52 protein-coding genes and 1 tRNA gene (2 of these 53 running past the window's edge) are annotated in these 56372 nt (G+C 74.8%); 26 read left to right on the top strand and 27 right to left on the bottom strand.

Annotated elements, in window-relative coordinates; all coding sequences use genetic code 11:
• A protein-coding gene (locus EV189_RS01350; protein WP_130491894.1) for an LLM class flavin-dependent oxidoreductase crosses the window boundary here: on the bottom strand, positions 1-759 show its 5' portion. It extends 255 nt beyond the left edge of the window; 759 of the gene's 1014 nt are visible here — the first part of the coding sequence; its start codon is at positions 757-759; its stop codon lies off the left edge, out of view.
• A gap of 490 nt (positions 760-1249) precedes the next feature.
• Here EV189_RS01350 and EV189_RS01345 point away from each other — a divergent pair, with 490 nt between their 5' ends.
• Positions 1250-2527 (top strand): HNH endonuclease signature motif containing protein, encoded by a 1278-nt coding sequence (locus EV189_RS01345; protein WP_130491153.1) that lies wholly within the window; start codon positions 1250-1252, stop codon positions 2525-2527.
• 125 nt (positions 2528-2652) lie between these two features.
• Here EV189_RS01345 and EV189_RS01340 read toward each other — a convergent pair whose 3' ends face one another.
• The 8 genes from EV189_RS01340 to EV189_RS01305 form a co-directional block, all read right to left on the bottom strand.
• On the bottom strand, positions 2653-3432 hold the full coding sequence (locus EV189_RS01340; protein WP_130491152.1) for a type VI secretion system tube protein Hcp: 780 nt from the start codon (positions 3430-3432) through the stop codon (positions 2653-2655).
• 9 nt (positions 3433-3441) lie between these two features.
• The gene (locus EV189_RS01335) at positions 3442-3927 is read right to left on the bottom strand and encodes a DnaJ family domain-containing protein (protein WP_130491151.1); all 486 of its coding nucleotides are present in this window, start codon (positions 3925-3927) and stop codon (positions 3442-3444) included.
• Positions 3927-4769: an ABC transporter permease gene (locus tag EV189_RS01330; protein ID WP_231115959.1), complete on the bottom strand. Its 843-nt coding sequence runs from the start codon at positions 4767-4769 to the stop codon at positions 3927-3929. Before EV189_RS01330 ends, EV189_RS01335 begins: the two co-directional genes overlap by 1 nt.
• Entirely contained in the window at positions 4762-5553 is a 792-nt protein-coding gene (locus EV189_RS01325; protein ID WP_130491150.1) for an ABC transporter permease, read from the bottom strand. The genes EV189_RS01330 and EV189_RS01325 overlap by 8 nt, the downstream gene beginning before the upstream one ends.
• Positions 5550-6578 (bottom strand): ABC transporter ATP-binding protein, encoded by a 1029-nt coding sequence (locus EV189_RS01320; protein ID WP_130491149.1) that lies wholly within the window; start codon positions 6576-6578, stop codon positions 5550-5552. The genes EV189_RS01325 and EV189_RS01320 overlap by 4 nt, the downstream gene beginning before the upstream one ends.
• Positions 6579-6626: 48 nt before the next feature.
• The gene (locus EV189_RS01315; RefSeq protein ID WP_130491148.1) at positions 6627-7490 is read right to left on the bottom strand and encodes a PrsW family intramembrane metalloprotease; all 864 of its coding nucleotides are present in this window, start codon (positions 7488-7490) and stop codon (positions 6627-6629) included.
• Between the two features lie 70 nt (positions 7491-7560).
• Positions 7561-8190, bottom strand: a complete 630-nt coding sequence (locus tag EV189_RS01310) for an MSMEG_1061 family FMN-dependent PPOX-type flavoprotein (protein ID WP_130491147.1) — start codon at positions 8188-8190, stop codon at positions 7561-7563.
• 25 nt (positions 8191-8215) lie between these two features.
• Entirely contained in the window at positions 8216-8725 is a 510-nt protein-coding gene (locus tag EV189_RS01305; RefSeq protein WP_130491146.1) for a DUF3291 domain-containing protein, read from the bottom strand.
• A 65-nt stretch (positions 8726-8790) separates the two neighbouring features.
• Here EV189_RS01305 and EV189_RS01300 point away from each other — a divergent pair, with 65 nt between their 5' ends.
• The 4 genes from EV189_RS01300 (at position 8791) to EV189_RS01285 (ending at position 13019) form a co-directional block, all read left to right on the top strand.
• On the top strand, positions 8791-9222 hold the full coding sequence (locus EV189_RS01300) for a rhodanese-like domain-containing protein (protein WP_231115958.1): 432 nt from the start codon (positions 8791-8793) through the stop codon (positions 9220-9222).
• A 63-nt stretch (positions 9223-9285) separates the two neighbouring features.
• A complete protein-coding gene (locus EV189_RS01295; RefSeq protein ID WP_130491145.1) occupies positions 9286-12057 on the top strand; it encodes an alpha/beta fold hydrolase in 2772 nt (923 codons plus the stop codon).
• Positions 12054-12875, top strand: coding sequence for an ABC transporter permease (locus tag EV189_RS01290; protein WP_130491144.1), 822 nt, complete (start codon positions 12054-12056; stop codon positions 12873-12875). Before EV189_RS01295 ends, EV189_RS01290 begins: the two co-directional genes overlap by 4 nt.
• 73 nt (positions 12876-12948) lie before the next feature.
• Positions 12949-13019: transfer RNA gene (locus EV189_RS01285), tRNA-Gly, on the top strand.
• A gap of 32 nt (positions 13020-13051) precedes the next feature.
• Here the strand turns inward: EV189_RS01285 and EV189_RS01280 are convergent.
• Positions 13052-13687, bottom strand: coding sequence for a trimeric intracellular cation channel family protein (locus EV189_RS01280; protein WP_130491143.1), 636 nt, complete (start codon positions 13685-13687; stop codon positions 13052-13054).
• 23 nt (positions 13688-13710) lie between these two features.
• Entirely contained in the window at positions 13711-14013 is a 303-nt protein-coding gene (locus EV189_RS01275) for a hypothetical protein (protein ID WP_130491142.1), read from the bottom strand.
• Positions 14014-14179: 166 nt separating this feature from the next.
• Here EV189_RS01275 and EV189_RS01270 point away from each other — a divergent pair, with 166 nt between their 5' ends.
• From EV189_RS01270 to EV189_RS01250, 5 genes are all read left to right on the top strand, one after another.
• Positions 14180-14806 carry a TetR/AcrR family transcriptional regulator gene (locus EV189_RS01270; RefSeq protein WP_165400068.1) on the top strand — a complete coding sequence of 209 codons (627 nt, stop codon included), beginning with the start codon at positions 14180-14182 and terminating at the stop codon, positions 14804-14806.
• A 103-nt stretch (positions 14807-14909) separates the two neighbouring features.
• The gene (locus EV189_RS01265; protein WP_130491140.1) at positions 14910-17093 is read left to right on the top strand and encodes an MMPL family transporter; all 2184 of its coding nucleotides are present in this window, start codon (positions 14910-14912) and stop codon (positions 17091-17093) included.
• A gap of 68 nt (positions 17094-17161) precedes the next feature.
• A complete protein-coding gene (locus EV189_RS01260; protein WP_130491139.1) occupies positions 17162-17419 on the top strand; it encodes a hypothetical protein in 258 nt (85 codons plus the stop codon).
• 161 nt (positions 17420-17580) lie between these two features.
• Entirely contained in the window at positions 17581-19536 is a 1956-nt protein-coding gene (locus tag EV189_RS01255; protein WP_130491138.1) for an ATP-binding protein, read from the top strand.
• Positions 19533-20804 carry a sensor histidine kinase gene (locus EV189_RS01250; protein WP_130491137.1) on the top strand — a complete coding sequence of 424 codons (1272 nt, stop codon included), beginning with the start codon at positions 19533-19535 and terminating at the stop codon, positions 20802-20804. The genes EV189_RS01255 and EV189_RS01250 overlap by 4 nt, the downstream gene beginning before the upstream one ends.
• A gap of 130 nt (positions 20805-20934) precedes the next feature.
• Here the strand turns inward: EV189_RS01250 and EV189_RS01245 are convergent, their stop codons facing one another.
• Positions 20935-21312 (bottom strand): response regulator transcription factor, encoded by a 378-nt coding sequence (locus EV189_RS01245; protein WP_130491136.1) that lies wholly within the window; start codon positions 21310-21312, stop codon positions 20935-20937.
• Positions 21313-21459: 147 nt separating this feature from the next.
• On the opposite strand from EV189_RS01245, the gene EV189_RS01240 reads away from it, so the two are divergent.
• Genes EV189_RS01240 through EV189_RS19940 form a run of 3 tightly spaced genes read left to right on the top strand, consistent with a single transcriptional unit; the run spans position 21460 to position 26204 of the window.
• The gene (locus EV189_RS01240; protein WP_130491135.1) at positions 21460-22164 is read left to right on the top strand and encodes a response regulator transcription factor; all 705 of its coding nucleotides are present in this window, start codon (positions 21460-21462) and stop codon (positions 22162-22164) included.
• 23 nt (positions 22165-22187) lie between these two features.
• Positions 22188-22850 carry a glycerophosphodiester phosphodiesterase gene (locus tag EV189_RS01235; protein WP_130491134.1) on the top strand — a complete coding sequence of 221 codons (663 nt, stop codon included), beginning with the start codon at positions 22188-22190 and terminating at the stop codon, positions 22848-22850.
• A 12-nt stretch (positions 22851-22862) separates the two neighbouring features.
• Positions 22863-26204, top strand: coding sequence for a SpoIIE family protein phosphatase (locus tag EV189_RS19940; RefSeq protein WP_165400067.1), 3342 nt, complete (start codon positions 22863-22865; stop codon positions 26202-26204).
• Between the two features lie 168 nt (positions 26205-26372).
• Here EV189_RS19940 and EV189_RS01210 read toward each other — a convergent pair whose 3' ends face one another.
• The gene (locus EV189_RS01210; protein WP_130491133.1) at positions 26373-26846 is read right to left on the bottom strand and encodes a hypothetical protein; all 474 of its coding nucleotides are present in this window, start codon (positions 26844-26846) and stop codon (positions 26373-26375) included.
• Between the two features lie 223 nt (positions 26847-27069).
• Between EV189_RS01210 and EV189_RS01205 the strand changes: the two genes are divergently transcribed.
• Positions 27070-27345, top strand: a complete 276-nt coding sequence (locus tag EV189_RS01205; RefSeq protein WP_130491132.1) for a DUF6458 family protein — start codon at positions 27070-27072, stop codon at positions 27343-27345.
• Between the two features lie 88 nt (positions 27346-27433).
• Here the strand turns inward: EV189_RS01205 and EV189_RS01200 are convergent, their stop codons facing one another.
• A complete protein-coding gene (locus tag EV189_RS01200) occupies positions 27434-29230 on the bottom strand; it encodes an NHL domain-containing thioredoxin family protein (RefSeq protein WP_130491131.1) in 1797 nt (598 codons plus the stop codon).
• Positions 29231-29356: 126 nt separating this feature from the next.
• Between EV189_RS01200 and chvE the strand changes: the two genes are divergently transcribed.
• A complete protein-coding gene (gene chvE / locus EV189_RS01195) occupies positions 29357-30466 on the top strand; it encodes a multiple monosaccharide ABC transporter substrate-binding protein (protein WP_231115957.1) in 1110 nt (369 codons plus the stop codon).
• Positions 30467-30483: 17 nt separating this feature from the next.
• Here the strand turns inward: chvE and EV189_RS01190 are convergent, their stop codons facing one another.
• From EV189_RS01190 to EV189_RS01180, 3 genes are read right to left on the bottom strand one after another with little or no spacing between them, the layout of a single operon-like run.
• Positions 30484-31260: a carbon-nitrogen family hydrolase gene (locus EV189_RS01190; protein ID WP_130491129.1), complete on the bottom strand. Its 777-nt coding sequence runs from the start codon at positions 31258-31260 to the stop codon at positions 30484-30486.
• Positions 31260-32345 (bottom strand): histidinol-phosphate transaminase, encoded by a 1086-nt coding sequence (gene hisC, locus EV189_RS01185; RefSeq protein WP_130491128.1) that lies wholly within the window; start codon positions 32343-32345, stop codon positions 31260-31262. Before hisC ends, EV189_RS01190 begins: the two co-directional genes overlap by 1 nt.
• Before the next feature lie 52 nt (positions 32346-32397).
• The gene (locus EV189_RS01180; RefSeq protein ID WP_165400066.1) at positions 32398-34338 is read right to left on the bottom strand and encodes a glycoside hydrolase family 15 protein; all 1941 of its coding nucleotides are present in this window, start codon (positions 34336-34338) and stop codon (positions 32398-32400) included.
• A gap of 111 nt (positions 34339-34449) precedes the next feature.
• On the opposite strand from EV189_RS01180, the gene EV189_RS20890 reads away from it, so the two are divergent.
• Complete coding sequence (locus EV189_RS20890; protein ID WP_130491126.1) at positions 34450-35985, top strand: GAF domain-containing protein; 1536 nt, start codon at positions 34450-34452, stop codon at positions 35983-35985.
• 129 nt (positions 35986-36114) lie between these two features.
• On the opposite strand, the gene EV189_RS01170 is transcribed toward EV189_RS20890, so the two are convergent.
• From EV189_RS01170 to EV189_RS01160, 3 genes are all read right to left on the bottom strand, one after another.
• Positions 36115-36777, bottom strand: a complete 663-nt coding sequence (locus EV189_RS01170) for a DUF4232 domain-containing protein (RefSeq protein ID WP_231116083.1) — start codon at positions 36775-36777, stop codon at positions 36115-36117.
• A 5-nt stretch (positions 36778-36782) separates the two neighbouring features.
• Positions 36783-38177, bottom strand: a complete 1395-nt coding sequence (locus EV189_RS20500; protein WP_231115956.1) for a glycoside hydrolase family 25 protein — start codon at positions 38175-38177, stop codon at positions 36783-36785.
• A gap of 196 nt (positions 38178-38373) precedes the next feature.
• Positions 38374-39153: an exodeoxyribonuclease III gene (locus EV189_RS01160; RefSeq protein WP_130491124.1), complete on the bottom strand. Its 780-nt coding sequence runs from the start codon at positions 39151-39153 to the stop codon at positions 38374-38376.
• Positions 39154-39208: 55 nt separating this feature from the next.
• On the opposite strand from EV189_RS01160, the gene EV189_RS01155 reads away from it, so the two are divergent.
• Positions 39209-39904, top strand: coding sequence for a type 1 glutamine amidotransferase (locus EV189_RS01155; protein WP_130491123.1), 696 nt, complete (start codon positions 39209-39211; stop codon positions 39902-39904).
• Positions 39905-39911: 7 nt separating this feature from the next.
• On the opposite strand, the gene EV189_RS01150 is transcribed toward EV189_RS01155, so the two are convergent.
• Entirely contained in the window at positions 39912-40502 is a 591-nt protein-coding gene (locus EV189_RS01150; RefSeq protein ID WP_130491122.1) for a hypothetical protein, read from the bottom strand.
• A 78-nt stretch (positions 40503-40580) separates the two neighbouring features.
• Between EV189_RS01150 and EV189_RS01145 the strand changes: the two genes are divergently transcribed.
• Entirely contained in the window at positions 40581-41129 is a 549-nt protein-coding gene (locus tag EV189_RS01145) for a MarR family winged helix-turn-helix transcriptional regulator (RefSeq protein WP_130491121.1), read from the top strand.
• A 23-nt stretch (positions 41130-41152) separates the two neighbouring features.
• Here EV189_RS01145 and EV189_RS01140 read toward each other — a convergent pair whose 3' ends face one another.
• From EV189_RS01140 to EV189_RS01130, 3 genes are read right to left on the bottom strand one after another with little or no spacing between them, the layout of a single operon-like run.
• Positions 41153-42256: a fatty acid desaturase family protein gene (locus tag EV189_RS01140; protein ID WP_130491120.1), complete on the bottom strand. Its 1104-nt coding sequence runs from the start codon at positions 42254-42256 to the stop codon at positions 41153-41155.
• A gap of 52 nt (positions 42257-42308) precedes the next feature.
• Complete coding sequence (locus EV189_RS01135; RefSeq protein ID WP_130491119.1) at positions 42309-42689, bottom strand: DUF2203 domain-containing protein; 381 nt, start codon at positions 42687-42689, stop codon at positions 42309-42311.
• 12 nt (positions 42690-42701) lie between these two features.
• Positions 42702-43451: a sulfite exporter TauE/SafE family protein gene (locus EV189_RS01130; RefSeq protein WP_130491118.1), complete on the bottom strand. Its 750-nt coding sequence runs from the start codon at positions 43449-43451 to the stop codon at positions 42702-42704.
• Positions 43452-43501: 50 nt separating this feature from the next.
• On the opposite strand from EV189_RS01130, the gene dcd reads away from it, so the two are divergent.
• Positions 43502-44074, top strand: a complete 573-nt coding sequence (dcd, locus tag EV189_RS01125; RefSeq protein WP_130491117.1) for a dCTP deaminase — start codon at positions 43502-43504, stop codon at positions 44072-44074.
• A 45-nt stretch (positions 44075-44119) separates the two neighbouring features.
• The gene (locus tag EV189_RS01120; RefSeq protein WP_130491116.1) at positions 44120-44512 is read left to right on the top strand and encodes a cupin domain-containing protein; all 393 of its coding nucleotides are present in this window, start codon (positions 44120-44122) and stop codon (positions 44510-44512) included.
• Between the two features lie 3 nt (positions 44513-44515).
• Here EV189_RS01120 and EV189_RS01115 read toward each other — a convergent pair whose 3' ends face one another.
• Positions 44516-44986, bottom strand: coding sequence for a cupin domain-containing protein (locus EV189_RS01115; protein ID WP_130491115.1), 471 nt, complete (start codon positions 44984-44986; stop codon positions 44516-44518).
• A 55-nt stretch (positions 44987-45041) separates the two neighbouring features.
• Here EV189_RS01115 and EV189_RS01110 point away from each other — a divergent pair, with 55 nt between their 5' ends.
• Positions 45042-46160 carry an SDR family oxidoreductase gene (locus EV189_RS01110; protein ID WP_130491114.1) on the top strand — a complete coding sequence of 373 codons (1119 nt, stop codon included), beginning with the start codon at positions 45042-45044 and terminating at the stop codon, positions 46158-46160.
• A gap of 7 nt (positions 46161-46167) precedes the next feature.
• Here the strand turns inward: EV189_RS01110 and EV189_RS01105 are convergent, their stop codons facing one another.
• Together EV189_RS01105 and EV189_RS01100 are read right to left on the bottom strand one after the other, a co-directional pair.
• On the bottom strand, positions 46168-49680 hold the full coding sequence (locus tag EV189_RS01105) for an EAL domain-containing protein (protein WP_130491113.1): 3513 nt from the start codon (positions 49678-49680) through the stop codon (positions 46168-46170).
• A gap of 73 nt (positions 49681-49753) precedes the next feature.
• Positions 49754-50047, bottom strand: coding sequence for a DUF4235 domain-containing protein (locus EV189_RS01100; protein WP_130491112.1), 294 nt, complete (start codon positions 50045-50047; stop codon positions 49754-49756).
• A 280-nt stretch (positions 50048-50327) separates the two neighbouring features.
• Here EV189_RS01100 and dnaK point away from each other — a divergent pair, with 280 nt between their 5' ends.
• The 5 genes from dnaK to EV189_RS01075 all read left to right on the top strand — a co-directional run.
• Complete coding sequence (dnaK, locus tag EV189_RS01095; RefSeq protein WP_130491111.1) at positions 50328-52175, top strand: molecular chaperone DnaK; 1848 nt, start codon at positions 50328-50330, stop codon at positions 52173-52175.
• Positions 52172-52771, top strand: a complete 600-nt coding sequence (gene grpE, locus EV189_RS01090) for a nucleotide exchange factor GrpE (protein WP_130491110.1) — start codon at positions 52172-52174, stop codon at positions 52769-52771. The genes dnaK and grpE overlap by 4 nt, the downstream gene beginning before the upstream one ends.
• Before the next feature lie 16 nt (positions 52772-52787).
• Positions 52788-53948, top strand: coding sequence for a molecular chaperone DnaJ (gene dnaJ, locus EV189_RS01085; protein ID WP_130491109.1), 1161 nt, complete (start codon positions 52788-52790; stop codon positions 53946-53948).
• Entirely contained in the window at positions 53945-54394 is a 450-nt protein-coding gene (locus EV189_RS01080) for a heat shock protein transcriptional repressor HspR (RefSeq protein WP_130491108.1), read from the top strand. The genes dnaJ and EV189_RS01080 overlap by 4 nt, the downstream gene beginning before the upstream one ends.
• A 396-nt stretch (positions 54395-54790) precedes the next feature.
• On the top strand, positions 54791-56372 hold the 5' portion of the coding sequence (locus EV189_RS01075; protein ID WP_130491107.1) for an NPCBM/NEW2 domain-containing protein. 251 nt of this gene lie beyond the right edge of the window; only the first 1582 of its 1833 coding nucleotides appear in the window; its start codon is at positions 54791-54793; the stop codon falls past the right edge of the window.

Genomic DNA, 56372 nt, shown 5'->3' with positions numbered 1-56372 from the left:
CACGGCGTACGACGGGTAGAAGTCGACCTCCGCCTCGGCGCTGGAGCCGGCGACGTAGCCGTGCGCGTGCACCGCGACCGGCTGCGGCGCGAACCCGCCCTGCTCCACGGCCTTGCGGTGCAGGTCGGCGAGCGGGCCGAAGCGCCGCGGCTGGCCGCCGATGATGGCGAGGGCCATGGGCAGGCCGCGGAGCCCGGCGCGGACGACCGACTCCGGGTTGCCGCCCACGGCGACCCACACGGGCAGCGGCCGACCGGGGCGCGGGTAGACCGCCTGGTCGTGCAGCGCCGGACGGAATCGGCCGGACCACGTGACGCGCTCGGAGTCCCGCAGCGCCAGCAGCAGGTCGAGCTTCTCGGCGAACAGGTCGTCGTAGTCCTTGAGGTCGTAGCCGAACAGCGGGAACGACTCGATGAACGACCCGCGCCCGGCCATGAGCTCGGCCCACCCCTGCGAGAGCAGGTCGAGGGTCGCGAAGTCCTGGAAGGCGCGTACGGGGTCGGTGGAGCTGAGCACCGTGACCGCGCTCGTCAACCGGATCCGCTGCGTGCGCGAGGCGATCGCTGCGAGCGCGACCGCGGGCGCGGAAGCCCCGAAGTCCACCCGGTGGTGCTCGCCCACGCCGTAGACGTCGAGCCCGACCTGCTCGGCCAGCTCGGCCTCCGCGACGACCTGGCGCAGCCGCTCACCGGGGGAGACCGTCTCGCCCGTCTCCGGGTCCGGGTAGGTCTCCGCGAACGTCGTGAGGCCGATCTCCACCGTGCTGCTCCTCGTCCTGCTCTGCGTGGTCGTCGTCATGCGTCGTCGTCAGGTGCTCCGGACGCCCCGACGTGAACGCTCCCACGAGCCGCCGTCATCCCGCCCGGCTGAGCCGACATGAGAGCCCGCGGCCGAGGGGTGCAGGAACCCCTTCCCCGTGATCATGCACGTCTTGGGGGTGGAGCCTGGTGCGTTCCTTGTGGCCCGTACGAGCCAGCCCGCCGAGCGATCGGCCAGTGCGATCCCCGCTGGAGCCGATCGACGCCCTGCTCGATCACGGGAGCAAGCTGCCGCGAGATGCGGGAGACGGCAGTGACGAGAGGTGCGCCCCGTCGACTGCACCGCGGCCATGCCGTTCCACCAAGACGTGCATGATCACGGGGAGGAGGGGACTCGACGCGCCACTCCTCGAGCGTCCCACTCTGCCGATTCTCCTGCACAGCAGCACTCTCCTCTTTTCCCGCGAACTCCCCTCGGATAGACTTCGAACATGTGTTCGAGCAGCAGGGAGTTGGTGGACCGGGCCCGTGCCTGCCTCACCGAGCTCGCTGCGCTCGACCTTGCGGAGGTGCCCGCGGCGGAGCTGGGGCCGCTGCTGAAGGAGCTGCACGCGACCAGGTCGGTGCTCGACGCGGCGGACGCGAGAGTGCTGGAAGCGTTCGACTCTCGGCAGGCGTACCGCGCGGACTTCGCGGTGACGGCGGCGTCGTGGCTGCGGCACCACACCCGGGACTCGGAGGCCGATGCCCGAGCGCGGGTACGCGTCGCCCGCGCCCTCCGCTCGCTCCCACTCGCGGCATCAGCGCTGCAGGACGGCGAGGTGTCGTGGCAGCACGTGCGCCGGATCGCGCCCGTGGTCGGCTACCTGCAGGACACCCCGGCCGAGCTGCCGCGCCTGGAGAAGACACTCGTGGACTTCGCCCGGGACAACACCCCCGACGACCTCACCCGCCTCGTCCAAGCAGCGGCCGAGGCCGCCGGGGTGGGGGAGTCCGCGGCGGAGCGGGAGCAGCGCCGCCTCGCGCAACGCTCGTTCACCACGACGACGAGCCTGGACGGGTGGCGGCACGTGACGGGCCTGCTGGCCCCGGAGCTCGGGGACCTGCTCGAGCAGGTCCTCACCGGCCTCGCTACGCCGGTGCCGGGGATCGACGGTGCTCCCGACGACCGCACCGCGGCGCAGCGCCGGCACGACGCCCTCGCTGACGCGATCGGCCTGGTCGCGGACCTCGACACCGTGCCGGAGATCAACGGCTCCCGCCCGCGGCTCACCCTCGTCGCCGACATCGCCATGCTCCGCGGCGACGACCCCGCATGGGCTGCCCGCTCGCCGCTCGCGTCGGTCCTCACGCGATCGCTGGGTCCGCAGGCCCTGGAGCTGCTCACCTGCGACGCGGTCATCACCCCGCTGCTCACCAGCGAGCTCGGTGTCCCGCTCGCCGAGGGCCGCGCCAAGCGCTTCGCGACGAACGCGCAGCTGAGAGCGCTCAAGGCGAGGGACGGTGGGTGCATCGTCCCCGGCTGCGACCGGGTCCGCCTCGAAGCCCACCACGTGATCCCGTGGTCGAAGGGCGGGCTCTCCGACGTCGGCAGCTATGCGTTGTTCTGCAAGCGGCACCACCATCTGGCCCATGAGGACGGCTGGACCGTCGAACCCGACCCCGACCGACCCGGCCTCTTCCGGCTGAGACCACCCGACGACCGGCCACCCATCAAGGCGTGCCACACGATCGACCGCGACCCCGGCAGCACCACCCCCATCTGGTGATGGTCGGCAGAGCCGTGCCCAGGCAGGCCCCACCGGGACAGCGGCGTGGGCCGCCGCGGCGTGCAGGGTGAGCCGACCCCGCCGCTGCGTGCCGTCCGCGGCGTGAGCCGCCGCAGCGAGGAGGGTCAGCCAACCCCGCCGCTCCGCGCGTCGTACTCCACGCTCACGTCGCCCACCGTCTCCTTCACGATGCGGAAGGCGAGCGCCACTGTCTCCACGCCCTTCCCCGTCTTGTCCGAGGTGACCGAGTCCTGCATCACCTGGACGTCGCGCAGGTCGTAGCGCAGTGCGGGGGTGCCATCCACCGCGTACACGTTGATCGTCGCGGTCGGCACGTTGTGCCCGCTCACCAGGTCGGAGAAGAGCTTGGGGCTGCTCGTGTCGATGCGCTTGGTGAGCGTGAGGTTGGAGACCGTGACCCGGTGCGCGGTCGCACCACTGCCGGCCGACGTCGTCGCCGTGCCCAGCTCGCTGACCGACAGGAGCGTCGTCGGCGAGTCCTCGGCGTCGTTGATCCCCTGGAGGACCGCGTCCCCTGCGACGATGTCCGCCGGGACGCCACTACCGGCGGGCCCGGCCGGGCCCGACGGACCGGGAGCCCCTGACGGCCCAGGAGCACCCGACGGACCCGCCGGACCAGGAGCCCCCGACGGACCAGGAGCGCCGGAAGGACCAGCCGGGCCCGCAGGACCCTGCGCCCCCCAGGAGATCGCGTACTCGGAGTGCAGGCAGGTGGTGCCGGGCGGGACGATGCGGACGCGGCCGTTGCCGTTCCCCACGCAAGCGGCGTACGTCGTGGTGCCGCTGTCCGCGTGGGCGATCGTCACACCGGCGACGGAGGCCGTGGCGAGCACCACTGCTCCAGCGGCGAGGGCGGTCCGGCGACCGCGGAGGGGGAGCTGCATGGGGAGTCCTCAGGACGGCGCGGCCCGGTGCCGCGTACGACGGGAACGTCCCACTCCCACGTCGTCGACGACAGCAGCACGACCGGCTCCTGCCTCAACGGCAGACCGCCAGTGCGCGAGCACCTGCTCCACGTCGTACGGCGCGAGGTCCACCGGCGGCCCCTCCGACGGCGGTGTCGCGAGAGCGGCGCGGATGCGCGCGTTCACGCCGTCGACGATGCGGCGCACCTCCGCCTCGTCACGCGCGACGGGCACCTGTGCCATCGCATCCTCGACGTCCCTGCGCAGCGCCAGCGCCGGCGGCAGCAGCGAGAGGCACTCGCGCTGCATCTTCCGCTTCACCCACCACAGGTCGTCGTGCGGGCCGTCGAGCCCCTCGAGGGGCTTGCCGGCCCCGGGCAGGTCGTCGAACTCCCCGCGCTGCAGCGCTTCCCGGATGCGCTGCTCGACCAGCGACTCCACGACGCGGCGGGTCAGGCGGCGCTCCTCCACCATCAGGCTCCGCCCGCGCTCGCGTACCAGCGCACGCTGCGGTGCCACACCGCGGTCGCGAGCGCGAAGAGCCCGACCCCCACGACCGGGGAGAGGTACGCGAGCGTGGCCGGCACCGCCAGCCGCCCTTCCCGGTCCAGCAGCACGCTCGAGGGCAGGTACGCGATGAAGGCCACGGGGATGGCGTACGTCAGCACCCGCTGGGCTCCGGCGCTGAAGATCCCTTGCGGGTAGGTCGCGAGCGTCGTCACCGTGTCGTCGACGAACCAGCGGATGGCCCACGTGTCGACGACGCGGAAGGCCAGCGACGACGCGAGCACGCCGAAGGCGGCCTCGATGCACGCGCCTCCGACGACCGCCAGCACGCAGAACAGTGCCTGCACCAACGACCAGTCCACCGGCGCGATGACGGCAGCGGCACCGAACGTGATGATGCCGACGGAGAGGTCGCCGACCCACTCGAGCCCGCGCCGGGAGGTGATGGACAGCATGAGCGGGTTCCACGGCCGCAGCAGGATGCGGTCGAACTCGCCCGTGCGGACAGTCTCGTCGAGCATGACGTTGCCACCGACGATGACGAGCGACAGCGCGTGCGCGAGCAGCCTGATGCCGTAGAGGAATGCGACGCTCGACATCGTCCAACCACCGAGCGAGTCGAAGGCGTGCAGCACGACCCACAGCGACGCGAGACCGCTGCCCTGGTAGACGATCCCGACGAGCATCATGAGGAAGGTGTTCGCGCGGTACTGCAGTGCGCCACGCAGGGAGGCGCCGTGCAGGGCGACGTAGAGCCGGAGCCAGCGACGGATGCGGTTGCCGACAGGGGGATCGGCGACCTCAGCCACCCTGCGACACCACCCGGGAGAACGTCCGGCGCCACGCGAGCGCGAGGATCCCGGCGAGGACCGCGACCCAGACCGCGCCCAGCACGAGGTTGCCCAGCACTGCGGGGCCCGAGATGCGCCCGAGGTAGATCGACGCCGGCACGTAGCCGAGGAACGGGAACGGCGAGGCGTGCGCGACGGCACGCAGCCACCCGGGGAAGAACACCAGCGGCACAGCGGTTCCGGCGAGGAACGTCCCGACGAGGTGCGCGATCACGCCCATCCCCTGCGCTTCGGTCAACCAGAAGGCGCTGAGCCCGACGAGGACGCTGACCTGCGCGTAGATCGCCCAGGCGACGGCGAGCGCCACGGCGTACGCGACAGCTGCCCCCGCGGAGTGCGGGGCGGAGATCCCGCCGATCCAGAAGCCGAGAGGGGCGCCGAGCAGCATGAAGGCGAGGACCGCGAGCTGGCGGCCCCCGGACATCGCGACCATCTGCCCGACGTAGCCGTAGGGCCGGGAGACGTCGAAGACGACGTGGCCCGTACGGATCCGCAGGCCGATGAGGAAGTCCACCGACGACGGCATGAGCAGCCCCGCCTGCAGGTTCGTCAGCGTCAGGTAGACGATCGTCTCGCGCAGCGGGAGTCCGCCCACCTCGGCGCGCCCGCTGTAGACCGCGTGCCACACGCGGGTCAGCACGAGGACCTGCACGAGTGACAGCCCGACCATGACGAAGACCATCACGCGGTACTGCAGCAGGAGCTTCGCGCCGATGCGCACCATGGCGAGGTAGCCGCTCACGTCGCGACCTCGGAGGGGACCCGGCGCTCCGCGTACAGCTCGGTCATGACGGTCTCGAGGCTCGCGTCGACGACGCGCACGTCCCGCACCGGGTACGCGGCGGTGACCGCCGTGATGAGCGCGTGAACCGGTTCGTCCCGGCCGATGCGGAAGCGCCAGGCATCCCCGTCGCGGGTCCCGACCGCACCCCCGAGCTCCCAGACCTCACCGGGCAGCGCGGCCTTGGCGGACGAGGTGTCGGGCGTGACGAGCACCTCGCGGAAGGGCGCGTACCTCGCGATCAGGCCGTCCACGCTGCCGTCGTAGAGCACCGTGCCCCGGTCGATGAGCACGATCCGCCGGCAGAGCCGCTCGACGTCCTCGAGGTCGTGGGTCGTGAGCATCACGGTGGTGCGCGAGATCTCGTTGGCCTCGGCCACGAACTGCCGCACAGTCTGCTTCGCCAGCACGTCGAGTCCGACCGTCGGCTCGTCGAGGTAGAGGATCGGCGGCTCGTAGAGCAGCGCCGCCGCCAGGTCGCCGCGCATGCGCTGCCCCAGGGAGAGCTGTCGCACCGGGGTGTCGAGGAACGAGCCCATGTCGAGCAGGTCGACCAGCCGGTCGCGGTTGCGGCGGTAGCGCTCGTCCGGCACGTCGTAGAGCGCGGCCACCAGCCGGAGCGACTCCACGAGCGGCAGGTCCCACCAGAGCTGCGAGCGCTGCCCGAAGACCACGCCGACCTGGCGCGCGTTGCGCTCCCGGTCGCGCCACGGCACGACGGTCCCGAGGGGACCGTGCACCGCGACCGTCCCGGAGGTGGGAGTGAGGATCCCGGTCAGCAGCTTGATGGTCGTCGACTTGCCGGCGCCGTTGGGCCCGAGGTAGCCCACGACCTCGCCCTCGTCGACGTCGAAGCTCACCCCGGAGACAGCGCTCGTGCGCACGACTTCGCGCGTGACCAGGGTGCGCAGCGTGCCGAAGCGCCCCTCGACCCGCTTGGGCCGGACGAACTCCTTCGTGAGGTCGCGTACCTCGATCAGCGCCACGGGACGCCATCCAACGCGGAGGAGTCCCGTGACGGCAAGCGCGTTCCGTCAGGTACGCGCCGGCTCGCGCAGCCCGCGCCGGGCCTCGAGCGCCAGCAGGCCGAGGCTGACGGCGCCGACGCCGAGGTACCACCACCAGTCGGACCTGCTGTCCCACAGGCCGTGCAGGACGACGACGAGCGCGAAGGTGGCGACGAACCGCCACAGCGAGTAGCGCGGCTCGACGGGACGCCGGTAGAGCGCGGCACAGGCGAGGCCCGTCCATGCTGCGTGCCCCGCCGGCGAGAGCAGGCCGCGGAGGAGCAGGACCTGGTCGACCGCCCCGAGGTCGCCCTGCGTCTGGAGCAGCGCGGTGAAGGCGTAGCCCATGGTCTCGAGCGCGGCGAACGCCATGCCGACCGTGACCCCGACCATCAGCCCGTTGCTGCGGCCGGCGATGCGCGTGCCGAGCATGAGCAGCAGCAGCGGCACCACGAGCTTCGCGGACTCCTCGATGAGCCCGATGCCGAGCGTCGGCAGGACGCCGAGCTTGCGGACCGTGTCGTACTCGAACAGGCCGGCCGTGACCGTCCCCACGACCCCGCCGAACACCGCGGCCACCAGCAGGACCGGCAGCGACACCGACCACGTCGCGGACCGGCCGTGCACGAAGGTCACGAACGCGACGGGCACGACGAGCGCGCCGAGCAGGATCAGCGACGGGACGAAGTTGACGTTGCCGGTGTCGACGAGGGCGCGCTCGACGATGAGGTAGAGCAGCGCCCCGGCGGCGAGCGCGACCACCCAGGCGTGGCGGTGCAGCAGCGGCGAGGTGTCGCGGTGGCGGACGAGGGGGAAGCCCCGCGTACCAGGCCCGCGCAGTACCTCGAGGCGGTCGCCCTTCGTCAGGCGGTCGTGCAGCAGGCCGCTCATGCGGTCTCCTCCGGGAGTCGTGGCGTCAGGACCGGAGGGTGCCCCTGTTGCGTGATCGACTACCCCGCGCTCACCCGTACAGCCGGTCGGCGTAGGTCGGGCCGTAGTAGGCCTCGAGCTCGGCGAGCGGGGTGTCGGGCCGCTCCAGCGCCTTCGCGATGACGGGTCTGCTCGGTGCCGCTCCCGGCTGCCAGGACCCGGGCTCCCACGTACGGGACCGCAGGAAGGCCTTGGAGCAGTGGTAGAACACCTCGTCCACGTGGACGACGAGGGCGAGCGCCGGGCGGTTGCCGCGCACGACGAGGTCGTCGAAGAACGGCGCGTCGCGGAGGAGCTCCGCGCGGCCGTTGACGCGCAGCGAGTCACCGCGGCCGGGGATGACGAAGATCATGCCCACGTTCGGGTCCTGCAGGACGTTGCGGAAGCCGTCGACCCGCTTGTTGCCGGGCCGGTCGGGCAGCACGAGGGTCCGCTCGTCCAGCACGTGCGCGACGCCCGGCGGGTCGCCCTTGGGGCTCACGTCGACCGAGCCGTCGGCCGCGGTCGTGGCGAGCAGGCACAGCGGGGAGGCGGCCAGCCACGCCCTGTCGATCGGGTGCAGCGAGCGCCGGACCTTCTCCGCCACGCGGGGGACCGGCTCACCGACGACGGCGCGGAGCTCGGCCTCGTCGCGCACGCCCTGCCAGCCGCTGCGGTCCACGCGCCCCTCCTCGGTGGTCGAGCCCTCAGACCAGGCAGAGCCAGTCGTCGGAGCGCTGCGCTGGCAGAGCGACCCCCGGTGCGGGGAACGGCCGCTGGAACGTGAAGGCGACCGGAGACGGGCCGTCCGCGGCCAGCTCGGCGAGCCGCTCCTCGGCCTCCGCGACCGTCGGCACGTGCCCCTCGGGCACCCACCACAGGCAGGTGTAGACCTCGCGCAGCCGCTCGAACCACTCGCGCCGCCGGCGCATCACCTCGGCGTGCATGGTGCGGAAGACGAAGTCGCCGAGCTCGTCCAGCGACTCCCACACGCTCATGTTGACGATGAGCAGCTCGTCGCCGCGGAGCTTGAACTCCGTCGCGTCGCCCGCCTCGCCCTGCAGCCGCCAGACGAACCCCGGGGACGCGTCGGCGAGCGCGTTGACCGGCTCGAGCAGCTCCACGAACCCCGCGAGCTGCTCGGAGGTGAGCGGGGCAAGCGTGCGCCCGATGTTGACCTGGGCCAGGTGGTACGTCGGCACGCGGGCGTCGCTCATGGCCGGACGCTAGCGGCCGCGGGCCCGGGAGGCCAGGAGGTTTCGCCGGGGGCAGACTGCGAGGCGTGCTGGAGACCGCTGCCGCCATCGAGCGCGTGGACTGCCGGGGCGTCGACGCGCTGCTGGCGGCGGCGCGTACGGGCCTGGAGCGGTTGACGCCGGAGCAGGCCCGCGCCGCCCAGCAGGCGGGTGCGCTGCTCGTCGACACCCGTACGGAGACGCAGCGCCGCGAGCAGGGCGAGCTGCCCGGCGCCGTCGTCATCGACCGCACGGTGCTGGAGTGGCGGCTCGACCCCTCGAGCGGGGTCTGCATCCCGGAGGCCGACTGGGACCTCCAGGTCGTCGTCGTCTGCCGACAGGGCTACAGCTCGTCCGTGGCCGCCGCGACCCTCCGGGCGATGGGCCTGCACCGGGCGACGGACCTCGCCGGCGGCGTCGAGGCCTGGGTACGCGCCGGCCTCCCGCTCCACGACGGACCCGCTGACGTGCGGCGCTGAGCGGTTGAGAGCGCGCTGAGCGCCCGCTTGCCGTGTCGGTGGCGGCCCGTAGCGTGTCGGGCCATGGGGCTGCTGCGCGGGCGACGACGGTGGCTCGCCGCTGCCCTGGTGCTGGTCGTCGTGGTCGCGGCCGTCCTCGTGCTCGTCGGGCACCGCGGCCCGGGCTACCGCACCCAGGACGCGACCGTCCGCGTGCTGACCGGCCCGGACGGGCGCACGCCGGTCGACCTCGACACTCGGCTCTACCTGCCGGACGGCGCTTCGGCCGCCTCCCCCGTCCCGGCGGTGCTGCTCGCGCACGGCTTCGGCGGCACGAAGCTCAGCGAGTCCGGCGACGCCCGGCACCTCGTGCGGCGGGGCTACGCCGTGCTGACCTGGACCGCCGAGGGCTTCGGCCGGTCCGGCGGCCAGATCCACCTCGACAGCATCGACTGGGAGGCGAAGGACGTCTCCCGGCTCATCGACCGGCTGGCGGCGCGCCCGGACATCGCGAAGCGCGGCGGCGACCCCGTCGTCGCGGTCGTCGGCGGGTCCTACGGCGGTGCCGTCTCCCTGCTCGCGGCCGGGACCGACCACCGGATCGACGCGATCGTCCCGTCGATCACGTGGAACGACCTCGGCCGCGCGCTCCTGCCGAACCACGCGGACGGCGCGGCGCCGGGCGTCTTCAAGTCGCAGTGGGCGGGGCTGCTGTTCGGCGCCGGGTCGGGCGACCTGACCTCGGGGCTGACCACGGGCTCGACCCCGACGCCCAGCCCGGTCCTCCCCAGCGGCACGCCGGCCGGGAGCCCGGGGTGCGGCCGCTTCGCCGCCGACGTCTGCGCGGCGTACCAGGAGCTCGCCGTCACTGGCCGGGCCACCGCGGCGACCGACGCGATCCTCGCGCGGAGCAGCCCGCGCACGGTCACCTCCCGCATCACCGCCCCGACGCTCGTCATCCAGGGCGAGGGCGACAGCCTCTTCCCGCTGGACGAGGGTGCGGCCAACGCGCGGGAGATCGCCGCGACCGGTACGCCGGTGCAGGTCTTCTGGTTCACGGGCGGCCACGACGCCGGCGACGGGACCCGCGACGACCAGGAGCGCGTGACCAGCCTCACCGACCGGTGGCTCGACCACTACCTGCGCGGCGAGGGTCCGACGCCGTCCACGGGCTTCACGTTCTCGAGGGTCAGCGGCATCGACGAGACCGCCGCGAGCGGCAACGCCTCCACCGCGTACGCCGTGGCCGGGGACCCGGGCACCGACGGCACCGGCCGGGTGGACGTCGCCCTGCCCACGAGGAGCGCGCAGATCGCCAGCCCGCCGCGCGGCACGCCGTCGGCGATCACCAGCCTCCCGCTCGCCGGCGGGCTCGGCGCGTTCACCGGCAGCTTCACGCTCGCGGTGCCCGGCCAGCACGCTGACGTCGAGTCCGCGCCGCTCGCCCGCTCGGTGACCGCGGTCGGCGCGCCGACCGTTCGCGTGCGCGTCGCCTCGCCGACGGGTGACGCGGTGCTCTACCTCGCGCTGTACGACGTGGACCCCTCGAAGGTCAACGGCCGGGCGGTCCTGCCGCAGGGCCTGGTCGCGCCCGTGCGCCTCACCGGCCTGCCGCGCTCGCTCGCCGACGCGCGGCCGGTGCAGGTGCGGCTGCCGGCCGTCGCGTACCGGTTCGCGGCGGGGCACCGCCTGCGGCTCACCATCGCCACCTCCGACCAGGCGCACCTCGGCCCGACCGACCCGCGCACCTACACGGTCGCGGTCGACGGGCCGGTCGCCCTGCCGACCGTGGACGCGCACGCGCTGCCGGCCGGAGGCCGGGGCTGGCGGATCGCCCTGCTCGTCCTCGTCGCTGCCCTCGCGCTGGCCGTCGCCCTCGCCGTGCTGCTCGCCCGGCGCCGGCAGCGGCTCGCGGCGCGCCCGGTCGACGAGGCCGCCAGCGACGTGCCGCTCGTGGTCCGCGGGCTGCGCAAGGAGTACGCCGACGGCTTCGTCGCGGCCGCGCGCGTCGACTTCGCGGTCCCCCGCGAGCGGGTGGTGGGGCTGCTCGGGCCCAACGGCGCCGGCAAGACGACCACGCTGCGCATGCTCATGGGGCTGACCCGGCCGACGCGCGGCGAGGTGCTGGTCTTCGGCCAGCGGCTGGTGCCGGGCGCGCCGGTCCTCGAGCGGGTGGGTGCGCTGGTCGAGGGCCCGGGCTTCCTGCCGCACCTGTCGGGACGGCGCAACCTCGAGCTCTACTGGCGCTCCACCGGCCGTCCCGCCGCGGAGGCCCGGATGGAGGAGGCGCTGGCCATCGCCGGCCTCGGCGCCGCGGTCGAGCGGCGGACGGGCAAGTACTCCCACGGCATGCGCCAGCGCCTCGCGATCGCGCAGGCCATGCTCGGGCTGCCCGAGCTGCTCGTCCTCGACGAGCCGACGGACGGGCTCGACCCGCCGCAGATCGCGGCCATGCGCCAGGTGCTGCGCGACTACGCGCGGGAGGGCCGCGCCGTCCTCGTGTCGAGCCACCTGCTGGCGGAGGTGGAGCAGATGTGCACCGACGTCGTCGTGATGAACCGCGGCGAGGTCGTGGCCTCCGGGACGGTCGAGGAGCTCGTCGGCGACTCGCCGACCGTCCTGCTCGACGTCGACGACGGCGCGCGGGCCGGGCAGGTGCTCGACGGGCTGGGGCTGGTCTGGAGCGACGAGGAGGACGAGCTGGTGGTCGAGACGGCGGGCCGCCCTGTGGCGCTGGTCGTGGCGGCGCTGGTCGAGGCCGGCGTCGGCGTGCGCCGCGTGCAGCCGCGCCGCCGGCTCGAGGACGCGTTCCTCGCGCTCGTCGGCGGCGACACCCGGGGGAGCGGGGACCGGTGAGGTCGCTCACGCTGCGCACCGAGTTCGTCCGGCAGGCCGGGCGGCGGCGCACCCAGCTCACCCTCGGCCTGCTCGGGCTGCTGCCGGTCCTGCTCATGGCCGCGCTCGAGCTCGGCGGCCGACCGAGCGACAGCGCGGCGGACCAGTTCGCCCAGCTCGCCCGGCTCGCGACGTCGTCCGGGACGGACTTCGCCTTCTTCGCCCTGTTCGTCGCCTCGGGGTTCCTGCTCGTCGTGGCGGTGGCGCTGTTCTGCGGCGACACGGTGGCGAGCGAGGCGAGCTGGGGCTCGCTGCGCTACCTGCTCGCCGCGCCCGTCCCGCGCGCCCGCCTGCTCGGCGTCAAGCTCGTCGCCGCGCTCGTCTGGTCGGTCGCGACCGCCGCCCTGCTGCTCACCGTCGCGCTCGTCGTCGGCACCGCCCGCTACGGCTGGCACCCGCTCTCGCTGCCCGCGGGCGGTCAGCTGCCCGCCGGCGTGGGGCTGGTCCGGCTGCTCGGCGTCGTCGCGTACGTCCTGGTGAGCCTGCTCAGCATCGGCGCGCTCGCCTTCCTGCTCTCGGTCTGCACCGACGCCCCGCTCGGCGCGGTCGGCGGCGCCGTGCTCATCACGATCCTGTCGAACATCCTCGACCAGATCAGCGCGCTCGGGGACCTGCGCGCGGGCCTGCCGACGCACTACTCGGTCGCGTTCCTCGGGCTGCTGTCGGAGACCGCGCAGACCGGCAGCATGGTGCGCGGGGCGTTCGTCAGCATCGCGTACGCCGCGGTCCTCCTCGCCCTCGCCTGGTGGCGCTTCCTCCGCAAGGACGTCACGAGCTGAGCCCGCTCGTGCTCCGGTCGGCTCACGCGATGGGCTAGCATGGCCGCGGTCCGCCGGCCTGCGCCGGCGGCCGGCGGGTGTAGTTCAATGGCAGAACATCAGCTTCCCAAGCTGACAGTGCGGGTTCGATTCCCGTCACCCGCTCCCAGCGCCGCTCCCGTCCTGCGGACGCCCCGTCACTTCGCGCGCGGGTCCTTCGCGTGCGGCAGGCTCCACCTCTGCCACCGGGCCAGCAGCGTCAGCCCCGCCCCGAGCAGCGTCGCGACGACGAGGCCCAGCGACGGGTGGCCGCCGTAGAAGAACCACGTCATCACCGCCGCGGTGAGCACGGCCGGCGTCGCGTACAGCGTGTTGTCGCCGAAGATCGTCGGGACGCGGCGCAGCACGACGTCGCGCAGCGCCCCACCCCCGACCGCGGTGATCGTGCCGAGGAGCACCGCGGGGAGCCAGCCGAGACCGGCGCCCAGTGTCTTCGAGGCGCCGGTCGCGGCCCAGCAGCCGAGGGCGAGTGCGTCGAGCACGGGGAAGCCGATGTCCCAGAGCCGACCCCGCACGCGCACGACGTACGCGACCGCCGCGCCGCACAGCGCCGTGAGGACGTAGGCGTAGTCCGTCAGCGCGACCGGCGTGCCGTGCTGCAGGAGGGTGTCGCGGATGATCCCGCCGCCGAGCCCGGACAGGCTGGCGAGCGCGGCGAACCCGATGGGGTCGAACCGCTCCTCGCGCGCCATGACGCCGCCGAGCACGGCGTTCGCGAGCACGCCGGTGAGGTCGATCCCGCGGAACAGCTCGGTGAGCGCGGTGCCCGACACGGCGGCAGGGGGTCAGCGCAGCGTCAGGCGGCGCGGCGGTCCGCGACCGCGTACGACGCTCCGGCGGTGATGCCGGCGACGACCAGCACCGAGGGCCAGGCGCCGATGCGCTTCGCGAGCGGGTGCGAGAGGCCGAACGCCCCGACGTAGGTCGCCACCAGCGCGCCGGTCGCCACCGGGCCGACCGTGCGCGCCCACTCCCGCCCGGCGAGCACCCCGCCCGCGGCCAGCACGACGCCGCCGAGCGGCCGTACGCCGGTCTGCCGCGCCGCCTGCCAGCCGCCGACGAGGGAGCCTGCCGTGATCGCAGCGGTGGGGATGCGCATGCGGTCCACCGTAGCCAGCCCCGCTCCCGACGTCGTGGGGCTGGTTCGCGTGATAACCCCCAATGAGCCCCACAACGTCGGGGTCCTCTCAGTGCGCCATCAGCCGGTGCTCAGCGGGCGCTCAGGAAAGTTGCAGGCTCTGCAAGATCTCTGCGACGCTCCTCGGGTGCTCCCACCTGCTGCCACCGGCCTCCTGGGCCTGCGCGAGCAGAAGAAGGCGGCCACGCGGGCGGCGATCACCGCGGCTGCCCAGCGCCTCGTCCGCGAGCGCGGCGCCGTCCTCCTCACCGTCGAGGAGGTCGCCGAGGCTGCGGGGGTGTCGGCGCGGACCTTCCACAACTACTTCGCGAGCAAGGAGCAGGCGGTCCTCGCGCCGCTGCCCGAGCGGGCCGAGCGCTTCGTCGAGGCCCTCCGCGCGCGGCCCGCGGGCGAGCCCCTCCGGGCGGCGCTGCTCGGGGCCTTCGGCGAGGCCGTGCTCCAGCCCGGCACCCCGGACCCGGACCCCGAGTGGGTGGAGGCGGTGCTGCTCGCCGCCGAGGTCCCGGGGCTCGTCAGCGAGCAGCTGGCGTCGTTCGTCGCCGTCCAGGACCGCGTGGTGGCCGAGCTCGCCCGCCGCACCGGCGCGCAGCCCACGGACCTCGCGCCCGCGCTGCTCGCGGCGGCGTTCATGGCCGCGCTGCCGACCGCTGTCCTGCACTGGCACGCGGCACGCCGCTCAGAACCGCTCCTCTCCGTCGTCACCGAGGCGTGCGACCTGCTGGCGCAGGGACTGCTCGACCGCGACACCCGCTAGACCGCCAGACCCGCTCGACCGCCAGACCCGCTCGTCCCGCTGCAGCGCCGCAGCACCCGCTCCCGCCGCCCGGCGCGGAGCTCCCGCTGCACGTGGAGGTCCCGTGGCTCCCCTCGCCCGCTGGTGCTACCGGCACCGCTTCGTCGTCGCGTCGGCGTGGGTGCTCGCGCTCGTCGTGCTCGGCGTGCTGAGCAAGACGGTCGGCACCGCGTACAACGACAGCTTCAGCCTGCCCGGCACCGAGTCGACCAAGGCGCTGGACCTGCTGCAGGCCAGCCTCCCCGCGCAGGCCGGCGAGTCCGACACGATCGTCCTCCACGTCGCGTCCGGGAAGGTGACGGATCCAGGGGTGCGCGAGCGGGCCACCGCCATGCTCGACCGCGTCGCCACGAGCGACGGCGTCGCGTCCGTCACCAGCCCGTACTCGGAGCAGGGCGCGGCGCAGGTGAGCCGGGACGGGCGCACCGCGTATGCGACGGTGGACTTCGCCCAGCAGGTGCCGGACCTGCCGCTGGACGATGTGCGCCAGGTCGTCGACATCGCGCAGTCGGTTCGCGGCAGCGGCCTCCAGGTCGAGCTCGGCGGCAACGCGGTGCAGCAGCTCAACCAGCAGCCGACCTCGAGCACGGAGGCCATCGGCGTGCTCGCCGCCGCGGTCGTGCTGTTCGTGGCCTTCGGCTCGCTGTTCGCGATGTTCCTGCCGCTGCTCACCGCAGTCGTCGCCCTCGGCGTCGGCCTCATGGTCGTCGGGCTCGCGTCGCACGTGGTCACCATCGGCACGATCGCGCCCACGCTCGCCGCGCTCATCGGGCTCGGCGTCGGCATCGACTACGCGCTGTTCATCGTGACCCGGCACCGCAACGGGCTCAAGGAGGGCATCCCCGTCGAGGAGTCGGTGGTCCGGGCGCTCGACACCTCGGGGCGCGCGGTGCTCTTCGCCGGCGCCACCGTCTGCATCGCCCTGCTCGGCCTGCTCGTGCTGGGCGTCAGCTTCCTCAACGGCATGGGCATCGGGGCCGCGGTCGCGGTGCTCTTCACCGTCCTGGCCTCCGTCACCCTGCTGCCGGCGCTGCTCGGCTTCCTCGGGACGCGCGTGCTGTCGCGCCGCGAGCGGCGGCGCCTCGCGGCGGAGGGTCCGCACCCGGAGGGCTCGACGGGTGCCTGGCGCCGCTGGGCCGACCGCGTGCAGCGCCGGCCCGCGCCGCTCGCCCTGCTCGCCGTCCTCGTCATGGCCGTGCTGATCGTGCCGTTCGCCTCGCTGCGCCTCGGCAGCTCCGACGCCGGGAACGACCCCTCGGGGACGACGACGCGCAAGGCGTACGACCTGCTGGCCGAGGGCTTCGGCCCGGGCTCCAACGGCCCGCTCCAGCTCGTCGCGCAGGTGCGGACCGACCAGGACCGCCAGGCGGTCGCCTCCCTCGCGAAGCAGCTGACCACCGAGAAGGGCGTCGCGGCCGCGGCGCTGCTGCCCTCGAAGCCCGGTGCCACGACCGAGATCATCTCGGTGGTGCCGACGTCCGCGCCACAGGCCGAGGCGACGAGCCAGCTCATCTCGCGGCTGCGCCACCATGTCATCCCGGCAGCGGTCGAGGGGACGAGCGCCAAGGTCTACGTCGGCGGCGTGACCGCGATCTTCGACGACTTCGCCGGTGTGCTCACCGGCAAGCTGCCGCTGTTCGTCGGTGTCATCGTCGGGCTCGGCTTCCTGCTGCTGCTCGTGGCCTTCCGCAGCCTGCTCGTGCCAGCGACCGCAGCGGTCATGAACCTGCTGGGAGCAGCGGCATCCTTCGGTGTCGTCGTGGCGTTCTTCCAGTGGGGCTGGGGCTCCGACGCCCTCGGTCTCGGAGGCTCCGGTCCGGTCGAGGCGTTCCTGCCGGTCATCATGCTGTCGCTGCTGTTCGGGCTCTCGATGGACTACCAGGTGTTCCTCGTCAGCCGCATGCACGAGGAGTGGGTGCACACGCGGGACAACGCCCGCGCCGTCACCATGGGCCAGGCGACCACCGGCCGTGTCATCACCGCAGCCGCGACGATCATGATCTGCGTGTTCGTGTCGTTCGTGTTCGGCGGGCAGCGCGTCATCGCCGAGTTCGGCGTCGGCCTCGCCTCCGCCGTGCTCATCGACGCGTTCGTCATCCGCACCGTGCTCGTCCCGGCGGTCATGCACCTGTTCGGCACGTCCAACTGGTACCTCCCCGCGTGGCTGGACCGCCGCCTGCCGCACCTGTCGGTCGAGCCGGCCGACGAGCCGTACGTGCCGGAGGAGCGGGAGCGCGTCCTGGCCTGACGCACTTCTCAGCCGACGTCCAGGAAGCACCCAGTCCGCTCCCAGGCACCGTCGCTACGGTCCCGCGCATGACGCGCACCTCGACGCCCGCCCGGGCCGACCGGGCGACTCCCAGCGCCCCGCCCGCGCCGACCTGCCGCCGGGGCGGCACCCGCTACAGCCGCTCGGGCGCGGTCATCGCCGCACGCCAGGCGGAGCTCGCCCACCCGCGCAGCAGGGCCCACCGCGCCTACCCGTGCTCGGTCTGCCTCCAGCCCGGGGGCAGCGCCGCCTGGCACGTGGAGCCGGTCTCCTGGTGGCGCCGCCTGCTCGTCGGCACCGGCTGACGCTGCCGACCGGTGCCGGCGGGGCGCCCGGCTGGTGTGCCGTACGCCCGGAAGGAGCATGCTCGTCCCGTTCAGGGGCTCAGGCGCGCGCTCCCGCTGCCGAAGGGCAAGGGGGGCGGTCGGCGCCCCTCGAGCGCTCCGAGCCGGACGGGGGTCCCTGCGTGCGCGACGCACCGCTGGACGACGTCGTCCGCCTGGCCGCGGCGCTGACGGGCGCCTCCGGCCTCGAGCTCCCGGGCCGGGGCGAGCTGCCGGTGCACGGCACCCTCCCCGCCGAGGGCGTCGAGCGCGTCTCCGTGCCCGTCTCCTCGCCGGAGGGGACGGGCCGGCTCTGGGCCGCCGCCCCCGCCGACGCGCTGGACCGCGCGCAGGTCGCCCTGCAGCTCGAGGTCCTCGCCCGCCACACCGAGGTGCTGCTCGAGGCGTCCCGCCGCGAGCGGGCCGCCGACGTCCTCGCCGAGGTGGCCGCGCTCGCCAACGACGTCCGCGGCATGTCCGACACGCTGCACGACGCGCTCGAGCTGCTCTGCGCGTTCGTGGGGGCGCCGCTCGCCACCGCGTACCTGCGCGAGGACAAGGCGCTGCGCGTCGTCGCGGGCGTCCACGCCGACCAGCCCGGGCTCGCCGCCTTCGCCCGCCGCACGAGCGAGCTCGTCTTCACCCCCGGCGACGGCCTCCCCGGCACCGTGCTCGCCAGCGGGCGCGCCGCGTGGGTCGACGACCTGGCCCGCGGCTTCGTGCCGCGCGCGGGCGCGGCTGTGGACGCGGGGCTGCGGGCCGGCTTCGCCTTCCCCGTCGTCGCCGGTGACACCGTCGTCGGCGTCATCGAGTTCCTCGACGCGGGCGTGCGCACCGTCGACGAGCCGCTGCTCCGCCTGCTCACGCAGGTCGGCGTCGTCCTCGGGCGCGCGGTCGAGCGCCAGCGCGGGACGGAGGAGCTGGCCCACCGCGAGGAGCGGCTGCGCCGCCTGCTCGACTCCGCGGGCGACGCCTTCCTCTCCAGCGACATGCAGGGCCGCGTCACGGAGTGGAACCGGCGTGCGGAGGACCTGCTCGGCTGGACCCGCGCCGAGATGATCGGCCGCGACTTCGCCGGGGTGCTCGTGCCCGAGGAGGCGCGCGAGGGCCACCAGCGCGGGTTCGCCCGCTTCCGCGACACGGGCGTCGGCACGATGCTCGACCGGCCGGTCGAGGTCCCCGTGCGGCACCGCGACGGCCACGAGCTCGACGTCGAGCTCGTCCTCTGGAGCACGGGCGAGGGCGACGCCCGCGAGGTCAGCGCCTTCATCCGCGACGTCGGCCACCGTCACGAGGTCGAGCGGCTGCTCCGCGCGGACCTGCGCCGCCAGGAGGAGCTGGTCGAGCAGCTGCGCCAGCTCGACCAGGCCAAGAGCGACGTCGTGACGACCGTCTCCCACGAGTTCCGCACGCCGCTGACGAGCATGCTCGGCTACCTCGAGCTGCTCGTGGACGACCGCGAGAGCCTCGACGAGCTGCACCAGCAGGCCCTCGCCGCGGTCCACCGCAACACGTACCGGCTCAAGCGCCTCATCGACAACCTCGTCGTGCTGAGCCGCTTCGAGGAGGGCACGGGGAGCAGCCTGCTCGTGCCCGTCGACCTGTCCGGCCTGACCGGCACCGTCGCCGAGGAGCACACGGTGTCCGCCCGCGCGAAGGGCGTCGCCGTGCGCTTGCGCCTGCAGCCCGTGCCCCGCGTCCCCGGCGACCGGGCCCTTCTCGAGCGCGTCGTCGACAACCTGCTGAGCAACGCCGTGAAGTTCACCGGCGAGGGCGGGTCGGTCGACGTGACCGTCCGGATGGAGGGCAGCGACGTCTGCCTCTCCGTCAGCGACACGGGCGTCGGCATCCCCGCCGAGGAGCAGGAGTCGGTGTTCTCCCGCTTCGTCCGCGGGCGGTACGCCGAGGCGCAGGCCGTCCAGGGCAGCGGCATCGGGCTCTCCGTCGCCCGCGAGGTCGTCGAGGCGCACGGCGGCGCGATCTCCCTGCGCTCGGCCCTCGGCAGCGGGACGCACGTGGAGGTGCGCCTGCCGGTCCCCGCGCGCTCGAGCGGCGGGACCGGTGGCGCGGACGGGGGCGACGAGGAGGTCGGACCGTGACCGAGGCCGGCGCAGCGAGCCCCAGCACGAGCACGAGGGACGACCTCGAGCTCCGGCGCCTGGAGGCGCTGCACGAGTACGAGCTGCTCGACCAGCCCGCCGATGACGAGCTCGAGGCGGCCGTCCGCGTCGCGGCGAGCGTCGCCGGCGTCCCCACCGCGACGATCAACCTCATCGACGAGAACCGCCAGTGCCAGCTGACGACGGTCGGCTTCGCCGGCACGGACTCGCCGCGCTCGGACTCCATGTGCGCGCTGAAGTTCCTCGAGGGCCGGACCGTGCACGTGTTTGACGCCTCGCAGCACCCGGACTACCGCGACAACCCGTGGGTCACCGGGCTCCTCGCCGACGTGCGGTTCTACGCCTCCGTGCCCCTCGTGACCCCGCAGGGCCACGTCCTCGGGACGCTGTGCGTGTTCGACTCCGCGGTGAAGGCGCTGAGTGCGGACCAGCTGCTGCGCCTGGAGGACTGCGCCGCCCTCGTGCTGGCGCTCTTCGAGCGGCGCCGCCAGGCCCGCCGGACCTACGAGCTGGCGGAGGAGCTGCAGGCGCGGCGCGCCGAGCTCGAGCGCAGCAACCGCGAGCTCGCGGAGTTCGCCGCGGTCGCGAGCCACGACCTCGGCAGTCCGCTCACCACGGTCTCGGGCTACCTCGAGCTGCTCGAGGACCTGCGCGGCGGCGAGCTCGACGAGGACGCCCTGTCGTGGGTGCAGACCGCCCGGCGCGGGGTCTCGCGGATGCAGGGGCTCATCGCCGCCCTGCTGTCGTACGCCTCGGCCGGCTCCGGCAGCGGCGCCGGGCGGCGCGGCCAGGTCGACTGCGGCGCGGTCCTCGCCGACGTGCTCGGCGACCTCGAGCTGGCCGTGAGCGAGGCGGGGGCCGAGGTCGTCGCCGGGGAGCTCCCCACCGCGTACGCCGATGCCACGCTGCTGCGCCAGCTGCTCCAGAACCTCGTCGCCAACGCGCTGCGCTACCGGCGGCCGGAGGGCGCGTGCCGCATCGCGGTCACCGCCGAGCGCACGCCGGCCGGGTGGACCTTCCGCGTCGCCGACAACGGCCGGGGCATCCCCGCGGACGACCGCCAGCGCGTCTTCGGCATGTTCGCCACGGCCGCGGGCTCGGGACGGCCGGGCGGCCGGACGCCGGGCGGGTTCGGCATCGGGCTCGCGACCTGCCAGCGCATCGTGGAGCGCCACGGCGGCACGATCTGGGCCGAGGAGACGCCGGGCGGCGGGGCCACCCTCGCCTTCACGCTGCCGCAGCGCTGAGCGGGCTCGCGAGCCGCGGACGACCGCCTGGAGCCTCCCGCAGCAGCGAACGGGGGCACCCGGTGGGGCTGGGAAGCCCACGGGGTGCCCCCGTTCGCTCGAGGGTCGTGCTGCTGCGCTCTGGAGCGGCCTACCAGCTGTCCTCGGCCGCGCCGCCGGAGCGCTCGACCGCGTTGATGAGCGCCGAGGCGACGAACGGCTTCGTGAGGTACGTCGCGCCGACCTCGCGGCCGCGGGCCACGTCGGCCTCCTGCACGCGGGCGCTGAGGAACACGCAGCGCACGTCCTCGCCGCCGAGCTCGCGCAGGGCCTGGAGCAGCTCGAAGCCGTCCATCCCGGGCATGCTGACGTCGAGCACGGCCACCTCGGGCATGCCGCGCTCCTCGACGAGGGCGAGCGCCTCGTTGCCGTCGCCGACCGCGACGACGCGGTGCCCGGCGGCCTTGAGCCGCATCGAGACCAGCCCGCGGATGTCGTCGTCGTCGTCGACCACCAGGACGCGCGCCATGGTGTCCCCTCCCTGCTCCTGCGCAGCCCTCGCTGCGCCCCCCTGATCGGCCCGCGCGGGGGTGGACATGAGCAGGACCCCCGGCACGCGCTGCTCCGTGCGGGTGACGGCGCGTCACCAGTGGTCGGTGTCCGTATCCTTCACCCCATGCGGGTGCTGGTGGTCGAGGACGACACGGACGTGAGCGCGCTGCTGCGCTCGGCCCTCACGCGGCAGGGCTGGGCCGTGGACGTGGCGGGGACCGGGGACGAGGGCCTCTGGATGGCGCGGGAGCACGCGTACGACGCCGTGGTCCTCGACGGCCAGCTGCCCGACCGGGACGGGTTCTCGGTCTGCCGCCAGCTGCGCGACGAGGGCCGCTGGATGCCCGTGCTCATGCTCACCGGCCGCCAGTCCGTCGACGACCGCGTCGCGGGCCTCGACGCCGGCGCGGACGACTACCTGACCAAGCCCTTCGCCCTGCCCGAGCTGCAGGCGCGGCTCCGCGCGGTGACGCGGCGCGAGGCGAAGGAGCGCCCGACGGTGCTCACCGTCGGCGACCTCGTCCTCGACCCCGGCAGCCGGGAGGTGCGCCGCGGTGACGCCGGCATCGAGCTGACGGCCAAGGAGTTCGCGCTGCTGCGGGAGTTCATGGCCAACGCGGGCCAGGTGCTGAGCCGCCAGGAGCTCATCGAGCGGGTGTGGGACTTCGCCTACGACGGCGACTCCAACGTCGTCGACGTCTACGTCCGCTACCTGCGGGAGAAGGTCGACCGGCCCTTCGGGCGCCAGGACCTGCAGACGGTGCGCGGCGCGGGCTACCGCCTCGTGCCCTCGGAGCCCGCGGCGGGCGGCGGGACCGGCGCGCCCTGAGCGGCACCCGCCGGCCGCTCGCCGTGGCGCACCGGGGCGGCAACTCGCTCGCGGCGGTGCGCGCGGCGGTCGCCGCCGGCGCGGACGTGCTCGAGCTCGACGTGCAGCCCGGGCCCCGCGGCCGGGTGGAGGTGCGCCACGCCTCCCGGATCGGGCCGCTCCCGCTGCTCTGGGACGAGGGCCGCGTACGCCGCGGCTGGGGCGCGCAGCTCGTGCTCGAGCAGGTGCTCGAGGCGGTCGACGCCCTGCCCGGGGAGCACCGGGTGATGGTCGACCTCAAGGGCGAGGACGTGCGGCTCGCGCGCGCGGTCGCCCCGCTGCTGGCGGCAGCGCGCCGCGAGGTGCTCGTCTGCGGCCGGCACTGGCCCTCGCTCGCCGAGCTCGCCGGCCCGCCCGGCGTGCGGGTGCTGCTCTCCGCGGGCGATGCGCGCGAGGTGGCCGCGCTGCGCACGGCGGTCGCCGGTGGCGGGCGGATCGGCGACGGGACGGCGTACGGCGCCTCGCTCGCGTCCGCGCACGTCACCGCGGACCTGGTCCGGGAGCTCGGCGAGCTGCTGGAGCTCCAGGTCGCCTGGACCGTGAACGACCTCGAGGAGTGCGACCGCGTCCTCGCGGCGGGCGTCACCGGCGTCACCACCGACTCGGCAGCCGTGCTGCGGCGAGTCGTGGCCCTGCACGAACCCTGACAGGATGACCGCGTGACCGACCTGCCCTTCCTCCGCAGCAGCGGAGCGGTTGGCCGCCACCTCGGCGAGGTCGACTGGGAGGCGACGCCGCTCGGTCCTCCGGAGAAGTGGCCCCGCGAGCTCGTCTCGGTCGTGCGCACGGTGCTGCACTCCCGCTTCTCGATGTGGATGGCGTGGGGCCCGGAGCTCACGTTCTTCTGCAACGACGCCTACCGCCGCGACACCCTCGGGCAGAAGTACCCGTGGGCGCTCGGCCGCCCGGCGCGCGAGGTGTGGTCGGAGATCTGGCCCGACATCGGGCCGCGCATCGAGCACGTCCTCCAGACCGGCGACGCGACGTGGGACGAGGCGCTGCTGCTCTTCCTCCAGCGCAGCGGGTTCCGCGAGGAGAGCTACCACACGTTCTCCTACAGCCCGCTGTGGGACGACGAGGACCGCGTCGCCGGCATGCTCTGCGTGGTCACCGAGGACACCGACCGCGTCATCGGCGAGCGGCACCTGCGCACGCTGAGCGACCTCGGTGCCGCGCTGACCGGGGTCCGCACGCAGGACGAGGTGGCGGCCGCCGCGGCCGCGAGCCTCGAGCGCGACCAGCGCTCGCTCCCCTTCAGCCTGCTGTGGCTGCTCGAGGACGGCGTGCCGCGGCTCGCCGGCAGCAGCGGCGTGCCGGCCGGCTCCCCGCTGCTCGCCTCGCACGAGCTCTGGCCGCTCGACGCGGTGCGCGGCGGCCGGGCGGTCACCGTCGAGGGGCTGGACGACCTCGTGCCCGACCTGCCCTCCGGCGCCTGGGACGAGCCGTCGCGCGCCGCTCGCTGCGTCCCCTTCCGCGAGGCCGACGGCACGGCGGTCGGCTTCCTCGTCGCCGGCCTCAACCCCGTGCGCCCCGTCGAGGAGCGCTACACGGCCTTCGTCGACCTCGTGGCCGGCCAGGTGGCTGCCGGGCTGTCGCGCGCCGCGGCGTACGAGGCGGAGCGGCACCGCGCCGAGCGGCTCGCCGAGATCGACCGGGCCAAGACCGCGTTCTTCACCAACGTCAGCCACGAGTTCCGGACGCCGCTCACGCTGCTGCTCGGGCCGGCGCAGGACGCGCTGCGCGACAGGGACCACGCGCTCAACGCCGAGCAGCGCTCGCGGATGGAGCTCATCTCGCGCAACGGGCTGCGCCTGCTCACGCTGGTCAACGACCTGCTCGACTTCTCCCGGCTCGAGTCGGGGCGGCTGTCTGCGCGCTTCGAGCCGGTCGACCTCGCGGCCGAGACGCGCGAGCTCGCCGAGGCGTTCGCCGACGCCGTGGCGCGCGCCGGGCTGGAGCTGGTCGTCGACTGCACCCCCGCGGACCAGCCGGTGTGGCTCGACCGCGAGCTGTGGGCCAAGGTCGTGCTCAACCTGCTCTCCAACGCGCTCAAGTTCACCGCCGAGGGCAGCATCACCGTCACCGTCCGGCCCGCCGGGGACGCCGTGGAGCTCGTCGTCAGCGACACGGGCATCGGCATCGCCCGTGCCGACCAGCAGCGGGTGTTCGAGCGCTTCGCCCGCGTCGAGGGGGTCGCCGCGCGCACCCACGAGGGCTCCGGCATCGGCCTCGCGCTCGTCGGCGAGCTCGTGGCCCTGCACGGTGGCAGCGTCGGGCTCGACAGCGAGCCGGGCAGGGGCAGCGCGTTCACGGTCCGGCTCCCGTACGGCAGCGCGCACCTCCCGGCGGCGCTGGTCGCCGAGCAGCCCTCCGCGGCGCGCGCCGCGGCGGAGCGGGCCACTGCGTACGTCGCCGAGGCGGGGCGCTGGCAGAGCCGGCGCTCGGGAGCCGACGCCGCGGGCCGCCCGGGCTCCCGGGTGCTCGTCGTCGAGGACAACGCCGACATGCGCGACTACGTCGTCGGGCTGCTCCAGCACGACTACGCCGTGGAGTGGGCCGCGGACGGCGAGGCCGGCCTCGCTCTGGCGCTGGAGTCGCCGCCGGACCTCGTGCTGAGCGACGTCATGATGCCGCGGCTCGACGGCTTCGGGCTGCTCGCCGCCCTGCGCGCCGACGAGCGCACCGCCGACGTCCCGGTCGTGCTGCTCTCCGCGCGGGCGGGCGAGGAGGCCACGGTCGAGGGGCTCGACGCGGGCGCCGACGACTACCTCGTCAAGCCGTTCGCCGCGCCCGAGCTGCTCGCCCGCGTGCGCGCCAACCTCGAGCTCGACTCGGTGCGCCGGGCCGCTGCCGAGCAGGCGCGGGCCGCTGCCGCCGCCGCCCAGGAGGCCGCGGCCCGCGAGCACCGCATCGCCGACGAGCTGCAGGCCAGCCTGCTGCCCGCCCGCTCCTTCGAGCCCGACCACCTCGAGGTCGCGACCTACTACCGCGCGGGCGTCGAGGGCACGCAGGTCGGCGGCGACTGGTACGACGTCATCGAGCTCGGCGCCGGCCGCACGGCGCTCGTCCTCGGCGACGTCATGGGCCGCGGGGTGCGCGCCGCCGCCGTCATGGGGCAGCTGCGGACCGCCATCCGGGCCTACGCGCGCCTGGACCTGCCGCCGGCGGACCTGCTCGAGCTGCTCGACGGCGTCGTCCGCGACCTCGGCGAGGACCAGATCGTCACCTGCGTCTACGCGGTCTACGACCCGGGCGAGCAGTCGCTGGTCTACGCCAACGCCGGGCACCTGCCGCCGCTCCTCGTGCTGCCCGGCGGGGAGGTCCAGCAGCTGCCCGGGGTCAACGGGCCGCCGCTCGGAGCGGGTCGCCCCGGGATGAGGGAGCAGCGGCTCGCGGTCCCGGCCGACGCCCGGCTGCTGCTCTACACCGACGGGCTGGTCGAGCACCGCGACAGCGACCTCGACGACGGGATCTCCCGGCTGACCGCGGTGCTCGCCGAGGCCGTACGCGGTCGTGGGACCGTCGACGGCCTCCCCGAGCTCGTGGTGCACGCGATGCTCCCCGACGGCCCGGACGACGACGTGGCGCTGCTGCTCGCGCGGGTCAGCGCCGCCGCGGACGCCACCCCCGTCGCCGCCCTGCACGTCGAGCCCGCCGACACCGCGGTGTCCACGGCCCGCTCGTTCGCCGCGCGCCAGCTCTCCGGCTGGGGGGTCGGCGCCGGCACCACTGCCGACGTCGTCCTGCTCACCAGCGAGCTCGTCACCAACGCCATCGTCCACGGGCAGCCGCCGGTCCAGCTGCGCCTGCGCCGCACGCCGTCGCACGTCGTGCTCGAGGTGCGGGACTCCGCCGCGTACTACCCCCGCCTGCTGCGCCCGACGACGGAGGACGAGCACGGTCGCGGCATGCAGCTGGTGTCGCTGCTCGCCTCGCACTGGGGGACGCGGCCGACGCCGGGGGGCAAGGCCGTGTGGTGCCTGGTGCCGCTGGGCGGCTGAGCGGCGTACGTCCGCTGGGCCGGTGCTCCCGACCGCCCGTCCCTCCCCGGTGTGCGACGCGCGCGGGCAGCAGGACGGGGCCGAGGGGAGCGGGTGCGGTCCCGCCCGCGCGGTCCTGCTCCCCTCGGCGCGTGTCGCCGGTCCGAAGGCGCGTCCGGGAGCAGGCCCCTACGCCGCGGCTGCGACGAGCGGGGCGGCGGAGGCCCGGCGGGCGAGCACGGCGGCCTGAGCGGCGAGGCTGGTGCCGACGAAGAGCAGAACCTCGCCGGCGGCGGGCGGACGGTGCGTGACGAGCAGGCCCGTGGCGACGCGCACGGCGATCACGGCGGCCCAGACCGCGAGGGTGGCGCCGGTGCCGCGCGTCCACCACGCCCCGGCCTCGTGCCACAGCGGCGCGAGCGCGCCGCGGGCGACGCCCGCCAGGACCCCGAGCACGGCGCCGAGGGCGAGCGCGGCTTCCGCGGTCGTCCCGTCCAGCGCGGCGTGCGGCAGCACCGCGACGCCGACGACGGCGAGCACGACGCCGGGCCGCGCGCCCTCGCGCAGCGGCTCGACCGTGGAGACCGCGAGCTGGCGGCGGACGACGCGCACGACGACGAGGACGACGAGGGCGGCGACGAGCAGGGCGGTGCGCGGGTCCACGGCGGGTCCTTCCGGAGGGGGCTCCCCGGGTGGGGAGCGCGACAGGACCAGCGTCGTGCGGCGGGGGCGGCCGGCCCCGGACGGGATGTCACGACTGTCCCGTGACGTCCGTCATGGCGTCGACCGGAAGGGTGGAGGTCGAGGGGTCCCGTGTGGCGGCGGGCCTGCCGGGGTACGCCAGGGGGTGATCGCGTCACCGCGCACCGAACGGAGAGGACCCGTCATGGGTATCGGCATCAGCGTCCTGCTCATCGCCGCAGGGCTCATCCTGGCGCTCGCCGTCGAGGCGACGGTCAGCGGCCTCGACATCCAGGTCGTCGGGTGGATCCTCGTCGCGGCCGGCGTGCTCGGCCTCGTGCTCGAGATCGCGCTGTTCGCGCCGCGCCGCCGCTACCCAGCCCGCGATGTCGTCGAGGTGGCCCGTCCGGCCGACCGCGTCGTCGTCGACGACCGCCCGGTGGTCGAGGAGCGCCGCGTCTACGGCGACGGCCGCTACTAGTCCAGCGTCCCTCCCCAGGCCGTGCCGGCCGCGCCCCACGAGGGCGCGGCCCGCGCGGCCTGGTGCTGTGCGGTCGAGCGGCTGAGCCTCAGCCGAGCAGCGGGAGGCGCAGGACGTCGGCGGCGCCGGCGGTGACGCGCACGGGGACACCCCAGTCCTGCTGCGTCACGTGGCAGGCGGCCGACTCGCCGCCCTCGTCGTCGCAGGACGCCGCGGTCGCCGCGATGTGGAGCACGCCGTCGCCGACGGACGGGTCGAGGTCGAGCACCCGGCTCAGCTCCGCGCCACGGCCGGACCCGCTGCGCAGCAGCGCTTCGGGCGTCGAGGAGACGTGCAGCCGCGTCGACGGACCCCACCGCTCGTCGAGGTGCTGCCCGGGCGGAGGGGCGAAGACCACGTCGAGGCGCACCTCGCCGGGAGCAAGGTCCGTCGGCGGGCGCTGGGTGCGCGACCGCTCGCCGGTGACGGACGTGCTGCTGCTGAGGGACCTCCGCACCACCCGGTGCGCGGAGGACTCGACGATCAGCGCCGTGCCGTCGCCGAGCGGCAGGACGTCGGAGGGCTCGGCGAGCCCGTCGAGGACCGTCGAGACGCTGCCGCTGCGGGAGTCCCACCGCCGCACCGCGCCGTTGTACGTGTCGGCCACCAGCACGCCGTCGCCGTCCGCGGCGACGCCGAGCGGGTGCTGCAGGAGCGCCTCGGCCGCGGGTCCGTCCACGTGGCCGAAGTCGAACAGCCCCTGTCCCACGAGGGTCTCGACTGCGTACCCCTCGGGTGTCCGCACGACGCGCCGCACGGCGGACGTCTCGCTGTCCGCGACGAGCAGCGCGTCGCCCGCCGCCGCCAGCCCCGACGGCTGGGCGAACCACGCCCGCCCGGCCGGCCCGTCGACCAGGCCCTCGTTGCGCGTCCCTGCCGCAGCGACCGCCTCGCCCGTGCGCGGGTCGAAGGTCCACAGCTGGTGGATCCCGGCCATCGCGACCCAGACCCGGTCGTCCCACCAGGCCACGTCCCAGGGGGACGACAGGTCGTGCGCGGTGCTCCCGTCGGGTGCGGGCATCCACTGCCTCCCGGTCCCCGCGACCGTGGTGACCCTGCCGTCGGCGAGCCGGAGCCCGCGCAGCAGGTGGTTGGCGGTGTCGGCCACGACGACGTCGTAGCCCACCTCGGCGGCGACGTCCGGTGGCAGCAGGCAGAGCCCCTGCGGCTCCGCGAACTCCGGCACGGTCGTCGAGGCGGAGTCCCTGCGTCCGCGCACACCGCTCCCGAGGCGCTGCAGCACCTCGAGCTCGGGCGAGAGGCGCACGAGGGAGTGCCGGGCCGAGTCGGAGACGAGCAGGTCGCCACCCGGCAGGGCGAGCAGCTTGCCGGGGAAGCGCAGCTCGGTCGCGGGCGCCTCCGCCGGGACGTACGGGCCGGAGCCGCGCCGCAGCGTGCCCCCCGCCTCGTGCAGCGGCACCTGCTCCTCGAGGATGCGGCCGAGGGCCAGCGCGTGCCCCTCGCCGGCCAGCTGCGCGACGACGTAGCCCTCCGGGTCGACGAGCACGAGCGTCGGCCAGGCGCGGACGGCGTAGCTGCGCCAGGTCGTCAGCGCCGCGTCGTCGAGCACGGGGTGGGTGATGCCGTAGCGCTCGACGGCCTGGGCGAGGGCCTCGGGGTCGGCCTCGTGCCGGAACTTCGGCGAGTGCACGCCGACGACGACGAGGGCGTCGGCGTACGCCTCCTCCAGCGGGCGCAGCTCGTCGAGGACGTGCAGGCAGTTGATGCAGCAGAAGGTCCAGAAGTCCAGCAGCACGAAGCGTCCGCGCAGGTCCTGCAGGGAGAGCGCCCGTCCGCCGGTGCCGAGCCACGAACGTCCGGTCAGCTCAGGTGCGCGCACGGCCATGGCGCCACCGTACGTGCCGGCCCTCCTCGTCCATGCTCTGGACTAATCGCGGACTCCTCAGGTGTGCCGGAGGCCGGCCCGATGAGGGACGGGACTGCTCGTCCCCTGCACGCCCCAGGAGTCCCCGTGCGCCGTCCGTCCCTCCGCGCCGCTGCCGCGACCGCCGCCGTCTCCGCCATGGCGCTGACGCTGGCCGGCTGCGCCTCCGGCCAGGCCCAGGTCGCCAGCGGCTCGCCGACGGACCCCGGGACGATCGGGCTCGCCCTGCCCACCACGGAGTCCGCGCGCTGGATCTCCGACGGCCAGAACATGGTCAAGCAGTTCCAGGTGCTCGGCTACAAGACCGACCTCGAGTACGCGCAGAACGACGTGCAGAAGCAGGTCGGGCAGGTCGGCGCGATGATCCAGCACCACGTGCGGGCGCTCGTCATCGGCTCGATCGACGGCACTGCGCTCAAGGCGGACCTCGCCCAGGCCAAGGCCGCGGGCATCCCCGTCATCGCGTACGACCGGCTGATTCGCGGCAGCGGCGACGTCGACTACTACGCGACGTTCGACAACTTCAAGGTGGGCGTGCTCCAGGGCACCGCCCTCGCCGACGCGATCGGGCTGAAGAGCGCGACGAAGGCGGCGCCGAAGCGGATCGAGCTGTTCGCGGGCTCCGCCGACGACAACAACGCGACGTTCTTCTTCAACGGCGCGATGAGCGTGCTCAAGCCCTACCTCGACTCGGGTGCGCTCGTCGTGCCGTCGGGCCAGATGGAGTTCCTCCCCGTCACGACCAAGGCGTGGGACGGCAAGGTCGCCGGCGCCCGCATGGAGACCCTGCTCGCGGGACCGGACGCGGCCGTGACTCTCGACGGCGTGCTCTCGCCGTACGACGGCATCTCGAGGGCGATCCTCACCAGCCTGCAGGCCCACGGCTACGGCAAGGGCGGCAAGGCGCTCCCCGCCGTCACCGGCCAGGACGCGGAGCTCGACTCGGTCAAGCTCGTCAACACCGGCGGCCAGTCCTCGACGATCTACAAGGACACCCGCGAGCTCGCGAAGGTCGCCGTCGAGATGACCGACAAGCTGCTCAACGGCGAGAAGCCCGACATCAACGACACCAAGACCTACGACAACGGCGTGAAGGTCGTGCCGACGTTCCTGCTGCAGCCGGTCCTCGTCACCAAGGCCAACCTGCAGACGGTGCTCATCGGCGGCGGCTACTACAAGGCCAGCGACCTCGGCTGAGCGCGGGCACCGGCGGCCTAGAGCCGGCGGTCCCGCAGCACGGGGAACGCCTTGCGCAGCAGCGGGACCTGCGCGGGGTCGAGCATGGCCGTGAGCACCTGCTCAGCGCTCCCCGCCTCGGCGACGACCACCCCGGCGGGGTCGACGACCGCGCTCGCACCGCCGAGCTCGACCCTGCCCTGGGTGCCGGACTGGTTGCACCCCAGCACCCACATCTGGTTCTCGATCGCGCGCGCGCGCAGCAGGGTGCGCCAGTGCTCCACCCGGGTCGCCGGCCAGGAGGCGACGAGGACGAGAACGGTGACCCCGGAGTCCAGCAGCAGCCGGAACATCTCGGGGAAGCGCAGGTCGTAGCAGGTCGCCAACCCTAGGACGGCGTCCCCGTGCTCGGCGGTGACGAGCTCGGTGCCCGGCGCGAGCACGGCAGCCTCGCCCTCGTCGAAGCCGAAGCGGTGGATCTTCCGGTAGTGGCGCAGGACCGCGCCGTCGCTCCCGATGAGCACCGAGGTGTTGTAGAGCTCGCCGTCCGCGGCCCGCTCGAGCACCGACCCGGCGTGCACGACCGTGGACGTACGCGCCGCGACCTCCCGCAGCGCCCGCACCGTCGGGCCGTCGAGGGGCTCGGCGACCGCCTGCCAGTCGCGGATGTCCCACGCCCCGTGCGCCCACAGCTCGGGCAGCACGACGAGGTCGGCGTCGGGCGCGGCCTGCTCGACGAGGCCGACGGCGTGCGCCACCCGGTCCGCGACGGTGCCGGAGAGGTCGCCGTCGAGCTGGAGCAGGGCGGCGCGCATCAGCGCGCCACCCCCAGGAACTCCGCCGCGACCGTGAGGAACGCGTCATTGGCAGCGGGTTCACCGATGGTGACCCGGCAGCCGTCCGTGCCGTACGCCCGGACCACGACCCCCGCCGCCTCGCAGGCCGCCGCGAACTCCGCGGTCCGCTCACCCAGCCGCAGCCAGACGAAGTTCGCCTCGCTGTCCGGAAGTCCCCACCCCTGCTGGCGCAGCGCGCGCGTCACCTGCTCGCGCTCGGCCACGAGGTCGTCGACGCGGGTGAGCAGCTCGTCGCGCGCCTCCAGCGAGGCGAGCGCTGCGACCTGGGCGAGGATGTTGACGCCGAACGGCACCGCGGTCGCGCGCAGCGCCGTGGCGACGGGCTCGGGCGCCACGGCGTAGCCCACGCGGAGGCCGGCCAGGCCGTACGCCTTGGAGAACGTCCGCAGCACGGCGACGTTCTCCCGCGCCCGGAACGTCGCGATCCCGTCCGCTCCCTTGGGGTCGCGCACGAACTCGACGTAGGCCTCGTCGAGCACGACGAGGACGTCGCCGGGCACGGCGTCGAGGAGCTCGTCGAGCTCGCCCTGCCGGATCGCGCGGCCCGTCGGGTTGTTGGGGGTGCACAGCAGGACCAGACGGGTCCGGTCGGTGACGGCGGCCGCCATCGCGGGCAGGTCGTGGCGCTCGTCGGGGAGCAGCGGCACCTGGACGCTGCGGGCACCCGCGATCGCCGTGACGATGGGGTACGCCTCGAACGACCGCCAGGCGTAGACGACCTCGTCGTCGGCGTCGCAGGTGGCCTGGACGATCTGCTGCAGCACCCCCACGCTGCCGGTCCCCGTCGCGATCTGCGTCGGCTCGACCTGGTGCGCGGCGGCGAGGGCGGTGACGAGCCCGGTGGCGGCGAGGTCGGGGTAGCGGTTGACGCCGGAGAGGGCGTCCGTGAGGACCTTCTGCACCGCGGGCAGCGGCGGGTAGGGGTTCTCGTTGCTGGACAGCTTGTAGGCCGGCGACCCGTCGGGCCGCATCACCGACCGGCCGGGCACGTAGGCCGGAAGCGCGCCGAGCACCGCGCGCAGCCGGGGGGAGGTCGCCGTCACCCTCTGATGCTAACCAGCCGGTACGCCGCTCCTCACGCTCCGGTGCCGGCGCTCACGGCGCCTCCTGGGTCTCGGCGCGGATCACGTGCATCACCGCGTTGACCAGCGCGAGGTGGGTGAAGGCCTGCGGGAAGTTGCCCAGGTGCTGGCCGGTGCGCGGGTCGAGCTCCTCGGCGTAGAGCTGGAGGTCGCCCGCGAGCGAGAGCAGCTTCTCGCAGAGGAACCGCGCCCGCTCGAGCTCGCCGATCTCCACGAGCGCCGAGACGAGCCAGAACGAGCAGATGGTGAACGTCCCCTCCTCGCCCTCGAAGCCGTCGTCGGTGGACTCTGGCTTGTAGCGCAGCACCAGCCCGTCCACGGTCAGCTCGTCGGCGATGGCGAGCACGGTGGCGCGCAGCCGGGGGTCGCCCTTGGGCAGGAAGCGGACGAGCACCGCCAGCAGCACGGAGGCGTCCAGCTGGTCGGTGCCGTAGTGCGCGACGAGCGCGCCCCGCTCGTCGACCCCGTGCGCCAGCACGTCCTGCCGGATCTCCTCCGCGACGGCCGCCCAGGTCCGCGCCGCCTCGTCCTGCCCCCAGATCCGCGCGATGCGCGCACTGCGGTCGAGCGCGACCCAGCACATGATCTTCGAGGAGACGAAGTGCTGCGGTTCGCCGCGCACCTCCCAGATGCCGCGGTCCGGGTCCCGCCAGTGGTCCATCGCCTCCTGCGTGACCCGGTCGAGCAGCGGCCAGATCCGCTCGTCCAGGTGCTCGTGCACCTTGCCGTGCAGGTAGACCGAGTCGAGCAGCGCGCCCCACACGTCGTGCTGGTTCTGCTGGTACGCCGCGTTGCCCACGCGCACGGGGCGGGCGCCGGCGTAGCCCGGCAGCCAGTCGAGCTCGCGCTCGGGCAGCTCGCGCTCGCCACCGATGCCGTACATGATCTGCAGGCCGTCGTCGGAGGCGACCTCGGTGATGAAGGAGAAGAAGTCCACGCCCTCCCAGTCGAAGCCGAGGGTGTAGAGCGCCCACAGCGCGAACGTCGAGTCGCGGATCCACGTGTAGCGGTAGTCGTAGTTGCGCGCCCCGCCCGGCGTCTCCGGCAGGGAGGTCGTGGCGGCGGCCATGACGGCGCCGGTCGGCGCGTACATCAAGCCCTTGAGCGTGAGCGCGCTGCGCTGGAGGAAGCTGCGCCACGGGTGGTCGGGGAAGGTCCCGCGCGCCAGCCAGTGCTGCCAGTGGTGCGCCGTCCAGACCAGCCGCTCGTAGGCCTCGTCGTAGGTGCGCGGCGGCGCGACCTCGCCCCACGACAGCGCCACGAAGCGCTGGTCGCCCTCCTTGAGCAGCGTGCGCGCGGTGGCGCGCCCGCCCTCGAACCCCAGCCGCATGTCGCTCGAGAGCGTGAGCTCGACACCGTCGCCCGTCTGCGCGCGGCCCTGGTAGTAGCCGTCCTCGGTGTAGGCCCAGCTGAGGCGCTCGCGCCCGTAGTCCGCGACCGGCTCGCAGTCGAGGACGACCTGCACCTCGCCCGAGACGCAGCGCACGGTCCGCAGCAGCACGTGCTCGGCGTCGTAGTCCGTCGGCGGGCGCCGGTGCGTCGCCGAGCGCTCCCGGTCGTGGCGCCAGGGGCCGATGAGCAGCACGTCGCGCACGATGACCCAGCCGCTGGAGGTGCCCCAGCTCGTCTCCAGCACCATCGTGCCGGGCAGGTAGCGCCGCGCGTCCGGCACCTCCCTGTCGCTCGGCCCCAGCCGGAAGGACCCGGCGTGGCGGCCGAGGAGGGCGCCGAAGATGCTCGCGGAGTCCATCCGCGGGACGCTCATCCACTCGACCGCCCCGCCGGGTGCGACCAGTGCGGTGACCTCGCCGTCGGAGAGGAAGCCGTAGTCGCCGATCGGCGGGAACGGCGACGCCGTGGTCGTCGCCGGCGGGGCGACGTCCGTGGCCTCGGCGCTGGTGCGGGCTCGGCTCATGCTGGCCCCTTCCCCCTCAAGATCGTCAGTGAAGCGCATCGCCCGCGCGGGTGGCGCCTCCGGCTCCTGGTCGAGGTGGTCGCCCGCCTGCCGATGGACAGGTGTCGTGCCCGGCGTCGTCGCCGGGCCCCGGTCCGCTGGAGCGCCCCGATGTGGCTTGCCCGTCCCGTCCCCGCCGAGCGCGGCGAGAGCGCTGACCTCGCGGCCCTGACGCAGGTCGTGGCGGCGCTCGGCACGGCGACCGACCGCGACTCCGCGGTCCGGGCGGTGCTGGAGGCGGTGCGCGAGGCGTTCGGCTGGGCGTACGGGTCGTACTGGCCGCTCGACCGCGCTGCCGGCGTGCTGCGCTTCGGGCTCGACTCCGGCGCCGCCACCCCGGAGTTCCGGCAGGTGACGCTGGAGGCCTCGTTCGCCAGGGGCGTCGGCCTCTCCGGCCGTGCGTGGGAGGCCCGCGAGCTCGTCGCCGTGCCGGACCTCGCGGAGGTCACCGACTGTGTCCGCGCCCCCGCCGCCCGGCGCGCCGGCGTGCAGTCCGGCGTCTGCTTCCCCCTCCTCGTCGACGGCGAGGTCGTCGCGACGATGGACTTCTTCGTGCTCGAGCGGGTCGCGCTGGGCGCCGAGCGGCTCGCCGCGCTCTGGCTCGTCGGCCGGCTGCTCGCCCAGGCCCTGCAGCGCTTCGCCCAGGTCGAGGCCGAGGCGGAGGCCGCCCGGGACAGCGCCGCGGTCGCCGCCGTGCTCGTCGCCCTCACCGAGTGCGACGACGTCGACGAGGCGCTGCAGCGCGGGCTCGACGCGACGCGCGACGCCTTCGGCTGGGAGTACGCCTCCGCCTGGCGCCGCGGCGACGACGACCACCTGCGGTTCCTGCTCGACTCCGGCACGGTCAGCCCGGAGTTCGCCCGCGTCAGCCGGGAGGCGTCGTTCACGCGGGGCGTCGGCCTCGCCGGGCGCGCGTGGGAGCAGGGCTCCCTCGTCTTCGTGCCCGACCTCGCGCAGGTCACCGACTGCGTCCGCGCACCCGCGGCGCGCACCGCCGGCGTACGGTCCGGCATCGCGATGCCCGTCGTCGTCGACGGCCACGTCACCGGCACGCTCGACTTCTTCGTCACCCGCTCGATCTCGCTCAGCGAGGGCCGGCTCGCGGCGCTCGCCCACGTCGCCTCGCTCATCAGCCAGGCCGTCGGCCGCATCCGCCGCCACCAGCGCGACCTCGAGGGCGCCCAGCTGCTCACGAGCTCCATCACGCAGCTCTCCGGCAGCGCGGCCCAGGCCGCGGGGATCGCCGACCAGGCCGTCGCGAGCGTCACCGGCGCGGTCGAGATCGTCGCCGGGCTGGGCGAGAGCACGGACGCGATCGGCCACATCGTCAAGCTCATCAACGGCATCGCCGGCCAGACGAACCTGCTCGCGCTCAACGCCACCATCGAGGCCGCCCGCGCGGGTGACGCCGGGCGGGGCTTCGCGGTCGTCGCGGGCGAGGTCAAGCAGCTCGCCCAGGAGACCGCCGCCGCGACGCAGGACGTGGGCGCCAAGATCGCCGCCATCCAGGGCAGCGTCGCCGACGTGACGACCGTGATGGACGGCATCGCCGGCACGGTCACGACGATCCGTGGCATGCAGGCCGAGGTGCTCGCCGTGCTCGAGGAGCAGTCCGGCGTGGCGCGGCGGCTCGTCGAGCGGGACTGACGCCCGGCGGCAGCGCGTACGGCGTCGGCCGGGACACGCGCCGGGGGGAGCAGAGCCGTGCCCGGGGGACCGCACGCGCTCCCCGCGGCCTGGTCCTGGTCCCCACGGCGCGTGTCGCGCGGGCTCGGCCTACCCCGCGTCGCCAGGACCAGCGACGTACGCGCGCTGCTCCAGCCGCCCGCTGCCGCACACCGGGCCCAGCGTCCACGCCGCGCGCAGCGAGGCCCGCTCGCCGGGTGGGGTGACGAGCAGGGTCGCGGGCGTGGGCTCGCACTCGCCGTCGGCCGGCTCGTCGCCGGTCGCGATCACGGTCCAGTGGACGAGCGAGGAGGCGACCGCACCCGGAGCCAGCCGCACGGTGGGGACGTCGCCGGAACCGCGGACGAAGCGCGTGGGCACCGGCCCGCCTGCGGCGTCGAGGAGCTGGCCGCCGCCGTACCCGTGGATGGTGCAGGTCGACGTCGAGGTGTTCGTCAGCACGATCTCGGCGTACCGCTGGCCGGCGCCGGGCGAGCCGGCGGCCACCTTGGCGCTCAGGTCGCCCACCCGGCAGGCCGTGGACGCGGGCGCACTCGTGGCAGCGGACGCGGGCGAGCTCGCGGCCGGGGCGTCGGAGGGGGCGGCCTGCGACGGGACCGCCGACGGGGCGGCCGTCGACGCCGCCGAGGCTGGTACGGGCGCCGACGACGCCGCCGGAGCACCCGACGAGGACGACGAGGACGACGAGGACGACGAGGACGCGCACCCGGCCGCGAGCAGGGCCAGGGGAGCGAGGGCGAGCAGCTTGCGCATGGTGGTCACCGGGCCCAGCAGGAGGTGGTGGTGGAGCCGTACCCCTGGTTGACCAGGCTCAGGCAGACCCGCGCCTTGCCGTGGACCGGGTACGTCGTGGCGTAGCCGTGCCCCGGCCCCCAGCCGGCCCACGAGCCGGTGGGCAGCGGCGTCTGCGCCTGGGCGGCGAAGGTGCGGATGAGCCTGCCGTTGATGGTGAGGCGGACGGTGACGGGTCCGGCGCCCTGCGGGTCGACGGCCCAGCCGGTGGCCCAGATGCGGTCGCCCTTGCGGGTCACGGTGGCGGAGCCGCGGGGGTCCTCGCGGACGCTGACCGTCCGGCAGCCCAGGTCCTTGCTCTTCGTGCTGGCGGCGCCGAGCGCGGTGAGGCAGACCTGGTGCTTCCCGGGCGTGAGCGGCAGCGTCACGTCCAGACCGTGCCCCGCGCCGAGGGCGGGCACGCTCACCGCGAGGTCGGGGCGGGCGGCGCCGGCCGTCGGCGTACCGACGACGCTGCCGTCGACGCTGACGCGGACGGGGACGGCGGCACCCACGCTGTCGGGGTCGGCGGCCCACGCGGTGACGCGCACGCCGCCGGGTGCCGCTGCCGCTGACGTCCAGCGCCCGGTCGGGCGGTGCGACGCCGCGTCCGGCACCGGAGTGGTGGGGACCGGCCCCGTCGCCGGCAGGCCGGCCATCGCGCGCAGCTGGTCCTGCGTGCCGTTGAAGGTGGAGACGTCGACCTTGGTGGGGACCCCGGCGACGGTGCCCGCGTCGGTGTACTGCCAGAACGTCCACGTCGGCCAGCCGCCGATCTGGCCCGGCTGCTTCGAGCTGTAGCTCGCGATCCACAGCGGGTACGCGGTGAACGCCGCGCTCCCGGCCATCGCGGTCTTCCAGAAGTACGGATAGGTGTAGATGATCGGCGTGCGCCCGGTGAGGGCCGCGACCGTCGCCAGCCAGGTCTGCGCCCAGGCCGTGAGGTCCGCCGGAGCGAGCCCGCCGGTCACCTCGAGGTCGAGCACCGGGGCGAGGTCGCCGGCGTCGGTGCTGGTGCCGGCGACGGCCACGAAGTGCTGCGCCTGCGCGACGGCGGAGCCGGGGACGGCGTTGGGCCGGGCGAAGTGGTACGCCCCGCGGATCGTGGCGTTCGCGCCCAGCGCCGCCCAGTCCGCCGCGAAGTACGGGTTGGTGTACGTCGAGCCCTCGCTCGCCTTGACGAACGCGAACGCCGCACCCGACGCGTGGACCGCGCTCCAGTCGATGGTGTAGCCCGAGGGGTGCTGGTGGGAGGAGACGTCCGGGCCGGTCAGCGCGGCCTGCGCCGTGCCCGCGGCGCCGAGGGCGAGCAGGGCGGCGAGCGCCGCTGCGGCCCGGCGCAACCGTCGTCGGGCAGGCGGGAGTGGGCGGTGCAGGGCCATGCGGTGCTCCTCGGTCGTGCTGGGGCGCCGCTGGACGCCGTGCTCCACGCCCTCCGGAGCAGCACGGAGGAGTCGGGTCGTGGCCGGGCGGGGTGCGCTGCTCATCCTGGTGGAGACACCACTCTCGGCACGGGGTTGTGCCGACCGGAGCAGCGAAACCTGTGAATCCGGTGAACGGCGGGGGACCGGCAGGCCCTCAGTCGGCCAGGTCGACGACGACCGGGGCGTGGTCCGAGGGGCCGGTGCCCTTGCGCGCCTCCCGGTCGACGTACGCGTCGGTGACCCGGTCGGCGAGCGCGTCGGAGGCGTAGACGAGGTCGATGCGCATGCCGAGGTTCTTGTGGAACATCCCGGCCCGGTAGTCCCAGTACGTGTACGGCGTGTCGTACTTCAGCGCCCGCGGCACCACGTCGCGCAGGCCGAGCTCGCGCAGCCGGGCGAGCGCCGCGCGCTCGGGCGGGGTGACGTGGGTGGCGTGGGCGAAGACCGAGATGTCCCAGACGTCGGTGTCGGTGGGGGCGACGTTGAAGTCGCCGGTGATGACGAGCGGGGACGCCTCGAGGTCGGCCGCGAGCGCGGGGCGGAGGGCGTCGAGCCAGGCCAGCTTGTACGCGTAGTGCTCGTGCCCGGGCTCGCGGCCGTTGGGCACGTAGACCGACCAGACCCGTACGCCGCCGCAGGTCGCGCTGACCGCCCGGGGCTCCAGCGTCGACGCGTCGGGGAAGCCCGGGTCGCCGGGGAACCCCCGCCGCACGTCCTCGAGGCCGACGCGCGAGAGCAGGGCGACGCCGTTCCAGCGCCCGTCGCCGTGCGCGGCGACCTCGTAGCCCAGCTGCTCGACGCTGCGCGGGAAGGCGTCGGCCGCGCACTTGGTCTCCTGCAGCGCGACGACGTCGGGCCGCACCTGCTCGAGCCAGGCGAGCAGCCGGGGCTCGCGGGCGGCGACGGAGTTGACGTTCCAGGTGGCGAGGCGCACGGACCCCACCCTGCCCCAGGACGTGCATGATCACGAGGGAGGGGATGATCACGGCATGACCGTGCTCGTCGTCCAGCACATGCCGATCGAGGGCCCGTACCTCCTCGGCTCCGCGCTCGTCCGCGCCGGGCGCCCGCTCGACGTGCGCCGGGTCTACGCCGGGGCCGAGGTCCCGGCGGACGCGGCCGGGCTGAGCGGCCTCGTCGTCATGGGCGGCCCGATGGGCGCGCACAGCGACGAGGGGTTCCCGACCCGGCGCGCCGAGCTGGCGCTGCTGGCCGACGCGGTGGAGCGCGGCGTGCCGACGCTCGGCGTCTGCCTGGGGGCCCAGCTGCTCGCGGTCGCCGCCGGCGGCTCGGCCTTCCCGGGCACCGGGCTCGAGGTCGGCTGGGCGCCAGTCACGCTGACCGCGGAGGCGGCGGACGACCCGCTGCTCGGCGGGCTGCCCGAGGTGGTCGAGCCGCTGCACTGGCACGGCGACACGTACGCGCTGCCCCCGGGCGCGGTGCGGCTGGCGGGCAGCGCGGCGTACGAGCAGCAGGCGTTCCGGGTCGGGCGCAGCGCATGGGGTCTGCAGGCGCACCTCGAGGTCGACGGGGCGGGCGTGGATGCGTTCGTCACCGAGTTCGCGGACGAGGCGCCGGGCCCGGTCGGGCAGGAGATCCGCGACCGGGCCCCGGACGCGCTCGCGGCGCTCCGGCCGCACGCGGTAGCGGCGTTCGACCGCTTCGCCGCACTGACCGCGGGCTGAGCGGGGCTCAGCGGGAGGCGGTCGCCCCGCGCAGCAGCCACGCCCCGAGCCAGCCGACGCCGGCGGCCAGCACGAGCAGCCCGGCGTCGAGCACGGCCTCGGGCACCGCCGCGCGCAGCGCGACGGGCACCGCGCCGGCCGCGTACAGCGCCAGGGCGGCGCGCGGCGGGAGGCCCGTCCGCGCCAGGGCGGCGGTGGTGCCGAGCGTCCCGGCGAGGAACAGCAGCGACGCGAGCACGAGGAACACCCCGAGCGGGCCCGAGCGCAGGTCGGTGACCTCAGCGGGGTCGAGCCGCGCGAAGACGAGGTTGACCACGGCCTCGACCCCGACGAGGGCAGCGAGCGCGACGAAGTCCACCGCGAAGGCCACGCGGGCGAGGGCCCCGAGGCGCGGGGCGCAGGCGAGGTAGAGCGCCACCACGAGGGCGAGGGCGAGGATCTCCGCGAGGGGCGCGACGAGCTGCGTCGCGGCGGTGGAGGGGATGACGTGCGCGCGCTTAGCGGCGTTGACGACGAGGACGGCGGCGCTGAGCAGCCCGGCGGTGCCGGCGGCGGGGCGCAGTGGGAGGACGCGGACGGGAGGGGCGGACGTGGTCACAGGGGCTCCTTGGTCGAGGGAACACCTGCACTCTCGCACTAGACGTTGCGATCTCGCAACACCCGGTAGGATCCGGCTGTGCCGCCGCTGAAGAACCTCCTCGTCGACGTGTGGCTGCTGTCCTCGGTCGCGACCGCGCTCGTAGGGCGCGAGCTGGCGGGCAGCACGCTCTCCGTCGACGAGTTCGCCGTCTACGGCCTCGTGCAGGACCTCGGCCCGGTGACGGCGACGCAGCTGGGGCAGTGGACCGGCCTGTCCGCGACGACCGTCTCCGCGCTGCTGCGCCGCTGCGAGGCGCGGGGGGAGCTGGTCCGGACACCCAGCCCGGCAGACCGGCGCAGCATGCTCGTCGAGCTGACGCCCCGGGGCCGCGAGGCGTACGACGCGGCGCTCCCCGCGCTCGGCGCTGCGCTGGGACGGGTGCAGGACCAGCTCGGGGACGGGGACGCCGAGGCGCGCTGGGCGCTGCAGCAGGTCGACGCCGCCGTGCGCGCCGCGCTGGGGGTGCCGGTGCGGCCGTACCGCGTGCCCGAGCCGGGACCGGAGGAGGCCGTCGGGGAGCTCACCCCGGCGCAGGCGGAGGAGCTCCGCGCCTACGCCGCGTGGATGCGCTGGCGGGACCGCTAGCCAGCCGCTGGCGCGACCGCTACCTAGCCGCGGTACACCGAGACCAGCGGGCAGGTGAACGGGTCCCGGGCGCGCAGGCCGACGGCGTTGAGGTAGCGCACGACGATGCCGTACGACTCGAACAGCCCCGTCTCCGTGTAGGTCACGCCGCGCTCCGCGCAGAACGCCTCGACGAGCGGCTTGGCCCGGCGCAGGTGCGGGCGCGGCATGCTCGGGAACAGGTGGTGCTCGACCTGGTAGTTGAGCCCGCCCATCGCCCAGTCCACGAGCCGCCCGCCGCGCACGTTGCGCGACATGAGCACCTGGCGGCGCAGGAAGTCGACCCGCATCTCGCGCGGGACGACCGGCATGCCCTTGTGATTGGGCGCGAACGACCCGCCCAGCAGCAGGCCGGTCAGCCCGAGCTGCACCGCGAGGAAGGCGGCGGCCTTGCCCGGCGGGAGCACGAGGACGACGACGGCGAGGTTGGCCGCGAGGCGGGTGACCAGCAGGGCGAGCTCGACGACGCGGTGCGGCGCCTGCGCGCCCCGCTTGCCGACGAGCTCGATGACGCCCTGCGCGTGGAGGTTGACGCCCTCGAGCAGGAGCAGCGGGAAGAACGCCCAGCCCTGCCGGCGGGCGAACCACGCGCGGAGGCCGTGGCGCTCGGCCGCCGACTCGAGCGTGAAGGCGAGCACCGCGGACTCGATGTCGGGGTCGCGGCCGACCTGGTTGGGGCCGCTGTGGTGGCGGTTGTGCTTGCTCGTCCACCACCGGTAGCTCAGCCCGGCGATGCCGCCGGCGAAGATGCGCGCCGACCACTCGTTCCACGCGTGCGAGGCGAAGACCTGCCGGTGGGCGGCGTCGTGCCCGAGGAACGTCACCTGCACGACGACGAGCGAGACCCAGACCGCGACGAGCAGCTGCCACCACGAGTCGCCCACGAGCACGAGGGTCGCCCAGGCCCCGGCGAAGGCCACCCCGTAGAAGGCGATGCGCGACCAGTAGTACGCGTGGGCCCGGCGCAGCAGCCCCGCCTCCTGGATGCGGCGGGAGAGCTCGGCGTAGTCGCTCACCGCGCGCTCGCGGGGGCGCTGCGGTGCGGGGCGGGTCGCGGGCTCGGCAGCGGCCGGGGTGCTGGGAGTCACGGGAGCCGTTCGTCAGGGGGCCGGGGACCGGGCCAACGTACCCCGCGGCCCGTCACGACGTCCGGGCGTCCGGGGGCAGCCGGCGCCGGCCCGCCACGCCGAGCTCCGGTCGGTGGTACCACTCGAGGGCCGTCTCGCCCTCGAGCCAGCACAGCAGGACCGGCTCGCCGTCGAGGTCGGCGGCGAAGTCGAGGAGCAGCGGCGCGAGCCCCTTGAGCTCCGCGCCGGTCTGCTGCACCTGGGTGAGCAGCTCGTCGAGCCGTGCCTGCGCGGCCTTCAGCTCGGGCAGACCGCCGAGCGGGCTGGGTCGGCCGCCGGGCGCGACCGCGGTGGCGAGCTCCGCGGCGTCCGCGCGCAGCGCGACCACCTCGTCGAGCACCGGCCGCAGCGCCGCGAGCTCCGCGCGCGCCTCCTCGAGCGTGAACAGCCCCATGCCCGCCTCCGCTCAGTACGCCTGCAGCCCCAGCCGGACCGCGAGCACCAGCCCCGCTCCGGCGATCACCGTACGCAGCACCCCCACCGGCGCGTGGCGCACCACCACCGGACCGAGCCGCCCGCCCGCGAGGAAGCCGGCGCCGAGCGGCACGGCCGCCGCCCAGTGGACGGGCCCGAGCACGGCGAAGGCGATGGCGGCGACGCCGTTGGCCACGCCGAGCACGACGTTCTTGACCGCGTTGCTCCGCGGCAGCGGCTCGCCGGTCACGGCCAGCAGGACGGCGAGCATGAGCACGCCCGCGGCCGCACCGAAGTAGCCGCCGTACGCCCCGACGAGCAGGACGGCGACGTCGAGCGCGCGGGGGTGCGGCCGGTCCGGGTGCAGCTCGCGCGCGGCGCGCTGCGGGCGCAGCAGGATCGCGACGGAGGCTCCGCCGATGAGCCACGGCACGACGCGGGCGAAGCCCCCCGCGGGCGTGACGAGCAGCAGCGCGCCGCCGAGCAGGCCGCCGGCAGCCCCGATCGCGCAGAGCCGGCGCAGCCGCGGCCCCTGCCCGGCGAGCTCCGGGCGCGAGCCCAGCCCGGAGCCGACGGCGCTGCCGACCAGGGCGACGGTGTTGGTGACGTTGGCGCCCACCGGGCCGAGCCCGGCGGCGAGCAGCGCCGGGTAGCTCACCAGCGAGGCGAGGCCGGCGACGCTCCCGGTGAGCCCGGCGCCGAGCCCGGCGAGCACGAGCAGGCCGGCGGTCGGGGCGTCCACGGGCGGATCCTCGCACTGGGCGGCGCAGCTGGCGGGATAGGGTCGCGCGCGTGATCCTGTCGGACGGCACGATCCGCCGCCTGCTCGCCGAGGGGCGGCTCGTCGTCGAGCCCATCGAGCCCAGCCAGGTGCAGCCCGCGAGCGTCGACGTCCGGCTCGGCGACGAGTTCCTCGTCTTCCGCAACCACACCGCGGAGGTCATCGACCCGTACGACCGGCGGGCGGACCTCATGGAGAAGGTCGCGGTCGCGGCGGGCGACGCGTTCGTCCTGCACCCCGGGGAGTTCGTGCTCGGCACCACGCTCGAGGCGATCGGGCTGCCCGACGACCTCGTCGCGCGGGTGGAGGGCAAGAGCAGCCTGGGCCGGCTCGGCCTGCTCATCCACGCGACGGCCGGCTTCGTCGACCCGGGCTGGACGCGCGGGCAGATCACCCTGGAGCTGTCCAACGTCGCGACCCTGCCGATCAAGCTGTGGCCGGGCATGCGGATCGGCCAGCTGTCCTTCCACACCCTCGACGCGCCGGCCGAGCGGCCGTACGGCCACCCCGACCTCGGCTCGAAGTACGTCGGGCAGCAGGGCCCGGTCGCCTCGCAGTACCAGGCGAACACCCGCCCCTCCTGAGCGCACCCGCGGTTGGGGCCGGTCGCCGGCGGGCAGCACGCGATCATGGAGCACTTCGACATCGCGACCGTCGCCGAGCAGAGCGCGGACTTCCGGCGGGTCCTCTGGACCGGGGAGCACTCGCAGCTCGTCATCATGACCATCCCGCCGGGCGGCGAGATCGGCGAGGAGGTCCACGAGGACACCGACCAGGTGCTGACCTTCGTCAGCGGCACCGGCGAGGCGCGCGTTGCCGGGTCGAAGCGCAAGGTCACGCAGGGCGACCTCGTCGCCGTCCCCGCCGGCACCAAGCACAACTTCGTCAACACCGGCCCGAACCCGCTCGTGCTCTACACGGTCTACGGGCCCCCGGAGCACGCCGAGGGCGCCGTGCACGCGACGAAGGAGGAGGCCGACGAGGCCGAGGAGAGCGGCAAGGACGAGCCGCCGCAGAGCTGAGCCTCAGGCCTCGTCCGCGGTCCACATGCGCGTCGCGTGGCGCGGGCGGAGGGACGCCATCAGCTCGTCGCTGAGCGGCTCCCCGCCCGCGACCGCCTCGTGCACGTCGCGGAAGAACTGCTCGTAGCCCGCAGGGGTGTAGAGCACGAGGCCGGTGACCGGGTCGGCGCCGGCGTTGCGGAAGCCGTGGACCGAGCCGCGCAGCGCTGCGACGAGGCCGCCCGGCCCCGCCTCGAGCTCCCCGCCCGGACCGGTGTGCAGGGTGAGCGCCCCCGACAGGACGTAGAAGTACTCGTCGTGGGCCTCGTGCACGTGCGGCCGGGCGCCCGTGGTGCCGGGGGGCAGCACGAACTCCTCGATGCCGAGCCGCCCCTCCCCGTGACGGGCGCTGAGCCGGAAGACGTGCTCCACCCCACCGATCTCGATGCGCTCGGCGTCGTCGGGCGGCAGCACGAGCGGGGCGAGTGGGTCCATGCCCGCAGGGTACTGGTATGTGCACAAGTGCAACTGATGGAGGAGGTCGGGCGTCGTGGCCGCACAGGTCGTCGTGGTGTCGGGTGCCAGCGGAGGGGTCGGGCGGGCGGTCGCCCGCGCGTACGCCTCCCGCGGGGCGAAGGTCGGCCTGCTCGCCCGCGGCGAGAAGGGGCTGGCCGGAGCTGCCGACGACGTGCGCCGCTGCGGGGGCACGCCTCTCGAGGTCCCGACGGACGTGGCGGACTACGAGGCCGTCGAGCGGGCGGCCCAGCGGGTCGAGGACGAGCTCGGCCCGATCGACGTCTGGGTCAACGTCGCGTTCAGCTCGGTGTTCGCGCCCTTCGCCGAGACCTCCATCGAGGAGTTCACCCGCGCGACGCAGGTGACCTACCTCGGCGTCGTCCACGGCACCAAGGCGGCGCTCGACCGCATGCTCCCCCGCGACAGCGGCGTGGTCGTGCAGGTCGGGTCGGCCCTCGCCTACCGTGGGATCCCGCTGCAGAGCGCGTACTGCGGGGCGAAGCACGCGATCCAGGGGTTCCACGACTCGGTCCGCTCCGAGCTCCTCCACGACGGCACCCGCGTGCGCGTCACGATGGTGCAGCTGCCGGCGGTGAACACCCCGCAGTTCGACTGGGTGCTCTCGAAGCTGCCGCACCACCCCCAGCCCGTGCCGCCGATCTACCAGCCGGAGGTGGCGGCCGAGGCGATCGTCTGGGCCGCCGAGCACCCCGAGCGGCGCGAGTACTACGTCGGCTCCAGCGCCGTCGCGACGATCTTCGGCGACAAGCTGCTGCCCGGCCTGCTCGACCGCTACCTCGGCCGCACCGGCTGGACCTCGCAGCAGACGGGCGAGCCGGCGCGCCCGGACCGCCCGGCCAACCTCTGGGAGCCGGCGGACGGCCCCGAGGGCGAGGACTTCGGCGCGCACGGCTCCTTCGACGACCAGGCCAAGCCGCGCTCGCTGCAGTGGGAGCTGCAGCGCGGGCCCTGGGCGGTGGCCGCGGTCGTCAACCTCGCCTCCGCCGCGTACGCCGGCGCGAAGATGGTCGCGACCGGGCGCAAGGACTTCGCCCACGTCGTGCTCGACGGGCTCGGGCTCGGCCGGCGGTCCGACCCGGCGCGGGAGTCGGAGGCGCAGGCCGGCGCGCTGCTCCACCGCGTCGAGGGCTGAGCGCGGCTCAGCGCAGCGACGGGGCTCCGGCGAACCACGGCAGCAGCAGGGCCCCCTCGACCGGGCGCGACCAGTAGTAGCCCTGCGCGGAGGAGACGCCGAGCCCGCGGAGCACCGCGGCGATCTCGCTGCTCTCGACGCCCTCGGCGACCACGTGCAGGTCGAGGGCGTGCGCCATCTGCACCACCGAGCGCACGATCGCCTGGTCGCGAGCGCGGACGTGCAGCTCGCGCACGAACGCCCGGTCGATCTTCAGCTCGCTGACCGGGAGGTCACGCAGGTAGGCGAGGCTGGCGTAGCCGGTGCCGAAGTCATCGACGGAGCAGGCGACGCCCTGCTGCGCCAGGTCGAGCAGCGCCTGCCGTGCCTCGTCGCCGGCGAGCGCGGACTCGGTCACCTCGACGGTGAGCACGTCGCGGGCGTCGACGAGGCGCTGGCGGATCGCGGCGTACGACTGGGGGTCGTCGAGGCAGCGCAGGCTGATGTTGACCGCGATGCGTGGCGCGGTCCCGGTGGCGGCCTGCCACGCCGCGTGCTGGGCGACGGCGGCGTCGAGCACGGCGAGGGTGAGGGGCCCGATGAGCCGGCTCTGCTCGGCGAGCTCGACGAACTGGTCGGGCGGCACGAGCCCGCGCTCGGGGTGCCGCCAGCGCACGAGGGCCTCCACGCTGCGCACGCCGCCGTCGGCGAGGGTGACGAGCGGCTGGTAGTGCACCTCGAGCTGGCCGCCCGCGATCGCCGCGCGCAGCTCGCCGATGGCGGAGAGCCGGTGCAGCTGCGGGGCGTCGAGGCGCTCGTCGTAGACCGCCCAGCCGGCACCCGTGCTCTTCGCGCGGTACATCGCGACGTCGGCGTGGCGCAGCAGGCGCGAGGCGTCCGTGCCGTGCTGGGGGCTCAGCGCGATGCCGATGCTGACGCTGAGGTCGATCTCCAGCTCGTCCTCGCGGAACGGCGGCGCGAACTGCGCCAGCACGCTGCGCGCGACGACCACGGCCGCGTCGCGCCCCTGCCGCGGACCCACGACCACGGCGAACTCGTCGCCGCCGAGCCGCGCCAGCACGCCGTCCGCCCCGACGGCGGCGCGCAGCCGGCGGGCCACCTCGCGCAGGACCCGGTCGCCGACCGCGTGCCCGAGCGCGTCGTTGACCTCCTTGAAGCGGTCGAGGTCGAGCAGCAGCAGCGCGCCGGTGCGCTGCTCGTCGTCGTTGCCGAGCTGCTCGTCGAGGACCTGGCGCAGGTTCGTGCGGTTGGGCAGGCCGGTGAGCGCGTCGTGCAGGGCGAGGTGCTTGACCTCGGCCTCGGTGCGCCGGCGCGCGAGCGCGGTCGCGACCACCTGCGCCACCTGCTCGAGGAAGAGCCGCTCCTGCACCCCGATCGCGTCGGGGCGCGGGTCGGTCACCGCCAGCACGCCCCACAGCTCGCCCGCGCCGGGCCCGTCCTCGGTGCGCGTGCGCGCGAGGGGCACCGAGGCCGCGCTGCGGACGTGCTCGGAGGCGGTCCCGGGCTTGCGCGGGTCGTCGGCCTGCCGGTCGTAGTCGGCCACGTGCACGGTGCGGCGAGTGCGCAGCGCGCGCACGATCGTCGTGCCCTCGAGGCGGGCCACGGGGGTGCGCTGCGGGATCGCGCCGTCGTCGGAGCCGCGGTTGACGAGCTCGTCGCCCTCGAGCTCGAACAGGCTGCAGACGGCGACCCCGAGCGTGTCCCTCACCAGCCCACGGGTCCAGCGCAGCAGCGCGTCCACCGAGAGGTCGCCGCGCAGCGCGCGCTGCCCGAGCCGGGTGACGACCTCCTGCTGGCGCACGCGCGCGGCCAGCTCCTCGGTGCGCTCGGCGACGCGCTGCTCCAGCTGCGCGGCCGTCCGCCGCTGCTGCTCGAGCAGCCCGACGGTCTGCAGGGCGCCGGCGACCTGCCTCGCGAGCGACTCGTAGAGCCAGCCGACCTCCACGCTCGGCTCGACCACGAGGTGGCCGAGCGGGCGGCCCCCGCGGCGCAGGGGGAGGACGAGCAGGTCGTGGCCCTCGCTGCGCTGCCACCGCCGCGGGCCCAGCAGCTCGCCGGGCTCGAGCTGCTCGTCCTCGGGGAGGAGGTCCTGGCGCCGGCCGTCCTCGTAGCCGAGCACCAGCGCGGCCCGCTGCCCGCACTCGTCGGTGCGCGCGAGGTAGCAGGTGCGGATCCCGAGCCGGGGGAGCTGCTCCACCAGCTGGTCCCGCAGGCGGTCGAGCGTGTCCGCCGCCATGAGGGCCTCGGCGGTCTCCCGCGCGACCCGGATCCGCCGCTCGGTGATGCGGCGGGCGCGCGCCCAGAGCGCCTGGCCCGCGGCGACCGCGCGCTCCACGCCAGGGTCCCCGCCGCCCGCCGCGGCAAGCAGGGCGAGCACGCCCCACCACTCCTCGACGCCGCCCCCGGACTGCGCCGCCGCCCGCAGGACGTCGGCGAGCGCGCTCTCCAGCGCCGCGCCCTCGTCGGAGCCGGCCCGGTCGAGGGCCGCCGCCAGGTCCTCGGCCCAGCCGGGCGGGAGGCCGTCGGCGGCGGCGCCGACCTCCTCGGCGAGCCTGGCGGTGAGCGACACCGCCTGGCGGACGGACGGGCGGGCGGGCATCCGGCAGCCGCAGGAGCGGCGCAGCACCAGCGGGCAGGGGAGGGGGTCGGGAGCGCCGCCGGCGACGAGGGCCGCGAGACCGGCGGCGGCGAGCTCGCGGAAGGGCGAGCGGACGGTCGTCAGCGGCAGCACCGCGCTCGACGTGGTGAGCTCGCCCGGCTCCGCGCTCCCGAGCCGGATGTACGCCGGCTCCACCGAGTCGTCGAACCCGACCACCCGCACGTCGGCGGGCACGCGGCGGCCCGCGGCCTCGTACGCCGCGACGACCGCGAGCGCGAGGTTGTCGTTGGCGGCGACGACCGCCTCGATGCCGGGATCGGCGACCAGCCCCCCGACCACCGCGCGCGTCCCCTCGTCGTCCGGCGCCCACGCCGGCACGTGCTGCGTGACGAGCGCGGGCTCCAGGCCGTGGGCCTGCAGGGCGTCGCTGAACCCGGCCAACCGCCGCTCCGCCCCCGAGTGGCCGTCGGGACCGCGCAGGAAGGCCAGCCGGCGCACGCCGTGCTCGAGGAGGAGGTGCTCGGTGAGCGCGCGCCCGGCCTCCCGCTCGGCCATGAGGACGGGGACGGCGCCGGGGATGCTCCCGGGCAGCGCGGCCTCGGCCGTCGCCACGGGGAGACCGCCGAGCGAGCGGACCCAGGCGCCCACGGCCTCGGCGCCGTGGCGGAGGAGCAGCCAGGCGGGCCAGAGCAGCAGCCCGTCGGTGCGGCGCAGGTCGAGCGCGTGCGAGGGGGCGGCGGAGCCGGGATCGTCGTCGGCGACGACCACGACCAGGTCGGCTCCCGCGGCGCGGGCGCCGTCGGTCGCGCCCAGCCAGGGTGCCTGCTCGAAGTCGCTCAGCCGGTCGAGCAGCAGGGCGTAGCGCGGCCGGCGCGGGCGCTCCCCGCGCGGCGCGTCGAGCTCCCCCGAGTCCCCCGCCACGCCACCAGGGTACGCCCCCGTGACCGCGCGATCGCTCTGCGCTACTGCCGCGGCCCTCCGGGAGGAGGGGGGCTCAGCTCGCGGCGGCGTTCGCGTCGGCCGGCTGGACGCCGGTGACGCGGCGGTAGACGACGGCCGACTGGCGGCTGGCGGCGAGGCGGGCGAGGCCGATCACCGCGCCGGAGAGCAGCGCCCAGCCGACGGCCTCGGCCCACTCCACCTCGGGGTCCTCGGGGTTGGCCGGCGGCTCGTTGCCGGTGACGAGCTTCCACGCCGTGGTGACGGACTTGCGGGCCACCCAGGCGGCCGCGACCGTCCCCCCGGCCGTCAGCAGCTTGAACCCGACCCCGCCGCCCTGCTTCGCCATCGCGTGCTCCCGTCTCGTGCTCGTGCCCGTCCCGCCGCGATCCTGCCACCCCGGTCGGCGCGCGGGATCATGCCCCGCCCGCGGACGTGCACGCACCCGCGGGCGGCGCGGGGAGGGGTGCGTCACCCCGACGGAGGAGAGTTGAGCCGGGGGGAATCAACTCGGCTTGACGCCCGTTGGACCAGTCGAGATCCTTGAGCCCAGGAGGCTCAAGGTCCCGCAGGACCCGCGCAGCACCCACCAGCAGATCACCAGCACTGACAGTCGGAGGAACACCACCATGGCTCGTGCCGTCGGCATCGACCTGGGGACGACCAACTCGGTAGTCGCCGTCCTCGAGGGTGGGGAGCCCACCGTCATCGCCAACGCCGAGGGCGCGCGCACCACGCCCTCCGTCGTCGCCTTCGCCAAGAACGGCGAGGTCCTCGTGGGCGAGGTCGCCAAGCGCCAGGCCGTCACCAACCCCGACCGCACCATCCGCTCGGTCAAGCGCCACATGGGCACCGACTGGGCCGTCGAGGTCGACGCCAAGAAGTACACCCCGCAGGAGATCAGCGCCCGCGTCCTGCAGAAGCTCAAGCGCGACGCGGAGGCCTACCTCGGCGAGGGCGTGACCGACGCGGTCATCACCGTGCCGGCGTACTTCAACGACGCCCAGCGCCAGGCCACCAAGGAGGCCGGCGAGATCGCGGGCCTCAACGTCCTGCGCATCGTCAACGAGCCCACGGCCGCGGCCCTCGCGTACGGCCTGGACAAGGGCGAGAAGGAGCAGACGATCCTCGTCTTCGACCTCGGCGGCGGCACGTTCGACGTGTCCCTGCTCGAGATCGGCGACGGCGTCGTCGAGGTCAAGGCCACGAGCGGCGACAACCTCCTCGGCGGCGACGACTGGGACCAGCGCGTCGTCGACTGGCTCGTCGAGCGCTTCCGCGCCGCGCAGGGCATCGACCTCGCCAAGGACAAGATGGCGATGCAGCGCATCCGCGAGGCGGCCGAGAAGGCCAAGATCGAGCTCTCCGCGTCGCAGCAGACCAGCATCAACCTGCCCTACATCACCGTCGACGCCGAGAAGAACCCGCTCTTCCTCGACGAGACGCTGACCCGCGCGGAGTTCCAGCGCATCACCGCGGACCTGCTCGAGCGCACCAAGGTGCCGTTCAAGAACGTCCTGCGCGACGGCGGCGTCGCGGTCGACAAGATCGACCACGTCGTCCTCGTCGGCGGCTCGACCCGCATGCCCGCCGTCGCCGACCTCGTGCGCGAGCTCACCGGCGGCCGCGAGCCCAACAAGGGCGTCAACCCGGACGAGGTCGTGGCCGTGGGCGCGAGCCTGCAGGCCGGCGTGCTCAAGGGCGAGGTCAAGGACGTCCTGCTGCTCGACGTCACCCCGCTGTCCCTCGGCATCGAGACCAAGGGCGGCATCATGACCAAGCTCATCGAGCGCAACACGACGATCCCGACCAAGCGCTCGGAGATCTTCACCACCGCTGACGACAACCAGCCCTCGGTGCAGATCCAGGTCTTCCAGGGCGAGCGCGAGATCGCCTCGATGAACAAGAAGCTCGGCATGTTCGAGCTGACCGGCCTGCCGCCGGCGCCCCGCGGCGTCCCGCAGATCGAGGTCACCTTCGACATCGACGCCAACGGCATCGTGCACGTGGCGGCCAAGGACCTCGGCACCGGCAAGGAGCAGTCGATGACGATCACCGGCGGCTCGGCGCTGCCGAAGGACGACATCGAGCGCATGGTCAAGGACGCCGAGGCGCACGCCGAGGAGGACCGCCGCCGCCGCGAGGAGGCCGAGGTCCGCAACACCGGCGAGACGCTCGTCTACCAGACCGAGAAGTTCCTCTCGGACAACGCCGACAAGGTCCCGGGCGACCTCAAGTCCGAGGTGGAGGACGCGCTGGGCTCGCTGAAGAGCGCGCTCGGCGGGGCCGACATCGAGGCCATCAAGGCCGGCACCGACCGGGTCGCGCAGTCGAGCCAGAAGCTCGGCTCGGCGATGTACGCGAACGCCCAGGCCTCGAGCGCCGGCGACGCGGGCAGCGCGGGGGCCGGTGCCGGTGGCGCCGCCCACGACGACGTCGTCGACGCCGAGATCATCGACGAGGACGAGGCCAAGTGAGCGAGGGGACCGCTCGCCCCGAGCAGGAGCCGGTGGTCCGCGACAAGCGGCGCATCGACCCCGAGACGGGCGCCCTCCGGGAGCCGGCGGACACGCCGGCTCCCGGCGAGCCGGCCGTGGACGACCTCGGCGGCGCGGCCGCCGGGAGCGCCCCGGGCGACGAGGCGCTCGCCGCGCTGCAGGCCCAGCTGGCCGAGCGCACCGCCGACCTCCAGCGCCTGCAGGCCGAGTACGCCAACTACCGGCGGCGCGTCGACCGCGACCGCGAGGTCGTCAAGGAGACCGCGCTCGCCAACGTGCTGACCTCGCTGCTCCCGGTCCTCGACGACCTGGACCGCGCGGCAGCGCACGGCGAGCTCGTCGGCGGGTTCAAGGCCGTCGCGGACGCGCTGGTCGCGGTCGTCGAGAAGCTCGGGCTGCAGCGCTTCGGCACCCCCGGCGACCCGTTCGACCCCAACGTCCACGAGGCGCTGATGCACGAGGAGTCGGACGAGGTGGAGGTCGCGACCGCGGTCACCGTCCTGCAGCCGGGCTTCCGGATCGGCGAGCGGGTCGTCCGCCCGGCGCGGGTGGCCGTCGCCGAGCCGAGCAGCTGAGAGGAGGGGACGCCGGGTGAGCACGAAGGACTACCTGGAGAAGGACTACTACAAGGCGCTCGGCGTCTCGAAGGACGCCCCCGCTGACGAGATCAAGAAGGCCTACCGCAAGCTGGCGCGCGAGTCCCACCCCGACGCCAACAAGGGCGACGCCACGGCCGAGGAGCGCTTCAAGGAGATCTCCGAGGCCTACGACGTCCTGTCGGACGCGGGGCGCCGCAAGGAGTACGACGAGGCCCGCGCGCTGTTCGGCGCGGGCGGTGGGCGGTTCCGCGCCGGCGGCCCCGGTCCGCAGGGCTTCGACCTCGGGGACCTGTTCGCCCAGGCGGGCGGCTCGTCGGGGGCGGGCCTCGGTGACCTGCTGGGCGGCCTGTTCGGGGGAGGCGGCGGGGCGCGGCGCCCGGGCGCCGCGCCGCGGCGCGGCGCCGATGTCGAGTCCGAGGTGACGCTCTCGTTCGTCGAGAGCGTCGAGGGTCGCACGATCCCGCTGCGCAAGAGCAGCGAGAAGCCGTGCCCCGAGTGCAAGGGGACCGGCGGGCGCGGCGGCGAGATGCCGCACACCTGCCCGACCTGCGGCGGCTCGGGCCAGACCACGACCGGCGGCGGCTCCGGCTTCGCCTTCGCCGAGCCGTGCCGCACGTGCCGCGGTCGCGGGCTCGTCGTCGACGACCCCTGCCCGCTGTGCGGGGGGAGCGGGCACGCCCCGGCCTCCGAGACGATCACCGTGCGCGTGCCCGCGGGCGTGCGCGACGGGCAGCGGATCCGGCTCAAGGGCCGCGGTGCCGCGGGGGAGCGCGGGGGGCCGTCCGGCGACCTGCTCGTGCTGGTCCACGTGCGCCCGCACCCGGTCTTCGCCCGCAGCGGCGACGACCTCACGCTCACCCTGCCCGTGAGCTTCCCCGAGGCGGCCCTCGGCGCCGAGGTGCGCGTGCCGACGATCGACGGCTCGACCGTCGGCATGCGGATCCCGGCCGGGACGCCGAGCGGCCGGACCCTGCGCGTACGCGGTCGCGGGGTGCCGCGCAAGGACGGCACGACCGGCGACCTGCTCGTCACGGTCGAGGTCGCCGTCCCGGCCCGGCTGAGCGACGAGGCCCGCACCGCCGTGGAGGCGCTGCGCGCGGCGACCTCCGGGGAGGACCCGCGGGCCGAGCTGCTCGCGGCGGCACGCCGGTGAGCGGGGCGGGGCTGGGCGGGACGGGTGCGCCCTTCGACGCCGATGCCGCGGTCTACGTCATCTCCGTGGCGGCCGAGCTGTCCGGGCTGCACCCGCAGACCCTGCGGCAGTACGACCGGCTCGGCCTGGTCTCCCCGGGCCGGGCCACGGGTCGCGGCCGTCGCTACAGCGCGCGCGACATCGCCGCGCTGCGCGAGGTGCAGCGGCTGACGGCCGACGGCGTCAACCTGGCGGGGGTGAAGCGGATCCTCGAGCTCGAGCTGCAGGTCGACGCGCTGCGCGCGCGGGTGGCCGAGCTGCAGGCCGAGCTCGACGCGAGCCGGGCCAGCACGGACTCGCGGGTGCGCCAGGCCGCGTCGGAGGCGGTCCGGGCGGTGCGCCGCGACCTCGTCCCCTTCGACCGCAGCGCCACGGCCCTCGTCGTGTGGCGACCGCCGGGCCGCTGAGCGGTCCAGCGCTGCCGAGCCCGTGCCTCCCCTGGAGGCACGGGCTCGACTGCGTGTGGGGCTCCTCACACCGAGAGGCGACGCGCCGTGCTCGGACGGGCACGACGAGGAGTCGACCAACCAGCCCGTGACCAGCGGACGAACACTCGACGACCTTCCCACCCAGACCGGAACAAGCGGCGCAGAAGGGAGAACTCGACCCTTGCGCCGCGAAGCGGAGTCGGTAGTGTGCGCGGCAGGCCGTGGACGACGAGGTCCGGGGGGGCCGTGCTGTGCCGCAGGGCACGGCGTGGAGCAGGCCGGTCCGTCCAGTCCGAGGCGCCGCCGTGCGCCGCCCACGCCTGGCAGCAGGCGCGCTCGCGCGCGCTCGCCGCCGGACCCAGGAGATCCCCCCTCGTGAACCGCTCCCTCCGCTCGCTGACGGCCGTCGCCGGCCTCGCCCTCGCAGCCGCCTCCGGCGCGACCCTCGTCCAGCCCAGCGCGTCCGCGGCCGCCGTGACCCCGCACCAGGCGCGTCCTGCCGACGGGTTCGTCGACTCCATCGGCGTCGTGACCCACCTGACCTACCTCAACACGGCGTACGGCAACCACGACCTCGTCGTGCAGCGCCTGCAGCAGCTGGGAGTCCGGCACATCCGTGACGGCTGGGGCACGGGCTCGCCCTACGCCGACACCCTGGTGCGCGGTCGGCTGCACGACCTCGGCATCGGCATCACGTTCGTCGTCGACCCGCGCACGGGCACCACACCCGCTGCTGCTGCGTCGATGCTGGGCTCCCGGCTGATGCCCGCGGTCGACGCGGTGGAGCCGCTCAACGAGTGGGACACGCAGGGCGACGGCTGGGCGTCGTACGCGCGGAACTGGACGATCCAGCTCTCCCAGGCGGTGCGCGGGAACTCCGCCCTCAGGGGCGTTCCCGTGCTGGCCCCCTCGATGGCCGACACCAACGAACCCACGCGCTACCAGGCGGTCGGCAACCTCGGGTCGTACGTCGACTACGGGACGACGCACGACTACCCGGGCTACCAGTACCAGATGACCGACGAGATCATGCGCACTGCCAAGCAGAACTCCGGGGTCATCGCTCCCGGGAAGCCCCTCGTCGCCACGGAGACGGGGTTCTCGAGCAGCTCGCACGGCTCGCCCTACACCGTGCTGCCGGCGGCGCAGGTCCCGAACGCCCTCGACCGGTTGTTCCTCGAGCACTACGCCAACGGCTACGCGCGGACGTTCGCCTACGAGCTGATGGACCAGTTCCCCAACGACCTGTACGAGTCCAACTACGGCCTCGTGCGCAACGACGGGACCCCCAAGCCGCAGTTCACCGCGCTGCAGAGCATGATCTCGCTGCTCTCCGACAAGGGGGCGGCGTTCACGCCCGGCTCGCTGGGCTACGACCTCGCGGGGACGGGGCCGCAGACCCGCCAGCTGCTGCTGCAGAAGCGCGACGGCTCGTACTGGCTCGCGGTGTGGGAGCAGCAGAAGGAGTTCGACGGCAAGAACGTCCTCACCTCGCCGAAGCGCCAGGTCACCTTGTCCCTCGGTGGCGCTGCGGGCGTGACGGTCTACCGGCCCACGCTCGGGACCGCGGCGCAGTCGTCCTCGTCCGGCACGTCGACCGTCTCGTTCGAGTCCTCGACCGAGCCGACCCTCCTGCGCATCGGCGGCGGCTCGACCCCCACCACCTCGACCCCGACCACCTCGACTCCCACCACGTCGACGCCGCCGGTGTCCACGCCGGCCGCGACGACCCCGGCCGCCTCGACCCCCACGCCCACTCCCACCGCGACCGTGCAGCGCACCTGGGTCTCGGACGCCACCTCGTGGAAGGCCGTGAGCAACGGGTGGGGTCCGGTCGAGCGCGACCGCAGCGTCGGTGAGGCGGGCGCGCAGGACGGGCGCCAGATCACGGTCGGGGGCTCGGCGTACAGCATGGGCCTCGGCGTGCACGCGCCCTCGGAGATCACCGTCCCGACGG

Source organism: Motilibacter rhizosphaerae (genome assembly GCF_004216915.1).
GTDB lineage: Bacteria > Actinomycetota > Actinomycetes > Motilibacterales > Motilibacteraceae > Motilibacter > Motilibacter rhizosphaerae.
This window is presented reverse-complemented; position numbering and strand designations above follow the sequence as displayed.

What these genes read in the sequence shown, in the direction of transcription:
- EV189_RS01200 (WP_130491131.1), bottom strand. Translation starts at nt 29,230, where the DNA reads ATGGCCGTGCGCGCACCTGAGCTGACCGGACGTTCGTGGCTCGGCACC.
- EV189_RS01205 (WP_130491132.1), top strand. Translation starts at nt 27,070, where the DNA reads ATGGGTATCGGCATCAGCGTCCTGCTCATCGCCGCAGGGCTCATCCTG.
- EV189_RS01315 (WP_130491148.1), bottom strand. Translation starts at nt 7,490, where the DNA reads ATGAGCGGCCTGCTGCACGACCGCCTGACGAAGGGCGACCGCCTCGAG.
- EV189_RS01305 (WP_130491146.1), bottom strand. Translation starts at nt 8,725, where the DNA reads ATGAGCGACGCCCGCGTGCCGACGTACCACCTGGCCCAGGTCAACATC.
- EV189_RS01115 (WP_130491115.1), bottom strand. Translation starts at nt 44,986, where the DNA reads ATGGACCCACTCGCCCCGCTCGTGCTGCCGCCCGACGACGCCGAGCGC.
- EV189_RS01155 (WP_130491123.1), top strand. Translation starts at nt 39,209, where the DNA reads ATGACCGTGCTCGTCGTCCAGCACATGCCGATCGAGGGCCCGTACCTC.
- EV189_RS01245 (WP_130491136.1), bottom strand. Translation starts at nt 21,312, where the DNA reads ATGGCGCGCGTCCTGGTGGTCGACGACGACGACGACATCCGCGGGCTG.
- EV189_RS01340 (WP_130491152.1), bottom strand. Translation starts at nt 3,432, where the DNA reads ATGCAGCTCCCCCTCCGCGGTCGCCGGACCGCCCTCGCCGCTGGAGCA.
- EV189_RS01180 (WP_165400066.1), bottom strand. Translation starts at nt 34,338, where the DNA reads ATGCGCTTCACTGACGATCTTGAGGGGGAAGGGGCCAGCATGAGCCGA.
- EV189_RS01190 (WP_130491129.1), bottom strand. Translation starts at nt 31,260, where the DNA reads ATGCGCGCCGCCCTGCTCCAGCTCGACGGCGACCTCTCCGGCACCGTC.
- EV189_RS01240 (WP_130491135.1), top strand. Translation starts at nt 21,460, where the DNA reads ATGCGGGTGCTGGTGGTCGAGGACGACACGGACGTGAGCGCGCTGCTG.
- EV189_RS01170 (WP_231116083.1), bottom strand. Translation starts at nt 36,777, where the DNA reads ATGCGCAAGCTGCTCGCCCTCGCTCCCCTGGCCCTGCTCGCGGCCGGG.
- dnaK (WP_130491111.1), top strand. Translation starts at nt 50,328, where the DNA reads ATGGCTCGTGCCGTCGGCATCGACCTGGGGACGACCAACTCGGTAGTC.
- EV189_RS20500 (WP_231115956.1), bottom strand. Translation starts at nt 38,177, where the DNA reads ATGGCCCTGCACCGCCCACTCCCGCCTGCCCGACGACGGTTGCGCCGG.
- EV189_RS01100 (WP_130491112.1), bottom strand. Translation starts at nt 50,047, where the DNA reads ATGGCGAAGCAGGGCGGCGGGGTCGGGTTCAAGCTGCTGACGGCCGGG.
- EV189_RS01260 (WP_130491139.1), top strand. Translation starts at nt 17,162, where the DNA reads ATGACGCGCACCTCGACGCCCGCCCGGGCCGACCGGGCGACTCCCAGC.
- EV189_RS01135 (WP_130491119.1), bottom strand. Translation starts at nt 42,689, where the DNA reads ATGGGGCTGTTCACGCTCGAGGAGGCGCGCGCGGAGCTCGCGGCGCTG.
- EV189_RS20890 (WP_130491126.1), top strand. Translation starts at nt 34,450, where the DNA reads ATGTGGCTTGCCCGTCCCGTCCCCGCCGAGCGCGGCGAGAGCGCTGAC.
- EV189_RS01120 (WP_130491116.1), top strand. Translation starts at nt 44,120, where the DNA reads ATGGAGCACTTCGACATCGCGACCGTCGCCGAGCAGAGCGCGGACTTC.
- EV189_RS01295 (WP_130491145.1), top strand. Translation starts at nt 9,286, where the DNA reads ATGGGGCTGCTGCGCGGGCGACGACGGTGGCTCGCCGCTGCCCTGGTG.
- EV189_RS01275 (WP_130491142.1), bottom strand. Translation starts at nt 14,013, where the DNA reads ATGCGCATCCCCACCGCTGCGATCACGGCAGGCTCCCTCGTCGGCGGC.
- EV189_RS01345 (WP_130491153.1), top strand. Translation starts at nt 1,250, where the DNA reads ATGTGTTCGAGCAGCAGGGAGTTGGTGGACCGGGCCCGTGCCTGCCTC.
- EV189_RS01335 (WP_130491151.1), bottom strand. Translation starts at nt 3,927, where the DNA reads ATGGTGGAGGAGCGCCGCCTGACCCGCCGCGTCGTGGAGTCGCTGGTC.